General features: G+C 65.4%; 50 protein-coding genes and 2 tRNA genes (2 of these 52 only partly in view). 18 read left to right on the plus strand and 34 right to left on the minus strand.

Translation table 11 applies throughout. The annotated features are described in order from the left end of the window. The 5 genes from RS027_RS00295 to fnr form a co-directional block, all read left to right on the plus strand. Positions 1-992, plus strand: the end of a protein-coding gene (locus RS027_RS00295; protein WP_311952175.1) for a heavy metal translocating P-type ATPase. It extends 1468 nt beyond the left edge of the window; 992 of the gene's 2460 nt are visible here — the last part of the coding sequence; its start codon lies beyond the left edge, outside the window; its stop codon occupies positions 990-992. Continuing rightward, positions 989-1240, plus strand: coding sequence for a cbb3-type cytochrome oxidase assembly protein CcoS (gene ccoS / locus RS027_RS00300; protein ID WP_311952179.1), 252 nt, complete (start codon positions 989-991; stop codon positions 1238-1240). The genes RS027_RS00295 and ccoS overlap by 4 nt, the downstream gene beginning before the upstream one ends. Beyond that, on the plus strand, positions 1221-1934 hold the full coding sequence (locus tag RS027_RS00305; RefSeq protein ID WP_311952182.1) for a sulfite exporter TauE/SafE family protein: 714 nt from the start codon (positions 1221-1223) through the stop codon (positions 1932-1934). The genes ccoS and RS027_RS00305 overlap by 20 nt, the downstream gene beginning before the upstream one ends. An 84-nt stretch (positions 1935-2018) precedes the next feature. Beyond that, positions 2019-3413: an oxygen-independent coproporphyrinogen III oxidase gene (hemN, locus tag RS027_RS00310; RefSeq protein ID WP_311952187.1), complete on the plus strand. Its 1395-nt coding sequence runs from the start codon at positions 2019-2021 to the stop codon at positions 3411-3413. Between the two features lie 81 nt (positions 3414-3494). Beyond that, complete coding sequence (gene fnr / locus RS027_RS00315) at positions 3495-4247, plus strand: fumarate/nitrate reduction transcriptional regulator Fnr (RefSeq protein ID WP_311952191.1); 753 nt, start codon at positions 3495-3497, stop codon at positions 4245-4247. Positions 4248-4256: 9 nt separating this feature from the next. On the opposite strand, the gene ttcA is transcribed toward fnr, so the two are convergent. Both ttcA and RS027_RS00325 read right to left on the minus strand, forming a co-directional pair. Next, positions 4257-5165 carry a tRNA 2-thiocytidine(32) synthetase TtcA gene (gene ttcA / locus RS027_RS00320; RefSeq protein WP_311952194.1) on the minus strand — a complete coding sequence of 303 codons (909 nt, stop codon included), beginning with the start codon at positions 5163-5165 and terminating at the stop codon, positions 4257-4259. 124 nt (positions 5166-5289) lie between these two features. Continuing rightward, positions 5290-7104, minus strand: coding sequence for a DUF294 nucleotidyltransferase-like domain-containing protein (locus RS027_RS00325; protein WP_311952197.1), 1815 nt, complete (start codon positions 7102-7104; stop codon positions 5290-5292). Between RS027_RS00325 and RS027_RS00330 the strand changes: the two genes are divergently transcribed. The 5 genes from RS027_RS00330 to RS027_RS00350 all read left to right on the plus strand — a co-directional run bounded on the left by RS027_RS00330 (position 7103) and on the right by RS027_RS00350 (position 14154). Then, complete coding sequence (locus RS027_RS00330; protein WP_311952200.1) at positions 7103-7285, plus strand: hypothetical protein; 183 nt, start codon at positions 7103-7105, stop codon at positions 7283-7285. The genes RS027_RS00325 and RS027_RS00330 overlap by 2 nt on opposite strands. A gap of 138 nt (positions 7286-7423) precedes the next feature. Continuing rightward, complete coding sequence (locus RS027_RS00335) at positions 7424-7684, plus strand: DUF4212 domain-containing protein (RefSeq protein ID WP_311952201.1); 261 nt, start codon at positions 7424-7426, stop codon at positions 7682-7684. 6 nt (positions 7685-7690) lie between these two features. Beyond that, the gene (locus RS027_RS00340) at positions 7691-9496 is read left to right on the plus strand and encodes a sodium:solute symporter family protein (protein ID WP_311952203.1); all 1806 of its coding nucleotides are present in this window, start codon (positions 7691-7693) and stop codon (positions 9494-9496) included. Between the two features lie 140 nt (positions 9497-9636). Then, the gene (locus RS027_RS00345) at positions 9637-10161 is read left to right on the plus strand and encodes a hypothetical protein (protein ID WP_311952204.1); all 525 of its coding nucleotides are present in this window, start codon (positions 9637-9639) and stop codon (positions 10159-10161) included. Between the two features lie 108 nt (positions 10162-10269). Further along, positions 10270-14154 (plus strand): PAS domain-containing hybrid sensor histidine kinase/response regulator, encoded by a 3885-nt coding sequence (locus RS027_RS00350; RefSeq protein ID WP_311952206.1) that lies wholly within the window; start codon positions 10270-10272, stop codon positions 14152-14154. A gap of 9 nt (positions 14155-14163) precedes the next feature. Here the strand turns inward: RS027_RS00350 and RS027_RS00355 are convergent, their stop codons facing one another. The 3 genes from RS027_RS00355 to RS027_RS00365 form a co-directional block, all read right to left on the minus strand. After that, positions 14164-14826, minus strand: a complete 663-nt coding sequence (locus RS027_RS00355) for a LuxR C-terminal-related transcriptional regulator (RefSeq protein WP_311952207.1) — start codon at positions 14824-14826, stop codon at positions 14164-14166. Between the two features lie 225 nt (positions 14827-15051). Beyond that, positions 15052-17004, minus strand: a complete 1953-nt coding sequence (gene acs, locus RS027_RS00360) for an acetate--CoA ligase (protein WP_311952208.1) — start codon at positions 17002-17004, stop codon at positions 15052-15054. A 160-nt stretch (positions 17005-17164) separates the two neighbouring features. After that, complete coding sequence (locus tag RS027_RS00365) at positions 17165-17743, minus strand: SprT family zinc-dependent metalloprotease (RefSeq protein WP_311952210.1); 579 nt, start codon at positions 17741-17743, stop codon at positions 17165-17167. A gap of 56 nt (positions 17744-17799) precedes the next feature. Between RS027_RS00365 and RS027_RS00370 the strand changes: the two genes are divergently transcribed. Next, positions 17800-18492: a YecA/YgfB family protein gene (locus RS027_RS00370; protein WP_311952211.1), complete on the plus strand. Its 693-nt coding sequence runs from the start codon at positions 17800-17802 to the stop codon at positions 18490-18492. Here the strand turns inward: RS027_RS00370 and RS027_RS00375 are convergent. The 6 genes from RS027_RS00375 to ampD all read right to left on the minus strand — a co-directional run bounded on the left by RS027_RS00375 (position 18489) and on the right by ampD (position 26535). After that, positions 18489-19217: a class I SAM-dependent methyltransferase gene (locus tag RS027_RS00375; protein ID WP_376717560.1), complete on the minus strand. Its 729-nt coding sequence runs from the start codon at positions 19215-19217 to the stop codon at positions 18489-18491. The two genes, RS027_RS00370 and RS027_RS00375, sit on opposite strands and share 4 nt — an antisense overlap. Then, positions 19199-19915: a tRNA (adenosine(37)-N6)-threonylcarbamoyltransferase complex dimerization subunit type 1 TsaB gene (tsaB, locus tag RS027_RS00380; protein WP_311952213.1), complete on the minus strand. Its 717-nt coding sequence runs from the start codon at positions 19913-19915 to the stop codon at positions 19199-19201. The genes RS027_RS00375 and tsaB overlap by 19 nt, the downstream gene beginning before the upstream one ends. Beyond that, positions 19915-20580, minus strand: a complete 666-nt coding sequence (adk, locus tag RS027_RS00385; RefSeq protein WP_311952214.1) for an adenylate kinase — start codon at positions 20578-20580, stop codon at positions 19915-19917. The genes tsaB and adk overlap by 1 nt, the downstream gene beginning before the upstream one ends. A 228-nt stretch (positions 20581-20808) precedes the next feature. Beyond that, positions 20809-22839, minus strand: a complete 2031-nt coding sequence (aceF, locus tag RS027_RS00390; RefSeq protein ID WP_311952216.1) for a pyruvate dehydrogenase complex dihydrolipoyllysine-residue acetyltransferase — start codon at positions 22837-22839, stop codon at positions 20809-20811. A gap of 58 nt (positions 22840-22897) precedes the next feature. Beyond that, positions 22898-25582: a pyruvate dehydrogenase (acetyl-transferring), homodimeric type gene (aceE, locus tag RS027_RS00395; protein WP_311952219.1), complete on the minus strand. Its 2685-nt coding sequence runs from the start codon at positions 25580-25582 to the stop codon at positions 22898-22900. A gap of 350 nt (positions 25583-25932) precedes the next feature. Continuing rightward, a complete protein-coding gene (gene ampD / locus RS027_RS00400) occupies positions 25933-26535 on the minus strand; it encodes a 1,6-anhydro-N-acetylmuramyl-L-alanine amidase AmpD (protein ID WP_311952221.1) in 603 nt (200 codons plus the stop codon). 116 nt (positions 26536-26651) lie between these two features. On the opposite strand from ampD, the gene nadC reads away from it, so the two are divergent. Further along, complete coding sequence (nadC, locus tag RS027_RS00405) at positions 26652-27506, plus strand: carboxylating nicotinate-nucleotide diphosphorylase (RefSeq protein WP_311952225.1); 855 nt, start codon at positions 26652-26654, stop codon at positions 27504-27506. Between the two features lie 26 nt (positions 27507-27532). On the opposite strand, the gene RS027_RS00410 is transcribed toward nadC, so the two are convergent. Continuing rightward, positions 27533-28057, minus strand: coding sequence for a GNAT family N-acetyltransferase (locus RS027_RS00410; protein ID WP_311952537.1), 525 nt, complete (start codon positions 28055-28057; stop codon positions 27533-27535). Between the two features lie 150 nt (positions 28058-28207). Here RS027_RS00410 and tsaA point away from each other — a divergent pair, with 150 nt between their 5' ends. Next, on the plus strand, positions 28208-28981 hold the full coding sequence (gene tsaA, locus RS027_RS00415) for a tRNA (N6-threonylcarbamoyladenosine(37)-N6)-methyltransferase TrmO (RefSeq protein WP_311952228.1): 774 nt from the start codon (positions 28208-28210) through the stop codon (positions 28979-28981). A 4-nt stretch (positions 28982-28985) separates the two neighbouring features. Here tsaA and purC read toward each other — a convergent pair whose 3' ends face one another. From purC to dapA, 3 genes are all read right to left on the minus strand, one after another. Beyond that, on the minus strand, positions 28986-29717 hold the full coding sequence (gene purC, locus RS027_RS00420; RefSeq protein ID WP_311952231.1) for a phosphoribosylaminoimidazolesuccinocarboxamide synthase: 732 nt from the start codon (positions 29715-29717) through the stop codon (positions 28986-28988). A gap of 68 nt (positions 29718-29785) precedes the next feature. Continuing rightward, positions 29786-30754, minus strand: coding sequence for a lipoprotein, NlpB (locus tag RS027_RS00425; RefSeq protein WP_311952234.1), 969 nt, complete (start codon positions 30752-30754; stop codon positions 29786-29788). A gap of 60 nt (positions 30755-30814) precedes the next feature. Continuing rightward, positions 30815-31702: a 4-hydroxy-tetrahydrodipicolinate synthase gene (gene dapA / locus RS027_RS00430; protein ID WP_311952237.1), complete on the minus strand. Its 888-nt coding sequence runs from the start codon at positions 31700-31702 to the stop codon at positions 30815-30817. Between the two features lie 270 nt (positions 31703-31972). On the opposite strand from dapA, the gene RS027_RS00435 reads away from it, so the two are divergent. Next, entirely contained in the window at positions 31973-32449 is a 477-nt protein-coding gene (locus tag RS027_RS00435) for a peroxiredoxin (protein WP_311952240.1), read from the plus strand. Between the two features lie 33 nt (positions 32450-32482). On the opposite strand, the gene RS027_RS00440 is transcribed toward RS027_RS00435, so the two are convergent. After that, positions 32483-33583 (minus strand): AI-2E family transporter, encoded by a 1101-nt coding sequence (locus RS027_RS00440; RefSeq protein WP_311952244.1) that lies wholly within the window; start codon positions 33581-33583, stop codon positions 32483-32485. After that, positions 33580-33882: a sulfurtransferase TusA family protein gene (locus RS027_RS00445; RefSeq protein WP_311952248.1), complete on the minus strand. Its 303-nt coding sequence runs from the start codon at positions 33880-33882 to the stop codon at positions 33580-33582. Before RS027_RS00445 ends, RS027_RS00440 begins: the two co-directional genes overlap by 4 nt. 226 nt (positions 33883-34108) lie before the next feature. Between RS027_RS00445 and RS027_RS00450 the strand changes: the two genes are divergently transcribed. Next, positions 34109-35569, plus strand: a complete 1461-nt coding sequence (locus RS027_RS00450) for a M48 family metalloprotease (protein ID WP_311952252.1) — start codon at positions 34109-34111, stop codon at positions 35567-35569. A gap of 122 nt (positions 35570-35691) precedes the next feature. On the opposite strand, the gene nadA is transcribed toward RS027_RS00450, so the two are convergent. From nadA to RS027_RS00520, 14 genes are all read right to left on the minus strand, one after another. Beyond that, positions 35692-36720 carry a quinolinate synthase NadA gene (gene nadA, locus RS027_RS00455; protein ID WP_311952255.1) on the minus strand — a complete coding sequence of 343 codons (1029 nt, stop codon included), beginning with the start codon at positions 36718-36720 and terminating at the stop codon, positions 35692-35694. 216 nt (positions 36721-36936) lie between these two features. Further along, positions 36937-37012, minus strand: a tRNA-Lys gene (locus RS027_RS00460). A gap of 15 nt (positions 37013-37027) precedes the next feature. Beyond that, positions 37028-37103, minus strand: a tRNA-Lys gene (locus RS027_RS00465). Between the two features lie 71 nt (positions 37104-37174). Next, positions 37175-38065, minus strand: a complete 891-nt coding sequence (gene rluB / locus RS027_RS00470; RefSeq protein ID WP_311952258.1) for a 23S rRNA pseudouridine(2605) synthase RluB — start codon at positions 38063-38065, stop codon at positions 37175-37177. Then, a complete protein-coding gene (gene scpB / locus RS027_RS00475) occupies positions 38052-38849 on the minus strand; it encodes an SMC-Scp complex subunit ScpB (RefSeq protein WP_311952261.1) in 798 nt (265 codons plus the stop codon). Before scpB ends, rluB begins: the two co-directional genes overlap by 14 nt. After that, positions 38846-39799: a segregation and condensation protein A gene (locus RS027_RS00480; RefSeq protein ID WP_311952264.1), complete on the minus strand. Its 954-nt coding sequence runs from the start codon at positions 39797-39799 to the stop codon at positions 38846-38848. The genes scpB and RS027_RS00480 overlap by 4 nt, the downstream gene beginning before the upstream one ends. Before the next feature lie 79 nt (positions 39800-39878). Beyond that, positions 39879-41708: a DNA repair helicase RadD gene (radD, locus tag RS027_RS00485; protein ID WP_311952267.1), complete on the minus strand. Its 1830-nt coding sequence runs from the start codon at positions 41706-41708 to the stop codon at positions 39879-39881. Positions 41709-41750: 42 nt separating this feature from the next. Continuing rightward, positions 41751-42692, minus strand: a complete 942-nt coding sequence (gene lhpI / locus RS027_RS00490) for a bifunctional Delta(1)-pyrroline-2-carboxylate/Delta(1)-piperideine-2-carboxylate reductase (RefSeq protein ID WP_311952269.1) — start codon at positions 42690-42692, stop codon at positions 41751-41753. A gap of 2 nt (positions 42693-42694) precedes the next feature. Continuing rightward, on the minus strand, positions 42695-43051 hold the full coding sequence (locus RS027_RS00495) for a RidA family protein (RefSeq protein ID WP_311952272.1): 357 nt from the start codon (positions 43049-43051) through the stop codon (positions 42695-42697). Positions 43052-43112: 61 nt separating this feature from the next. Continuing rightward, the gene (locus RS027_RS00500) at positions 43113-44147 is read right to left on the minus strand and encodes a histone deacetylase family protein (protein WP_311952274.1); all 1035 of its coding nucleotides are present in this window, start codon (positions 44145-44147) and stop codon (positions 43113-43115) included. A 59-nt stretch (positions 44148-44206) separates the two neighbouring features. Continuing rightward, positions 44207-45484 (minus strand): TRAP transporter large permease, encoded by a 1278-nt coding sequence (locus RS027_RS00505; RefSeq protein ID WP_311952276.1) that lies wholly within the window; start codon positions 45482-45484, stop codon positions 44207-44209. After that, entirely contained in the window at positions 45481-46026 is a 546-nt protein-coding gene (locus RS027_RS00510) for a TRAP transporter small permease (protein WP_311952279.1), read from the minus strand. The genes RS027_RS00505 and RS027_RS00510 overlap by 4 nt, the downstream gene beginning before the upstream one ends. Positions 46027-46097: 71 nt before the next feature. Then, on the minus strand, positions 46098-47165 hold the full coding sequence (gene dctP / locus RS027_RS00515) for a TRAP transporter substrate-binding protein DctP (RefSeq protein WP_376717561.1): 1068 nt from the start codon (positions 47163-47165) through the stop codon (positions 46098-46100). Between the two features lie 259 nt (positions 47166-47424). Further along, positions 47425-48342, minus strand: a complete 918-nt coding sequence (locus tag RS027_RS00520) for an alpha/beta hydrolase (protein ID WP_311952284.1) — start codon at positions 48340-48342, stop codon at positions 47425-47427. A 325-nt stretch (positions 48343-48667) separates the two neighbouring features. On the opposite strand from RS027_RS00520, the gene lplA reads away from it, so the two are divergent. After that, positions 48668-49675, plus strand: coding sequence for a lipoate--protein ligase (lplA, locus tag RS027_RS00525; protein WP_311952286.1), 1008 nt, complete (start codon positions 48668-48670; stop codon positions 49673-49675). A 72-nt stretch (positions 49676-49747) separates the two neighbouring features. On the opposite strand, the gene purL is transcribed toward lplA, so the two are convergent. Beyond that, positions 49748-53704: a phosphoribosylformylglycinamidine synthase gene (gene purL, locus RS027_RS00530; RefSeq protein WP_311952290.1), complete on the minus strand. Its 3957-nt coding sequence runs from the start codon at positions 53702-53704 to the stop codon at positions 49748-49750. A 151-nt stretch (positions 53705-53855) separates the two neighbouring features. Between purL and mltF the strand changes: the two genes are divergently transcribed. Continuing rightward, complete coding sequence (gene mltF / locus RS027_RS00535; RefSeq protein ID WP_376717562.1) at positions 53856-55355, plus strand: membrane-bound lytic murein transglycosylase MltF; 1500 nt, start codon at positions 53856-53858, stop codon at positions 55353-55355. A 14-nt stretch (positions 55356-55369) separates the two neighbouring features. On the opposite strand, the gene tadA is transcribed toward mltF, so the two are convergent. Further along, positions 55370-55825, minus strand: a complete 456-nt coding sequence (gene tadA / locus RS027_RS00540) for a tRNA adenosine(34) deaminase TadA (protein ID WP_311952292.1) — start codon at positions 55823-55825, stop codon at positions 55370-55372. Positions 55826-55884: 59 nt separating this feature from the next. Between tadA and RS027_RS00545 the strand changes: the two genes are divergently transcribed. Next, entirely contained in the window at positions 55885-56739 is an 855-nt protein-coding gene (locus RS027_RS00545) for an acyl-CoA thioesterase domain-containing protein (protein WP_311952295.1), read from the plus strand. Between the two features lie 71 nt (positions 56740-56810). Here RS027_RS00545 and RS027_RS00550 read toward each other — a convergent pair whose 3' ends face one another. After that, positions 56811-57113, minus strand: the 3' portion of a protein-coding gene (locus tag RS027_RS00550) for a malic enzyme-like NAD(P)-binding protein (RefSeq protein ID WP_311952297.1). 969 nt of this gene lie beyond the right edge of the window; the window shows 303 of its 1272 coding nt (coding positions 970-1272); its start codon lies beyond the right edge, outside the window — the gene reads right to left on this strand; its stop codon occupies positions 56811-56813.

Below are 57113 nucleotides of genomic sequence, written 5' to 3' on the forward strand. Positions count from 1 at the left end.
GGCGCGGCGTGCTGGTCACCCGGGCCGATGCCCTGGAAACGCTCTCCGGCGCGCACCGGGTCATTTTCGATAAAACCGGCACGCTCACCCGGGGCGAAATGCAGCTGATGGACACCCGGCCGCTCGCCGAAAACCTCTCCGCCGAGCGCGCCCGGGCGCTCGCCGCCGCGCTTGAAGCCCGCTCGGAGCATCCCATCGCCCGGGCGTTTGCGCCCTACCGCGAGGCCACGCTCAGCGCCCACGATATCGCTAGCGTCACCGGCCAGGGGCTCGAAGGCCGGATTGACGGCCAACGCTGGCGGCTGGGCAAACCCGCCTTTGCCACCGCCGGCCAGACCCCGCCTGGCACGCCGGACAACGGCCAGTGGCTGCTGCTCAGCGAAGACGGCGCCCCCCGGGCCTGGTTCCGGCTCCACGACGCCGTGCGGGAAGACGCCGCCGAGACCGTTGCCGCGCTGAAAGCCCGGGGGCTTGAGGTCGAGCTGCTCTCCGGCGACACCCCCGCCGCGGTGGGCGAGCTTGCCGCGGCGCTTGGCATTGCCACCTGGCACGCCGGGCAAAGCCCGGAAAACAAACTCGAGCGCATCCAGGCGCTGCAGGCCGAGGGCGAAACCGTGGCCATGGTGGGCGACGGCATCAATGACGTACCGGTGCTTGCCGGCGCCGACGTTGCCATTGCCATGAACAGCGCCACCGACCTTGCCCGCACCCGGGCCGATGCAGTACTGCTCAGCCCCCGGCTTGTACGCATTGCCGAGGCGGTTGAAATCTCCCGAGCCACCAGGCGTATCATGCGTCAGAATATGGTCTGGTCGGTGTGCTACAACGCCGCGGCGCTGCCGCTCGCCGCCATCGGCGTGGTACCGCCCTGGCTTGCCGCCATCGGCATGTCGGCAAGCTCGCTTGTTGTGGTGGGCAACGCCCTGCGCCTGACGCGCTGGAAAACCCGGCCGGCGCCCCACGTCTCTTCTCCGTCACCGGTGGCCGCATGAAAATTCTTTATCTGCTGATTCCCATCTCGCTGCTGTTTTTGAGCATCGCCGTCTGGGCATTTTTCTGGGCGGTGAAAAACAACCAGTTTGACGACCTGGAAGGACCGGCGTATCGCATTCTCTTTGACGAGGACGAAAACGACCTGACGCCGGAAGAGCGCGAGCGCCGCCGGCACAACGCCGAGGCCGCACGCGAGCGGCAAAAGCAGCGCAAGGAGGACGACCGCAATGAATCCCACGGGCCTTGATCTGCCGCCGGTGCTGGCGGCCTTTGTCTTCGGCTTGATGGGCGGGGCCCACTGCATCGGCATGTGCGGCGGCATCATGAGCGCGCTGACCTTTGCCGTTCCGCCCAGCATGCGCCACCCGGCCAGGCTTTCCGGGCTTTTGCTGAGCTACAACCTGGGCCGTATTTCCAGCTACATGATCGCCGGCGCGCTGGTGGCAACGCTTGGCACGGTGTTCTCCGTTACCCCGGCGGCGCGCCTGGCGCTGCAGGTATTCGCCGCGGTGATGCTGATTTTGATGGCGCTGTACATCGCCAACTGGTGGAAAGGGCTTTTAAAGGTCGAGGCCGTAGGCCGGCGCTTCTGGCGCTACATCGAACCTTTCGGTCGGCGGCTGATGCCGGTGGTCAAGCTGCCCCAGGCGTTTGCCCTGGGCGCGGTCTGGGGCTGGCTACCCTGCGGGCTGGTCTATTCCATGCTCGCCTGGAGCCTGGCCATGGCCGACCCGGGGCGCGGGGCGTTGCTCATGGGCGCCTTTGGCCTGGGCACGCTGCCGGCGCTGTTGGCGACCGGCTTTGCCGCCCGCCAGTTAAGCGCCTTGATTCGCCACCCGGCCACCCGCACCGTCGCCGCTCTGCTGATTATCGGCTTTGCCCTGTGGCAGCTGTGGTCGACGTACCAGATGGCCACCGTGGCGGAAATGTCCGGCGCTTAATTGATATAGCTCAACTCCTGCCCTCGGGCCCGGCGCTAGGATGGCAGCATCATCCTTGCGTTCTTCCCACCGGAGTTGTCTGCCATGGCCAGCGCTGCCCCTTTGTTTTTCGATGCCGCAGCGCTGACTGCTGCCCGCCAGGACGCCCTGCGCCGCCACCACGGCGCCGGCGGCCCGCGCTATCACCAGTACCCCAACGCCGGGGCGTTTCACGACGCCTTCGGCGGCGACGACCTCTGCCGGGCGCTTGAGCGCAGCAACGCCGGCGGCCGCGGGCTTTCGCTTTACGTGCACGTACCCTTTTGCCGCCAAAGCTGCGGCTACTGCACCTGCCCGCGCATCATCACCCGCGACACCTCCCGGGCCGAGCCCTATCTGTCGCGGCTGGATCGGGAAATGGTGCTTACCGCCCGCCATCTGGACCGCACGCGCCCGGTGGAGCAGCTTTACTGGGGCGGCGGCACGCCGACGTTTCTCTCCCTTTCCCAGATGAGCGACCTCTTTGACCGCCTTGACGCCCGCTTCGGTCTGTCGTCATCCTCGGAGCGCGACTACGCCATTGAAATCGATCCCCGCGAAGCCGACGTCTTCACCCTGCGCCACCTGCAGGTGCTGGGTTTCAACCGGCTGAGCCTGGAGGTGCTGGACTTCAACCCCGAGGTGCAGCAGGCCATCCGCCGCGAGCAGCCGCGGATCATGACCGAAACGCTGATGGAAGAAGCCCACCGGCTGGGCTTTCGCTCGCTGAACCTGGACATCGGCTACGGCCTGCCCCGTCAGACCCGAGACAGCTTCGCCGCCACCCTGGCCGACGTCATCGAGCTGAACCCGGCGCGCATCACCCTCCAGGACTATGTTCACAAGGACTATGCTTATCGCCCCCGGCGGGGGCCGCGCCAGCAGCGCATCGACAGCGCCCAACTGCCCGCCGCGGCGGACCGCCTGGCCATGCTGCAGCTGGCCGCCGAGCAGCTCGGCCGAGCAGGCTATGTGCACATCGGCATGGATCACTTTGCCCGGCCAAACGACAGCCTCGCCGTGGCCGCACGGCAGCAGACCCTGGGGCGCAACCTCCAGGGCTATACCACTCACGGCCACTGCGACCTGCTGGGGCTTGGCGTATCGGCCGCCTCGCGTATCGACGACGCCTACGCGCAGAACCCCGCCCGGCTCGGCGATTACGCCAGCGCCCTGGACGACGGCCGCCTGGCTACCGCGCGCGGCCTGCGCCTTGAGCGCGATGACGACATTCGCCGCGCCGCCATCGAGCGGCTGATGTGCGACGCCCAACTGGACCTTGCCGCCCTGGGCCGGCGTTTCGGGATTGACGCGCCGCGCTATTTTGCCGCGGCGCTGGCTCGGCTGGACGACGCCCACCACGACGGGCTAGTCGAGCGAAACGGCGATATCCTGAGCGCTACGCCCGACGGACGGCTGGTGCTCCACCGGCTGGCCCGAGCGTTCGACGCGCACCGCTAGCGGCAAAGCGTCACCGGCGGCTTGTGGGTTACCCGCGCTTGCTTCCATAATAGCGCCGTGACCTACTTCACGGAGGACTGCATGCCGGAACCACTCAGCCGTCGGCGCCCCCTGCTCCACGAAACCCGCTGCCAGACCTGCAGCTTAAGCTCGCTGTGCCTGCCGCTTGCCCTCGAGCTTGACGACATGAGTCAGTTCGACGCCATCATTCGGCGGCGCGCGCCGCTGAAAAAGGGCGAGCCGCTGTTTCGCCAGGGCGATACCTTCACCAGCGTCTTTGCCGTTCGCTCGGGCAGCCTCAAGCAGGTTGCCATCGAAGGCGGCGGCAACGACCAGCTCACCAACTTCTACCTGCCAAGCGAACTGGTCGGGCTCGACGGCATCGACGAGTCAAGCTACCCGGGCAGCGCCATCGCCCTGGAGACCACTACCGTCTGCGAGATCCCCTTCGACCGCCTCGATCTGCTCTCGGAAGAGCTGCCGGAGCTGCGCCTTCAGCTATATCGCAGCATGAGCAAGGAGCTGCGCGACGATCGCCGCATGATGCGCCTTTTGTCGCGCAAGACCGCCGACCAGCGCATGGCCAGCTTTCTGATCACGCTGTCCGATCGTTTCCGCCGCCGGGGCTACTCGCCCTACAGCTTTCGACTCTCCATGGCCCGGGCGGACATCGGCAACTACCTGGGCCTCGCGGTGGAAACCGTCAGCCGCATTCTGAGCCGCTTCCAAACCCAGGAGCTGGTGGCCGTCTCCGGCCGCGAGGTGAACATTCTGGGAATGCAGCGCCTGCTGGCGCTGGCCGAAGAAGAGGCCCAGGAAGCCGCCAGCTCCTGAGGGCCGCCGTCAGCCGACGTTGACGGCCTGGATGCGCCCGGCCAGCGCTTCGGCCTGGCTGGCTTCCAGCCGTTCGAAGTCAAACAGCTCGCGGTCGGCAAGCTGGGACGGGGCGACGTTGGTCACCGCCTTGAACATGCTTTCCAGCCGGCCCGGATGGTTTTTATCCCAGTCATTGAGCATCGCCTTGACGTTCTGGCGCTGCATGTTGGGCTGGGAGCCGCACAGGTTGCAGGGGATGATGGGGTATGCCATCTGCCGGGAAAACTCGGCGATATCGGCTTCCTTGCAGTAGGCAAGCGGGCGGATGACGATGTTTTTGGCATCGTCGGAGAGCAGCTTGGGCGGCATCGCCTTCAGGCTGCCGCCAAAGAACATATTGAGAAACAGCGTCTCCAGAATGTCTTCGCGGTGGTGGCCAAGCGCTATCTTGGTGGCGCCGATCTCTTCGGCAAAGCCGTAAAGCGAGCCCCGGCGCAGCCGCGAGCACAGCGCGCAGGTCGACTTGCCCGCGGGGGTTTTCTCCTTGACCACCGAGTAGGTGTCGCGCTCGAGGATGTGGTAGTCCACGCCGAGCCCGTCCAGGTAGTCGGGCAGCACGTGCTCGGGAAAGCCCGGCTGCTTCTGGTCGAGATTGACCGCCACCAGCGAAAAGCGCACCGGCGCGCTGCGCTGCAGGCTGCGCAGCATCTCAAGCATGGTATAGCTGTCCTTGCCGCCGGACAGGCACACCATCACCCTGTCGCCTTCCTCGATCATGCGGTAGTCGATAATGGCGTTGCCGGTCTGGCGGCGCAGGCGTTTTTGCAGCTTGTTGAAGTCGCGCTTGCGGCGCACGTCGTCTGCCGACGGTGCGTCGTCTTCTAAGGCGGCGGAAACGACGGAATCATGGGCTTGCACGGGATCGGGATGCGACATGGGGAATCTGCGCGTGTTGGTGGTAAAAGGGGGCGGCGAGTGACGTCGGACGGCGCCACGACGCGAAATACATGGCCGCTATTGTAGCAACACCCGGCGCCGCCCCACCAACATTGACGGCCGCTTAGGCATATTCCAGGTGGTAGCGGTGCGACAGCCGCTGCTTAAGATCCTTGACGATGTGCAACGCCTCGCGCAAGAGGTCGCGCTCAAGGGACGACAGCGCCTGCACCACCACCCGGTCGCGGCCCTGTCCGCTGGTTTCGTCCTCCGCCAGCTGGCCCTTGAGCCTGAGCTCGCTGAACAGCGACAGCGCCTCGCCAACGTCGTCGGCAAAGCGGCGCTTCAGCCGGCCGTCTGCCACCAGCGCGTCCAGCCGGGCAAAGGTCGAGGTCGCCTTGATGCGCCGCTCAAGCGCCATGGTGCGCACGCCGTGAACGATGGGAAAAATGCCGCCCTTCTTGATGTCGATGCCGTGCTGGGGCTTTTTCAGCGAGCCAAACAGGGTCAACGGCGTCGAGAAGCGCAGCGCCGCCCGGGCAAAGTAGGAGAGCAGCAGCTCGTCGTCGGCGCAATGCGCAAACAGCGTCTCGCGCACGCGCTCGAGCAGCGTGGCGTTGCCAGCCACGGCGTGGGCATCGAGCATGATGGCAAGCTTCATCAGGCTGTCGCCGTCCCGGGCGGCGACCCAGCGCGCAATGCGCGCCTGCCACTCGCTGACGCTGCCCCGCCACTCGGGGTTGGAGACCATGATATGCCCCGGGCACGGCGGGTAGCCAAGCGTCGCCAGGGCGTCGCTGAAGCGCTGCATGGTGTCGTCGGCGCCTGGCCAGTCCAGGTCGTCTTCAAGGATCAGCCCGTTGTCCTGGTCGGTCTTCAAGATCTGCTCGCCGCGGCCTTCGCTGCCCATTACCATCAGGCAGCTCGCGCTTTGATAGCGCGCCTCGACGCAGAACGTCCAGGCCTTGTGGATGATCCGGCCGTTGAGCGCTGCCAGCAGCTCCATGGCAAAGCGCAGCTTGACCCCTTGCGCCATCAGCGCGCTGACCAGCTCCGGCGTGCGCCGGCTGGCCGCGGCCAGCGCCTCCAGGTCGGCGGCCTGCTCTACCTGCAGGCTCACTACGTAGCTGCGGCTGGAAAAATAGCTCAGCACGTCGGTCAGCTCGACCACGCCGACCGGCGCCTCTCCTTCCAGCACCACCACCCGGGACACCTGACGGCGGGTCATCAGCACCAGCGCCTCGAACAGGTATTGCTCAGGCGTTACCGTGATCAGCGCGTAGCGGGCAAGTTCGCCCACCGGGCTCTGCCGCGAGGCGCCGTCCAGCACCATGGCGTTGAGCAGGTCGGTCTTGGTCAGCATGCCGTAGCCGTCTTCCCCCTCGACCAGCAGGCTGTCGACGTGATGACGGTTGAGCTGCGCCACCGCTTCGGCGATATCGGTGCCGGCCGCCAGCCGGCGGGGCGTACGCATGCAGTCGCGCACCTTGGCCAGCATGAAGCCGGCCATGGTCACCCCGCCCTGGGCGCGCTTTTCCGTCAGCCGGCGCGCCTTGCGCGCCAGCGACTGACGAAAATAGGCATCAAACTCGGGGCAGGCGCGGCACAGCTGCTGAAAAAGCACCTTGGGCACCAGGTAGCACACGCACTCCTGCTCGGCGATAAAGCGGTAGCGGCTCTGGCCGTTGATGATGCTGATGGCGCCGAACACGTCGCCGGCGGTATAAAGGCCGATGCGCGCGGTGGCGTCGGGCAGCGTCGGGTCCACCTCGGCAACCTCGCCCCGGTGGATCAGGTAAAGAAACTCGCCGGCCTGCCCGGTATCCAGCAGGATGTCGCCGCGCTCGAAACAGGCGATGTCCATGCCGCGCCGGGCATGCTCGCGCCCCGCCGCGTCGAGCAGGGAAAAAGGCGGCTGGGACAGCTCGACATCAACCATGACACCCCCGGCAACAAGAAAGGCAGATACCGGCAGTATCGTCGCTATGGCGCGCGCCGGCACCTATACCATCGTCATATTCATCAGCGCCGCTTATATCAGCATCACCTCCACCACGACCCACACCACGATCCACACCACGGCCTACACCATGGAGAGTGCCGGGCGATTGATACCTTAGTGTAGAGACCAAAGTCTGGATTTCTTTTTGGCGCTTTTTGCCCACTATAAAAGCACGTTGTGCCGGGCCACCGCCCGTGCGCGACGGCACTTACATACCGTCTCCAACCTTAAACAATCACAAGCGGAGAACTACGCCATGGCAGATGACAACACCAACGCTGCGGCCTATTGGAAAGCCAACGTGCGCACCATCCTTGGCTGCCTGGTCGTCTGGGCCTTTGTCTCGTACGGCTGCGCCATTCTGTTTCGCCCGTTGCTGGCGGGTATCCCCATCGGCGGTACCGACCTGGGCTTCTGGTTTGCCCAGCAGGGCTCGATTTTGACCTTTATCGCGCTGATCTTCTTCTACGCCTGGAAGATGAACCGGCTCGACGCCAAATACAGCCTCGGGGAGTAAGCCAGCATGGATCAGTTCATCATCAACATACTCTTTGTGGGCGCCTCTTTCGCGCTCTACATCGGCATCGCCGTCTGGGCGCGCGCCGGCTCGACCAAGGACTTCTACGTTGCCGGCGGCGGCGTGCACCCCATTACCAACGGCATGGCCACGGCGGCGGACTGGATGTCGGCGGCGTCGTTTATTTCCATGGCAGGGCTGCTGGCCGCCGGCGGCTACGCCAACTCGACCTACCTGATGGGCTGGACCGGCGGCTATGTGCTGCTTGCCATGCTGCTTGCTCCCTACCTGCGCAAGTTCGGCAAATTCACCGTTCCGGCCTTTATCGGCGACCGCTTCTACAGCAACACGGCGCGCCTGATCGCCGTGGTCTGTCTGATCATTGCGTCGACCACCTACGTCATCGGCCAGATGACCGGGGCCGGCGTGGCGTTCTCGCGCTTTCTTGAGGTGTCCAACACCCTGGGCATCTGGATTGCCGCGCTGATCGTGTTCCTCTACGCGGTGTTCGGCGGCATGAAGGGCATCACCTATACCCAGGTAGCCCAGTACGTGGTGCTGATCATCGCCTACACCATTCCGGCGATATTCATCGCCATGCACCTCACCGGCAACCCCATCCCCATGTTCGGCATGTTCAGTACCCATACCGAATCCGGCATGCCGCTTCTGGACAAGCTCGACCAGGTGGTGACTGCGCTGGGGTTCAACGCCTACACCGCCGACGTCGACAACAAGCTCAATATGGTGCTGTTTACGCTGTCGCTGATGGTGGGTACCGCCGGGCTACCCCACGTCATCATTCGCTTTTTCACCGTACCCAAGGTGGCGGACGCGCGCTGGTCGGCGGGCTGGGCGCTGGTGTTCATCGCCCTTTTGTACGTCACCGCGCCGGCGGTAGGCTCCATGGCCAGGCTCAACCTCCTGACCACCGTATACCCCGACATGGCGCAGCAGACCGAGGACTACGACGCCGCCGCGCAAAACCCCATCCTCTATGAAGATCGCCCCGGCTGGATCCGCTCCTGGGAAGACACCGGCCTGATCACCTTCGAGGACAAGAACAGCGACGATCGCATCCAGCTCTACAACGACGACAGCGACGCCTTTGCCGACAAGGCCGAGGAGTTCGGCTGGGAAGGCAACGAGCTTGCGGTCAACAACGACATCCTGGTGCTGGCCAACCCCGAAATCGCCAACCTGCCGCCCTGGGTCATCGGCCTGATTGCGGCCGGCGGCGTGGCGGCAGCGCTCTCGACGGCGGCGGGGCTATTGCTGGCGATTTCATCGGCGGTAAGCCACGACCTGATCAAAAACACCCTTAATCCCAACATCACCGAAAAGGGAGAAATGCTCGCCGCGCGGATCTCCATGGCCGGGGCGATCCTGCTCGCCACCTACCTGGGACTCAATCCGCCCGGTTTTGCCGCGCAAACCGTGGCGCTGGCCTTCGGGATCGCCGGTGCCTCGCTGTTCCCGGTGCTGATGATGGGTATCTTCTCCAAGCGCATCAACAACCGCGGTGCCGTAGCCGGTATGCTTACCGGGCTTCTGACCACGCTTTTGTATATCTTCACCTACCTGGGCTGGTTCTTCATTCCCGGCACCAACATGCTGGCCAACACGCCGGAAAACTGGGTGCTGGGCATCTCCCCGCAGTCCTTCGGGGCGCTGGGGGCGATGATGAACTTCGCCGTGGCCTTCGCCGTTTCCAGCGTCACAGCCGCACCGCCCAGGGAAATCCAGCTGCTGGTGGAAAGCGTGCGCTATCCCAAAGGGGCCGGCAACGCGCCGCACCTGAGTCGGCACTGACGCATGATGACACCGCGCTGATACGCGGCCATCTGGCTATTGCCACTCTGACCCGGCGGGCTTCCGTAAGGAAGTCCGCCTTTTTTCCACCGCGTCAACGCCTCGCGCCGGCGTTAGCGCCCCGTCATCGAGGAGACGCCATGCTCTGGCACTTGATCGCCGCCGTGGTTTCCGGCCTGGCCGCCGCGGGCATCGGCCTGTTTTTGCGCACCCTGAGCGGCAAACGCCTGCCCAAATGGATCGTTCCGGTCTGCGCCGGACTGGGCATGCTGGGCTATCAGATCAACGCGGAATACCGCTGGTTCGAGCACAAGCAGCAGCAGCTGCCGGAAAGCGCCGTGGTGATTTCCAAGGAGACCGGCAGCGCCGTTTGGCGGCCCTGGACGTTTATCTTTCCCATGGTGGACGCGTTCAGCGTGGTCGACCGCGACAACATCCACCACGGCGCCCGGGAGGAAACGCCCGTCACCGAGCTGATCGTCTATCACTTCGAGCGCCACTATGCCGACGTGGTCACCCCCACCCCCTACCTGATCAACTGCGACACTCGGGAGCTGGTGCCGCTGGATGATGACTCCGGCAAGCCGGCGATGAATGAGCTTCGCACCCTGCGCGACAGCGCCCCCTTGTACATCACCGCGTGCCGGCCGCCCCGGGAGGTCTGATACGGCCACTCCTTCACTCCGGCCGCCTGACGCCTACGCCCATTTCACCTAGAATGGGCGTTTTCTACCGGCGGCCCGGGCCGCGGTGCGCCACGGCGGGAGCGTTCGATGTTTTATGCAGGGCTACTCATCGCGGTATCGCTTTTGTACATTGCGGTGCTGTTCGGCATTGCCTGGTACGGCGACCGCCGGGCCCACACCCACGGGGCCAGCCGCCGCCGCCCGCTGATCTACAGCCTGGCGCTGGCGATTTACTGCACGTCCTGGACGTTTTACGGCGCCGTGGGCCAGGCGGCCACCTCGGGCTGGTCCTTTGCCAGCATTTTTGTCGGGCCGGTGCTGACGTTTCTGCTGTTCTGGCCGGTGCTTTCCAAGATGATTCGCGTCGCCAAGCACCAGAACATCACCTCGATTGCCGACTTCATCGCCTCGCGCTACGGCAAGGCCCAGTCGCTGGCGGTCTTTGCCAGCCTGATCGCGCTGATCGGCACGCTGCCCTACATCGCCCTGCAGCTCAAAGCCGTGGCCACGTCGTTCAGCATCCTCACCGACAGCGCCAGCGCCCAGCACGCGCCGCTGTTTGGCGACGCTGCCTTTTACATTGCCGCGGTCATGGCGCTGTTCGCCATTTTATTCGGCACCCGCCACACCGACGCCACCGAACACCACGAAGGGCTGATCCACGCCGTGGCCTTCGAGTCGCTGGTCAAGCTGGCGGCGTTCGTGATTCTCGGCGCGGTGGTGACCTGGGGCATGTTCGACGGGCTGGGCGAGCTTGCCCGCTACGCCGACGGCCAGCTCCAGCTGGAGCGCCAGCTGGCCGAACAGGATTTCGCCCACGGTTTCTGGGCCCAGACGCTGCTCGCCATGCTGGCGATTTTCTGCCTGCCGCGCCAGTTCCACGTCGCCGTGGTGGAAAACACCCACCCGGACGACGCCCGGCGGGCGCGCTGGCTGTTTCCGCTTTACCTGGCGGCGGTAGCGTTTTTTGTGGTGCCTCTGGCCGGCGCCGGACTGTGGCTATTTGGCGATACCGATATCCAGCCCGACACCTACGTGCTGGCGCTGTCCATGGCATCAGACCACGGCTGGCTGCCGCTTCTGACCTTCATCGGCGGCTTTTCCGCCGCCACCAGCATGGTTCTGGTCGCTACCGTGGCGGTGTCGATCATGGTCTCCAACGAGATCGTTATTCCCGCGCTTTTTCGCCTGCGCTGGTTCGACACCCAGGCCCGAGACTACGGTCGCCTGGTGCTGCGCGTGCGGCGCTTTACCATCGTCGCCGTGCTGATCCTGGCCTACGGCTTCTACCGCCTGCTGGCCGAACTTACGTCGCTTTCCGCCATCGGCATGCTCTCCTTTGCCGCCGCTGCGCAGTTCGCCCCGGCGCTGATCGGCGGCCTTTACTGGAAGCGCGGCAACTGGCTGGGGGTTATCGTGGGGCTGAACGCAGGCTTTGCCGTCTGGGTCTACAGCCTGCTGGGCCCGGCGCTTGCCAACGCTGGCGTACTGCCCGGCGGCTGGGTCATTGATGGCCCGCTGGGCATCGGCTGGCTCTCGCCCATTGAGCTTTTTGGCCTGGAGCTGGGCGACCCCTTCACCCACGGGGTCATGCTTTCGCTGGGGCTCAACCTGTTCTGCTACATCTTTATCTCCCAGCTGAGCACCCAGCGGGTGGTGGAGCGCATCCAGGCGTCGCTATTTGTGGACAGCGTGGAAACCCGTCAGACCTCGGTCAACCGCCCCTGGCTCGGCGCCACCACGGTGGGCGACCTGAAAGTGCTGTGCGAACGTTTTCTCGGCGCAAACCAGGTGGCCACTGCCTTTAACAACTACGCTCGGCGCAACGGCACCACCCTTGACGACGACGCCCGAGCCTCCATCGACGTCATCCAGTTCACCGAGCGCTTCCTGGCCTCGGTGCTCGGCGCGTCGTCGGCGCGCATTGTGGTCAACTCGGCGCTGCAGGGGCGCGGCATCGGCATCTCCGACGTCATTTCCATCGTCGATGAGGCCTCCCAGGTGCTCGAGTTCAACCGCGCTCTGCTCCAGGCCACCATCGAAAACATCAGCCAGGGCATCAGCGTGGTCGACCAGCACCTGCGGCTGGTGGTGTGGAACCAGCGCTATCTGGAGCTGTTCCGCTTTCCCGACCACCTGATCCGGGTGGGCGCGCCCATCGACCGCATTTTCCGCTATAACGCCCACAGCGGCGAATACGGCCCCGGGGATCCCGAGGAACACGTCGAGCTTCTGCTCGACAATATCCGCGAGGGCCAGCCCCACCGCTACGTGCGCTACCGTCAGGACGGCAGCGTGCTGGAGGTCCAGGGCACCCCCATGCCCGGCGGCGGCTTTGTCTATACCTATCAGGACATTACCCGGCAAAAGCGCACCGAAGAGGCGCTGATCCGCTCGGAAAACAACATCCGCATCTACACCGACAACGTGCCGGCGCTGATCGCCTACTTCGACAAGGACTGCCGCTACCTGTTTACCAACCGCGCCTACGAGCAGGCCTTCGGCGTGGACCGCCACGCGGTGATCGGCCGGCGCTTTGCCGACGTCATGCCCGCCGACCGCGCCCGGGAGCGCGCCGACTGGTTCCAGCGAACGCTTGCCGGCGAGCGGGTCAGCTTTGAAGTGGCCATGCCCATCGGCGGCGAGCGCCACCATATGCTGGTGACCTACACCCCGCACTTTGACGACGGCGGCGCCATCCTCGGCTTTTTTGCCCTCTACCAGGACATCACCGAGCGCCGCCTGGCTGAGATCGCCCTCAAGGAAACCAACGAAACCCTGGAAGAGCGGGTGCACGAGCGCACCCAGGAGCTATCCCGCGCCAAGCAGCTGGCGGAGGATGCCAACGCCTCCAAGACGCGCTTTCTCGCCGCCGCCAGCCACGACCTGCTGCAGCCGCTCAACGCCGCGCGGCTGTTTACCTCGGCGCTGGCGCAGAACCATACCGCCAAGGGCGACCGCCACACTATCGACCATATCGACAACTCGCTGCAGGCCGCCGAAGAGCTATTAGGCACGCTGCTGGATATTTCCAAGCTCGATGCCGGCGCGCTCACGGCCCGGCGCAGCCACTTTGCCCTGGCCGATATTTTCCACCCGCTGCGCGCCGAGTTCGACGTCATGGCCGCCGACCGGGGGCTGGACCTGACCGTGGTGCCCACCGGACAGTGGGTGGACTCCGACGCCCAGATGCTGCGCCGCATCGTGCAGAACTTTCTCTCCAACGCCCTGCGCTATACCCGGGAGGGCCGCGTGCTGCTCGGGTGCCGGCGCGCCGGGGAGCGGCTGCGCATCGAGGTCTGGGACACCGGCCCGGGCATCGCCGAGGCCAAGCAGGCGGAAATTTTCCAGGAATTTCGCCGCCTGGATCAGACCTCGCGCCACCGCGAAAACGAGAAAGGGCTGGGGCTGGGCCTGTCCATTGCCGAGCGCATGAGCCGGGTGCTGGATCACCCCATCGCGGTGCGCTCCTGGGAAGGGGCGGGCACCGTCTTCAGCGTCAGCGTGCCGGTGGTGGACGCCCGGGCCGTCGCAGACGCCGCGCCCGAGCCGAGCCGCCGGGCGGGCCACAAGCTCGCCGGCACGCGCATTGTGTGCATCGATAACGAATCGCTGATTCTTGAAGGCATGGCCGCCATGCTCGGCGGCTGGGGGTGCGAGGTATTCACCGCCACCAGCATCGGCGGCGCCAAGTCGATTCTGCGCAATATGGAGGGCGACCCGGAGGCGATACTCGCCGACTACCACCTGGATAACGAAGTGACCGGCCTGATGGCGCTGGAGGCCCTGGGCGAGCGCCTGCAGGGCGAAGTGCCCGGCATCGTGATCACCGCCGACCGCAGCGAAGCGGTGGCCGACGAGGTTCGCCGCGCCGGCCACCACCTGCTGCAAAAGCCGGTACGCCCGGCGGCCCTGCGGGCGCTTTTGACCCGCACGCTGCAGGCCAGCCGCGGGGCGCAGCCGCAAGCCTAGCGCTTTGCCTCAGGATTCAAGCTTAGGCGGCTCTACCTCAAGCTTCTGGGCGGCGATGACCGCCTGGGTGCGCGAGTGCACGCCGAGCTTGCGCAGGATGGCGGTGACGTGGGCCTTGATGGTGGCTTCCGAAACGTTGAGCTCGTAGGCGATCTGCTTGTTCAGCAGGCCTTCGGTGAGCATGTTGAGCACGCGAAACTGCTGGGGCGTAAGCGAGGCAATGGCCTCGGCAAAGCGCGCCTCTTCCTCGTTGGTGTCGTCGAGCACGCCGGCAAGCGCCTCGGGCAGCCAGACTTCGCCGTCGAGCACTTCGCCCACCGCCTCGGCAATCAGCGCAAGCGAGGACGACTTGGGGATGAAGCCCGAGGCGCCGTAGTCCAGTGCCCGGCGCACCACGTAGGGCTCGTCGCTGCCCGAGATGACCACCACCGGAATGTCGGGCATCTGCCCGCGCAGCTGGATCAGCCCGGAAAAGCCGTTGGCGCCGGGCATGTGCAGGTCGAGCAGCACCAGGTCAGCATCCGGATGCCGGTTGACCGCCTCCTTGGTGGCTTCCATGGTGTCGGCTTCGACAATGTCCGCCTCGGGCGCCAGCTGGCGCAGCGCCTGGGTCAACGCGGCGCGGAACAGCGGATGGTCGTCAGCGACGATGAACTTGTGGGCAATAGCCATGGGGTCTCCTCCGGATCCTTGAGCGGCCGTCAGGTGACTGTCGCACCGATAACGGCGGCGGCACCTGTCGAATGGTACCCCAAGGGCTTCATCCTGCCCAAGGGCAGCGGGCACGCCCGTCGCTTTTTTATCCGCGCAGGGCGCCTTGACACGCCGCTGCCGCCCGAAAACGACAATGCCGGCACGCGGCCGGCATTGGAGGGGTTTAGCGAAAGGCGCCGCGACTCAGCGGTTGGCGCGGTGCTCGATCAGCTCGTCGACGACGCTGGGGTCGGCAAGCGTGCTGGTATCGCCCAGGCCTTCGGTCTCGTTGGCGGCAATCTTGCGCAGGATGCGGCGCATGATCTTGCCCGAACGCGTCTTGGGCAGATCGGCGGCCCACTGGATGATGTCCGGCGAGGCGATGGGGCCGATATCCTTGCGCACCCACTGGACCAGCTCCTTCCTGAGCTCGTCGCTCGGTTCGAAGTCTTCGTTGAGGGTGACATAGATATAGATGCCCTGACCCTTGATGTCGTGGGGGAAACCGACCACGGCGGCTTCGGCCACTTTATCGTGGGCAACCAGCGACGACTCGATCTCGGAGGTGCCCATGCGGTGGCCGGAGACGTTGAGCACGTCGTCGACCCGCCCGGTGATCCAGTAGTAGCCGTCCTCGTCGCGGCGGGCCGCATCGCTGGTGAAGTACATGCCCGGGTAGGTCGAGAAGTAGGTCTGCACGAAACGCTCGTGATCTCCCCAGATGGAGCGTGCGATCCCCGGCCAGGCGTCCAGAATCACCAGGTTGCCCTCGGCCTCGCCTTCCAGCAGGTTGCCGTCGTTATCGATGATACCCGCCTTGACGCCGAACAGCGGCAGGGTGGCGGAGCCCGGCTTGAGGTCGGTGGCCCCGGGCAGCGGCGAAATCAGGATGCCGCCGTTCTCGGTCTGCCACCAGGTATCGACGACCGGACACTTCGAGTTGCCGATGACCCGGTAGTACCACTCCCAGGCCTCGGGGTTGATGGGCTCGCCCACGGTACCCAGCACTCGCAGGCTCTCCCGGCTGCTGGTATCCATGACGTCGTCGCCGTGGGCGCGCAGAGCACGGATAGCAGTGGGCGCCGTATAGAGAATATTGACCTTGTGCTTGTCGACCACCTCGCCGATGCGGCCGGGCGTCGGGTAGCTGGGTACGCCTTCAAACATCAGCGTGGTCGCCCCGTTGGCCAGCGGCCCGTAGACGATATAGCTGTGCCCGGTAATCCAGCCAACGTCGGCGGTGCACCAGTAGATATCGCCATCGTGATAGTCAAAGACGTACTGATGGGTCATGGCGGCGTGCACCAGATAGCCGCCGGTGGTGTGCTTCATGCCCTTGGGCGCGCCGGTGGAGCCCGAGGTATAGAGGATGAACAGCGGATCCTCGGCGCTCATCTCCTCGGCCGGACAGTCGGTGGCCTGCCGGGAGACGAGATCGTCATACTCGATGTCGCGACCCTCATGCCAGTCGATCTCGCCGCCGGTACGCTTGACCACCAGGACGTTTTCGCACACCTCGGTGCCATCACGGGTCAGCGCGGCATCGACGTTGTCCTTGAGCGGCACATGCTTGCCGCCGCGCACCGACTCGTCGGCGGTGATGACCAGCTTGGACTTCGCGCCGGTCACACGCTGGGCAATGGCGTCCGGTGAGAAGCCGCCGAAGATAACCGAGTGAATCGCCCCGATACGCGCGCAGGCGAGCATGGCGATGGCGGCCTCGGGGATCATCGGCATGTAGAGGGTAACCACGTCGCCCTTGTTAACTCCCAGCTCCTTGAAGGCGTTGGCCAGCTGGCAGGTCCGCTCGTAAAGCTCGCGATAGGTGAGCGTCTTGTCGTTCGCCGGGTCGTCGCCTTCCCAGATGATCGCCGGCTGGTCGCCGCGGGTTTCGAGGTGACGATCGAGGCAGTTGACGCTGGCGTTGAGGGTGCCGTCTTCAAACCAGCGAATATCGACGTTGTTTACGTCAAACGACGTATTCTTGATCTTGGTAGGCGCCTTGATCCAGTCGAGCCGCTTGGCCTGCTCCGCCCAGTAGCCCTCAGGATCTTCGATGGACTGGCGATAAAGCGCCTCGTAGTCGGCCTTGTCGATCCAGGCACGCTTCGCCAGCGCTTCGGGAACCGGATAGATGTTCTTTTGCTGCTCAGTCATAACGAACCTCTTGATCAGGGTGAGAACCAGGCAAAACAGCGTCCGCCCGCGTTCTGGTTAAGCGTGCCGACTTTATGTGCTTCGCTCCCAGCATATAGGTCTCGAAGCGGCCTTCCATTTAGACCTTGGTATTAAAAAAATTCCCTTTATTAACAGGTGACTATAAAGAATTTTCGGGCAGCGTGCGGCCAAGATAGACCAACGTCTGAGCGCACTGCCGACAGCGATAGCGCCGCCCTTTATGCCGCTGGGCATGGCGCTGGGGGGTGAAGTAGTGATCGCCACAGCGGCAAGCGTAGCGGTACGGCGCCGATCGTGCCCGGCTGACGTCCAGCCGGTGGGTCACCCGGGGCGTCAGGGCATAAAGATCGCGCATCACCGTTTGCCATTCGCGCCCGTGGGGTTTGAGCCGCGGGCCGTTCTCCAGGTGGAACACCAGCCAGTGGGCCATTTCGTGGGGGATAACGTCGGTAAAGAACGCCGTGCGGTTTTCTTCCAGCAGCACCGGATTGAAGCGCAGCCCGCCGCGCCCCAGGTGCGCCTGGCCGGCGGAGGCGCCCTTGAGATCAAACCACACCCGGGGCGCGGGCAGCGCCGGGTGAACCTCCCGGGCGCGCTCGAGCGCCTCGGCCACCCGGCGGCGGGCGGCCTGTTCCAGCGCCTCGCGGTCAAGCCCGGCCAGCGCCTCGTCGGGCCAGGCGGGAAGCGGCGCGGCCGCCTTTGATGATAAACTCGACACCCTGTTTTTCCCTACTGTTTCCCTGCTATTTTCCACGCCAACCCATGAGGCCTTGCATGTCACAGCGCCCTTCTCCCCCCAGCCAGAGCGACGACGCTTCCGCGCCCCCGGAGCCGCTGCTGGGCGACGACGCCCTTGAGCGGCTCGACGACTTTCTCGACTCCGGCCGGGTGGACGAAGACGCCCTGGACCTGATCTCGACCCACGGCTTCATGGTTGCCCTGGCGGTCGCCCCAAGCCACACGCCCGACGACCAGTGGCAGGCCGAGCTGTTTCAGGGGGAGCCGGACTACGCCGACCGGGCAGAGCGCGAAGAGATCACCGGCCTGCTGGCCGCGCTGCGCGATAACGCCATGGCGCTGCTGGAACAGGGCGGGCTTCCCGAGCTACCGTTCGAGCCGGTGCTCGACGGCCTGCCCCCGGAAGAAACGCCGGTTGGCGACTGGTGCGCGGGCTTCATGGAAGGCGTGTTTGTTAATGAAAGCGCCTGGTTTGCCGATGACGAAGAGGCCGCCGCCGCCCTGCTGCTGCCGTTCATGCTGCTGTCCGGCCTGTTTGACGACGAGCCCGATATTGCCGAGCTCGCCGGCGACAGCCAGCGGCTGGAAGCGCTCACCGCCCAGCTGCCCGAGCTGGTGCTGGACCTATACCTGCACTACCGCGTGCCGTCGGAGTCCGGCGGCAAGCCCAAGCCCCGGCCCAAGCAGCACAAGGCGGGCCAGAAGAAAACGTCGGGCAAGAAAGGCTAGCCGCGCTTGGGCCGCAGCGAGCGGTGGACGTAAATATCGTAGCGGCTGGTTTTGCCTTCCACTACGTGGGCCACCGCCGGCCCGGCAATGGCCGGCGCCTTGCGCGGGCGCTTGACCACCACCCGGTGGGTGGCGACGTCAAGCGCGGCCTGAAGCAGCCGCGGCGCATCGGGATCGTCGCCGGCAAGCCGGCGAAAAAGGCGCATTTCCTTTTTCACCAGCGCGGATTTTTCCCGGTGGGGAAACATCGGGTCCAAATGCACGACCTGGGGGGCAAAGCCCGCCGCGGTCACCAGCGCTTCAAGCTCGACGGCGGCGTCCCCCGGCGCAAGCTGCATCCGTGCGGCGATGGCGGCGGTCTCGGGGTGCGCCGCGGCGCGCTCGAGGCCGTCGGCCAGCAGGGCGGCAATCGCCGCCACCCGCTCGACCAGCAGCACCGGCGCGCCCAGGCTTGCGAGCACAAAGGCGTCCCGGCCAAGCCCCGCGGTCGCGTCCACCACGCTTGGCGTCACCCCGTTCGCCAGCCCGCAGGCCCGGGCAATCAGCTGGCCGCGCCCGCCGCCAAAGCGGCGCCGGTGGCCGGCCTTACCGCCGACGTAGTCCACCCGCAGCGGCTTGCCGTCACGCGCCTCATCGCCGGCGAGCACCAGCCCTTCGGCGCGCCGCTCCAGAACAAGCCCTTCGGGCAGCGCCAGCCCGGCCTCGCTTAAGCGGTTTTTTTCCACGCCACCTCGTTGCGCAAATAGACCGGCTGGGCCAGGTGCGCCGGCTGGCCGCGGCCGGCGTCGAAATCCCGGGCGGCAAGCCACGCCATCTCTTCGGCCCGGGGCTCAAGCGCCCCGGTTGGCAAGTCCGTATCCAGCGGCTCAAGGCGCGCGCCAAGCGATGCGGCAAAGCCGTCGCGCAGGGCAAGCCCCGAACCCACGGCGGCCCACGACAGCGCCTCGTCGTCCGGCAGCTTAAGCTTCCCCGGCGCCAGCACGGCTTCTTCCCCGCGCCGGGTCGTGGCGCCGTCGGCGCAGTGCCAGAAGGCCGCGTAGACCTCGCCCATGCGCGCGTCGATCAGGGTGGCGACCCGGCTGGCGCCAAACCGCTCGTGGGCCTGAAGCGCCAGCGCCTCCAGGGTGGAGACGCCCAGCAGCGGGCGCTCCAGGCCAAAGGCCAGCCCCTGGGCGGCGCCGGCGGCAATGCGCAGGCCGGTAAACGAGCCGGGCCCGCGGCCGAAGGCCACGGCGTCCAGCTGACTCGGTGACAGCTCGGCTTCTGCCAGCACTTCGTCCACCATGGGCAGCAGGCGCCGGGTATGTTCCCGGGGCGTCAGGGCGAAGCGTGCAAGGCAGCGCTCGCCTGCGCCGTCGCGGCGCAGCAAAGCCGCCGAGCAGGCGCCCGACGAAGCGTCCATGGCAAGCAGGTTAAGCGCCATTACGCGACCTTTGTCCCCAGCGCCTCGGTAACCTGGCGGGTAATATCCTCGACGCTGCCCACGCCTTCCACGCAGTGGTACTCGGGCGCGGCCTCGGGGTCTTCCTTGGCCCACTGACGGTAGTAGTCCACCAGCGGCGCGGTCTGGTCGTGGTAAACGGCCAGACGGTTGCGCACGGTGGATTCCTGGTCGTCCTCGCGCTGGATCAGCGCTTCACCGGTGACGTCATCCATCCCCGGCTCTTTGGGCGGATTGTGGTCGATATGGTAGGTGCGCCCGGAGGTCGGATGCACGCGGCGCCCGGCGAGGCGATTGACGATCTCCTCGTCGGCCACGGCGATTTCCAGCACGTGGTCGAGCTTGACGCCGGCTTCCTTCATGGCGTCGGCCTGGGGGATGGTGCGCGGAAAGCCGTCGAACAGAAAGCCGTTTTCGCAGTCCGGCTGGCTGATGCGGTCCTTGACCAGGTCGATGATGATGTCATCGGACACCAGCCCGCCGCTGTTCATGATGTCCTGAACCTTGAGGCCCAGCTCGCTTCCGTCCTTGATCGCCGTGCGCAGCATGTCGCCGGTGGAAATCTGGGGGATCTTGTACTGCTCGCAGATAAACTGCGCCTGGGTTCCCTTGCCGGCGCCGGGGGCGCCCAAAAGAATTAACCGCATAGCCACTGTTCCTTGAATGATAGAGAAGAAAAAAGCAAGGCACCGACAATAACGGCGCTTGTCCGGTGACACAACTCTCTATTAGCCGTAGAGCCGGCCTGCTATTAGCCGTAAAGCCGGGCTGTCAAACGCCGCGCCGGCTCCGGCGCAGGACCGGGTCCGCTGCATGTGCCAAAACACAAACGGCGCCCGCAGGCGCCGTTTGTGCATCGATACGCCGTTTGCCGGTTACAGCAGCAGGCGGCGGATATCGCCGAGGACGTCGGCCAGAAACGCCGTGAAGCGCGCCGCGTCGGCGCCGTTGACCGCACGGTGGTCGTAGGACAGCGACAGCGGCATCATCAGGCGCGGCTGGAACTCGGCGCCGTCCCACACCGGCTTCATCTGCGCCTTGGACACGCCCAGAATGGCCACTTCCGGGGCGTTGACGATGGGCGTAAACGCCGTACCGCCAATGGAGCCAAGGCTTGAAACCGTGAAGCAGCCGCCGGACATTTCCTCGCGCTTGAGCTTCTTGTCCTGGGCTTTCTTGCCCAGCTCGCCCATTTCCCGGGCGATTTCCAAAAGCGACTTCTGGTCGGCGTCGCGCAGTACCGGCACCATCAGGCCCTGCGGCGTGTCTACGGCGATGCCGATATGGATATACTTCTTCCATACCATGGTTTCGCCGTCGCTTTTGAGACTGACGTTGAACTGCGGGAACTGCTTGAGCGCGAAGGCGCTCGCCTTGACCAGAAACGGCAGCGGCGTGAGCTTGGCGCCCTGGGCTTCGGCCTCGGCCTTCATCGACTTGCGGAAGGCTTCAAGCTCGGTGATGTCGGCGTCGTCAAACTGCGTCACGTGGGGCAGATTCACCCAGCTGCGATGCAGGTTGGTCGCGCCCATCTTGAGCAGGCGGCCCATGGGCTTCTCTTCCACCTCGCCGAACTGGCTGAAGTCCTGGTCCGGAATCGGCGGAATGCCGCTGCCGCCGGCCGCCGGCGCCTGGCCTGACGCCTGGGACTTGCCGGAAAGCGCGCTTTTGACAAACGCCTGAACGTCTTCTTTCAGCACGCGATCCTTGGGCCCGCTGGGCGATACCTGGGCCAGATCCACGCCGAACTCCCGGGCGAGCATGCGCACCGCGGGGCCGGCGTGCACGCGCTTGCCGTCTTTGCCGGCCGGCGCGGCGCTTGGCTGCGATGCCTCGGACGTCTCCGCCTTCGGCGCAGAAGCACTCTGCGGCTTGTCTTCCTTGGGCGCTGGCTTTTTCTCGGACTGCTGCTTCTTCGGCGCAGGCTTTTTCTTGGCCCCGGCGACTTCGACAATGCCGATGACGTCGCCTTCAGACACGCTGTCGCCGACCTTCACGGAGACTTCCACCAGCTTGCCCTTGTAGGGGCTTGGCACGTCCATGGAGGCCTTGTCCGACTCCAGCGTGATCAGCGCGTCTTCCTCGTCGATGTCGTCGCCTTCGCTGACCGCGACTTCGATGATTTCCGCGCTGTCGCCGATGTCCGGCACGCGGATTTCCTGGCGCGTCGGCTCGCCGTCGTCGGCGGCTTCGTCCTCATCGTCGTCATCACCGTCTTCGTCGTCAGCGGGCGCCTGCTCGTCTGCCGCCGGGGCGTCGCCCTCGGCCGATGCCTGGTCGGCCTGGCCGTCATCGCCGCCTTCACCTTCGATTTCCATCTGGCCGATGACGTCGCCTTCGGAGACGCTGTCGCCCTCCTTGGCGGAAAGCGATACCAGCTTGCCGGTGTAGGGGCTGGGCACGTCCATGGAGGCCTTGTCGGACTCCAGCGTAATCAGCGCGTCTTCTTCCTCGACGTCGTCGCCTTCGCTGACCGCGACGTCGATGATTTCCGCGCTTTCGCCGATGTCCGGCACTTTAACGTCGACGGTCTGCTTGCCGCCGCCGGCCTTCTTCTTTTGCGGCGCCTCTTCCTGCTTGGGCGTTTCTTCCTGCTTGGGCGACTCGTCCTTTTCCGCCGTCTCTTCTTCCGACGCCTCTTCGCCCTGGTCGTCACCGGCGTCATCGCCGTCTTCGACTTCAAGCTCGACGATGTCGTCGCCTTCGGAGACGGTGTCGCCCTCTTTCACCAGCACTTTTAGCACCTTGCCGGCTTTCGGCGAGGGTACGTCCATGCTGGCCTTGTCGGACTCTAGGGTGATCAGCGCATCTTCTTCTTCGATGACGTCGCCTTCCGACACCGCAATCTCGATGATTTCGACATCGTCGCCGCCGATGTCGGGCACTTTGATGTTTTCGCTACTCAAGGTCGCGCTCCTTCCAAATCGGGTCGAGCCGGCGGGGTTACCCCCGCCGGGCAGCGGATCAGCTGGTCAGCGGGTTGGACTTGTTGGCATCGATGCCGTACTTCTTCAGCGCCTCGCCTACGACCTTGCGGTCGATATCACCGCGGTCGGCCAGCGCTTTCAGCGCCGCTACGGTGACGAAGTAGCGGTCCACTTCGAAGAAATGGCGCAGCTTCTCGCGGGAATCGGAGCGGCCGTAGCCGTCGGTGCCGAGTACATGATAGTCCATGGGCACCCAGGCGCGCACCTGATCGGCGTAGAGCTTCATGTAGTCGGTGGCGGCAATCGCCGGGCCCTGACGGCCTGCCAGGCACGCGGTAACGTGCGGCTTGGCCGGTTCCTTATCGGGCTTGAGGAACGCCTGACGGTCGATCTCCAGCGCTTCGCGACGCAGCTCGTTGAAGCTTGTCGCGCTCCAGGTGTTGCTGCCCACGCCCCAGTCTTCGGCGAGCAGCTCGGCGGCGGCCTCGACTTCGCGCAGGATGGTGCCGGAGCCCAGCAGCTGAACGTGACCCTTGCCCTTCTTGCCCTGGGTATGGCCAAGCAGGTACATGCCCTTGATGATGTCCTCGGCGGGCACTTCGTCAAGCGCCGGGTGCTCGTAGTTCTCGTTCATCACCGTCATGTAGTAGAAGACGTTTTCCTTGTCCTGACACATGCGCTTGAGGCCGTCCTGGACGATGACCGCGACTTCGTGGGCGTAGGTCGGGTCGTAGGTGCGGCAGTTGGGGATGGTCGACGCCTGGATCAGGCTGTGGCCGTCCTGGTGCTGCAGGCCTTCGCCGTTGAGCGTGGTGCGCCCGGCGGTACCGCCAATCATGAAGCCTCGGGCCTGCATATCGCCGGCCGCCCAGGCCAGGTCACCGATGCGCTGGAAGCCGAACATCGAGTAGTAGATGTAAAACGGCAGCATCGGCAGACCGCTGTTGCTGTAGGACGTCGCCGCCGCGATCCACGAAGACATCGCCCCCGCTTCGGTGATGCCTTCCTGCAGCACCTGGCCGGACTGGGACTCGCGGTAGTACATCAGCTGGCCCTTGTCCATGGGCTCGTACTTCTGGCCTTCGGCAGCGTAGATGCCGAACTGGCGGAACATGCCTTCCATGCCGAAGGTGCGCGACTCGTCGGGCACGATGGGCACTACGCGCTTGCCAAACTGCTTGTTCTTGATCAGGCCGTTGAGGATGCGCACGAACGCCATGGTGCTGGAGAACTCGCGGCCTCTGGAGCCTTCCAGCTGCGAGGCAAAGATCTTGTCGTCAAGACCGGGGATCTCGATGGCCTCGAAGTCCGCACGACGCGTCGGCAGGTGGCCGCCCAGGCGCTCGCGCTGAAGCTTCATGTACTTGATTTCCGGGGAATCATCATCCGGCCGGTAGTACGGCATTTCCTTTTCCAGCTGCGCGTCGGTCAGCGGAATCTCGAAGCGGTCACGCACCTTCTTCATGACGTCGATGTCGTCAATCGACTTGATCTGGTGCGCTTCGTTGTCGGCTTCGCCGCCTTCTGCCGTCAGGCCGTAGCCCTTGACGGTGTGCGCAAGGATCACCGTGGGACGCTCGTTGGCGTTATGGAACGCCTCGTAGTAGGCCGAGTACACCTTGACCGGGTCGTGGCCGCCGCGGTCCAGCTGGCCGATTTCCTCGTCGGTCATGTCCTCGACAAGCGCGGCGGTTTCCGGATACTTGCCGAAGAAATTCTCCCGGGTGTAGGCGCCGCCCTTGGACTTGCAGTTCTGGTACTCGCCGTCGACGGTTTCGTCCATCAGCTTTTGCAGCATGCCGCTTTTGTCTTTCTCAAACAGGTGGTCCCACTTGCGGCCCCAGATCAGCTTGATCACGTTCCAGCCGGCACCGCGGAAGATGCCCTCGAGCTCGGTGACGATGCTCTGGTTGCCGCGCACCGGGCCGTCCAGGCGCTGCAGGTTGCAGTTGATGATGAAGTTGAGGTTGTCGAGCTTCTCGCGGCTGGCCAGGTGAATGGCGCCGAGGGTTTCCGGCTCGTCGCACTCGCCGTCGCCGAGAAACGCCCAGACCTGGCGGTCCTTCATGTCCTGCAGGTCGCGGTTGTGCAAGTACTTGATGAAGCGCGCCTGGTAGATGGACATGATCGGCCCAAGCCCCATGGACACCGTGGGCAGCTGCCAGTACTCCGGCATCAGCCAGGGGTGCGGGTAGGACGAGAGGCCGTCACCGTCCACTTCTTCGCGGAACCGGTCCATTTGCGCCTCGGACAAACGGCCTTCCAGGAAAGAGCGCGCGTAAATGCCCGGCGAGCTGTGGCCCTGGATATACACCAAATCCCCGGGGTGGTCGTCGTGGGGCGCGCGGAAGAAATGGCCGAAGCCCACGTCGTAAAGCGTGGCGGCCGACATGAAGCTCGCCAGGTGGCCGCCGATGCCCGGATTCCGGCTGTTGGCCCGGGTGACCATGGCCGCCATGTTCCAGCGGATCAGCGAGCGAATGTGGCGCTCCATGTCCAGGTCGCCCGGCATGCGCGCTTCATGATGCGGCGGGATAGTGTTGCGGTGCGGGGTTGTCACCGAGAACGGCGCCACGCCCGAGTCCTGGCGCATGCGGTCGGCCAGGCGGGTCAGCAGGTAGCGAGCGCGACCCTCTCCTTCACGATCCAGCACCGATTCCAGAGCTTCCAGCCACTCCGTGGACTCGACCGGGTCAAGATCTTCTCGTGTCTCAAGACTCATAAAGGTCTCTCCGAATGACGATAAATGACAGTGGCCCCGCGAACCCGGGGGCCGGGTGGCCGCGGTAGTCGTTGTGCCACCACAGGCCTGCGTTCGCCGGCGCGCCTTTCCAGCGCACAATGGAAATCCATTCTACATTCAAGACGTAGCGTTCGGCAAAATGTAGCAAAACTACATAAAAATGGGAAAATAACGTTATTTTCTGTGGAAAACGATACCGCAAAGTCGCCGCCCTGCCAATCGCCGCCGCGATAAAAACTTTCGCAGCGCCCCGCCGTTCGCGGCAATACCGGATTTTTTCAAGACGTTATGCTCGACGTCGCAAATCAACGCATGCGTAGCTAAACTACTCAATATGGCTCGTCATCGCCGCCGGAATCGCTCAGCCGGCGGCGCTGCTGGTAAAAATACGCCCAGTCGAACGCCGGGCCTGGGTCGGTTTTGCGTAGCGGCGCTACATGCGCATGGCCGGTGATGCGTGCGGCATCCAGGGCAGTAAAGCGCGCCTCGAGCCAGGCAACCAGCTCGGCAAGCCGGGCGTACTGAGCGCGGGTGAAAGGCGTTTCGTCGTCGCCTTCAAGCTCAATACCCACGGCAAAGTCATTTAAGGCCTGACGCAGCGCTTCGCTTTGCGGATCGCGCCAGCGCGAGCGGCCGGCGTGCCAGGCCCGACGCTCGGGCTCGACAAACTGCACGCACTCGCCGTCGCGGCGAATCAAAAAGTGGGCCGAGACGCGCACGCCGGCAATTCGAGCAAAAAACGGGTGGGCAGCCGCGTCCAGCCGGTTGGTAAACAGCGCCTCGATGGCATCGCCGCCGAACTCCCCCGGCGGCAGGCTGATGGCGTGCAGCACGATCAGCGAGACTTCGCCTGCGGGGCGCTCATCGGCGTTGGGCGAGGCCCGCCAGCGCGCGCTGGCCCAGCGGCTTGTGGATACATTGTCCCGGGACACAGGACCTCCTTTTGTCCGAACTCTTTTACTACCGCGTCGGTCCACTATAATACCGGCTTTCACCCATCGCTTTACACGACGCGTGGGAAGGACAACGTTTGGGAAGGCACGCTGCCATGCACTATTACACCGCTCTTGCTGAAGATATACGCTCGGGTGTCGCTCACCTGCTGGCCGAGGATCTCGGCCCCGGCGACATCACCGCCGACCTGATTCCCGAACAGCAGTGGGCCAGCGCCCGAGTGATCACCCGGGAGCACTGCGTGCTCTGCGGCGTCGCCTGGGTGGACGAAATATACCGCCGGCTTGCCAGTAGCGTAGCGCTCAGCTGGCAAGCCGCCGACGGCGATCGGCTCACGCCCGGCCAGTGCTTTCTGACCCTTGAGGGCCCGGCGCGCAGTCTGCTCACCGGCGAGCGCGCCGCGCTCAACGTGCTGCAGACGCTCTCGGCCACGGCCACGGCCACCCGGCGCTACGTCGACCTGCTCGAAGGCACCGGCGTGCGGCTGCTGGATACGCGCAAGACCCTGCCCAACCTGCGCCTGGCGCAGAAATACGCCGTGACCTGCGGCGGCGGCCATAACCACCGCATCGGGCTGTGGGATGCGTTTTTGATCAAGGAAAATCACATCGCCGCCTGCGGCGGCATTGCCGCGGCGGTAAGCCACGCCCGCCGGCTTTCAAGCGAGCTTGACGTTGAAGTGGAGGTGGAAAATCTCGACGAGCTTGACCAGGCGCTGGCCGCCGAGGCCGACATCGTCATGCTCGACAACTTCTCCCTTGACGAGCTGCGCGAGGCCGTGGCCCGCACCGGCGGTCGCGCCGTGCTTGAAGCGTCGGGCAACGTCGACGACACCACGCTCAAGGCCATTGCCGATACCGGCGTCGACGGTATCTCAAGCGGGGCGCTGACCAAGGACATCAAGGCCGTCGACTTGTCCATGCGGCTGGTGGAGCAAGGCGCGTCCTGATTCGGTCGCCTTACGGCGGTGCCGGCTCAGGTTTCCACGGCGTGGAGGCGCTTTTGCAGCCGGTAGCGCTTGAGCTTTTCGCCGCCGCGCTCGACCCACTGCTCGCCGAGGTTTTCCCAGCCCCGGCGCTCAAGGCGCTCGACCAGCATGAGACTCGCCTCGATCTCCACGGCCTCGCTCCCCTGCTCAAGCAGCAGGCGTTCGGCATGGATCAAAAGCGTGGTGCCGATGCCGTGCCCGCCAAGGGACGGCCAGACATAAAGGGTCTCCACCCTGGCCTCGGGCATATCCAGCTCCAGAAAGCCCACGCAGCGCCCGTCGCATACCGCGACCAGGGTGGTGTAAAGCGGGTGGCGGGCGACCCAGGCGCAGGCTTCCCAGGGCAGCGCCTGGGCCCAGGCCCGGCGCTGGGTTAACGAATAGTGGCTGGCCGCGCTCTGCATGACCGCGTGATAAAACACTTCGGCCTGGTCTGCCCCGTCGCGCACCAGCGCTTCACGGTAAATGATGCGCGGCGTAGCTGCCGTCGCCGGCGCGTCGCTATCGCTCATGTCTGCCTCGTCGTCGTTCACACAAAACGTCGTCATGTGAAAAATCCTTCTTTCACCAACGAAGGGTCAACGTACCTTATACTGCGCCGATCTTCATCTTTTCTCCCCATTTCCGGGCGTCAGCGCGCCCCGCAGCGAGACGCCCAAGCCATGCCCCATCCTCGCCAGCCAGCCTTGCCCTCAACGACCCCTTTTGCCGGCGAGCCGCCGTTCCCGGTGGGCATTATTGAAAGCGACTATCCGGACAGGTTCGGCGTCCCCCGCCAGCCCGGCCTGGCCCCGGCGGCAAGAGCCACGCTTGCGCTTGTCCCGCCGTTTGACGACCCGCTGGCGGTACGCGGCCTTTCCGCGTTCAGCCACCTGTGGCTGACGTTTCTCTTCCACAAGACGCCGCGGGGCGGTAACGGCTTTACGCCGCTGGTGCGCCCGCCGCGCCTGGGCGGCAATCAGAAGGTAGGGGTTTTTGCCAGCCGCAGCCCCAACCGGCCCAACCGCCTGGGGCTTTCGCTGGTCACGCTGGAAAAGGTGGAGACCCAGGGCGGGGTCAGGCTGACGCTCGGCGGCTGCGACCTGGTGGACCAGACGCCGGTGGTCGACATTAAGCCCTACCTTCCCTGGGTGGAGGCCCGCCCGGAGGCCCGGGCCGGCTTTGCGCCGGCGCCGCCGCCCGAGGTGGAGGTGGCGTTTTACCCCGACGCGTGCGCCGCGCTTGACCGCCGCGACGACGGCGCCTCGCTCAAGGCGCTGATTGAACAGGTACTCCGACAGGATCCGCGGCCGGCGTACCGGCACGGGCGAGAGCCCGCAGCGCGGGTATACGGCGTGCGCCTGCGCGATGTGGACGTGAAGTTCCGGGCGCTTGGGGAAAAGACGGCCACCCTCCTGGCGGTGGTGGCCATTGAGCCGCTGCCCGGCCGGGCATGAGGCGTCAGGGCGCGCGTTGGCCCTCGGGGAAGACGACGCCGATGCGGCGGCCGACCTCTTCGTAGGCTTCGATTACGCCGCCGAGCCCCTGGCGAAAACGGTCCTTGTCCAGCTTCTCCCGAGTGTTGGCGTCCCACAGCCGGCAGCCGTCCGGGGAAAACTCGTCGCCGAGGATAATGCGGCCGTCGTAGACGCCAAACTCGAGCTTGTAGTCCACCAGCAGCAGTTCGCCCTCGGCAAACAGCTGCCTGAGCACCTGGTTGACCTTGAACGTCAGCGTTTTCATCTCGCCGAGCTGTTCGGGCGTCGCCCAGCCGAAGGTTTCTGCCAGCGACTCGTTGATCAGCGGATCGCCGCGCTCGTCGTCCTTCAGAAAAAGCTCGAACGTCGGCGGCTCGAGCGCCATCCCTTCTTCGACGCCGAGGCGCTTGACCAGCCCCCCGGCGGCGATATTGCGCACCACGCACTCCACCGGAATCATGTCCATCTTCTTGACCAAGCTTTCGGTGTCGGACAGGCGCTTGTCAAAATGGGTGGGAATGCCGGCGTCTTCCAGGCGCTCCATGATGAAGGCGTTGAAGACGTTATTGACCATGCCCTTGCGCTCAAGCGCCTCCTTGCGCTTGCCGTCAAAGGCGCTGGTGTCATCGCGAAACTCGAGCACCAGCCGATCCGGCGCGTCGGTGGTGTAAACGGATTTGGCCTTGCCGGCGTAAAGCTCCTGGCGCTTTTTCATCTTGGCTCCTTCATCTTGACTCCCCTGCGGTCATTTTCCCGGCTCGATGCGATCACACACGACGCTCATCAACGCAAGTAGCCGGACACGCGCTCGAGCAGCTCGCGTTTGGCGTCCACGCTGAGCGTTTGCTCATCGGTGCCCTCAACGCGCAGCCGGCTCTGATCGCCCTGCTCGTCGAGCGCCAGGCGCACTTTGCGAGCGCTGTCATCGGCGAAGGGGTTGAGCTGGGCCAGCACGCCGCGCCGGCGGTTATCCAGGGTCTGATAGTTCACGGTAAAGGCGTGGCCGGCGGCGTCGCTTTCCAGCAGCTCGCGCTCGCCGGGCTGGTTGAAGTCCAGCTCCAGGTAGTGGGCGATTTCTGCCCAGGCGCGGTCTGCGGAATAGGGAATACGCACGCTGACGTCATCCCCCGAACGCCTCAGCTGCACCGCGCGCTGCTCGTCAACCCGCTGGGCGTTGAGCGACGACAGGGTGTCCTCGCCGCCGGACTGGCTGGCCAGGTAGCGCTCCAGGCGCTCCAGGCAGTCGGCGCGTGACTGGCCGGCGCGCTCGCAGTGCACTTCGCTGGCCCCGGGGCGAACGGCGTTACCCAGCCGCAGGGTGCCCTCGCGGGTTTCCAGCACCCCTCGGGACGGCTGGCTGCGCTCGATCCCCCCGGCGCGGGTACGGGCAAAGCGCTCGAGCTGGGGCCAGACGCTGGCCGCGTCGTCCGCCACCACCAGCCAGCGCCTGTCGTTGATTTCCCGGGAGGTGACGTAGTTTTCCTTCAGCCCCCGCGCAGCGGTCAGCGGACGCGGCGCACGCGCTTCCACCGGCTCTTCGGGGCGCGCCGCCGACGAGTCGCTATCTGCCGGCACGGGCAGAGCGCTCTGGTAGCGGCTCTGATCCCGGGTCTCGGGCAGCGTAAGCGGCGGCGCGGGCGCCGACTCGACGTAGTCGAGATTGCGGTCGTCGTAAAAGCCGTCCCGGGCACAGCCGGCAAGCGCCAGTGCGCCTGCCAGTGCCAGCGGTATCCATCTGAGCGCTGCGTTCATCCAGCCACCTTATCCGTTGAGCAAATTCCGTTGGTATTGCGGGCCTGGTCGACCGCTGTTTCAGTCCTCTACCACTTCAGCCATCTGCAGCGCTTCGCTGATGGTAGCGTGGTACTTTTCCGACAGCCACGTCAGCGGCAGGCGTAGCCCGCCGGCCTCGGCGTAGCCCATACGGTTGAGCGCCCACTTGACCGGAATGGGGTTGGCTTCGATCCCCAGGTTGGTGTGCAGCGGCATCAGCCGGGTGTTGATCGAGTGCGCAGTTTCGGCATCGCCGGCAACCGCCGCGGTGCACAGGTCGTGCATGGCCCGGGGGGCGACGTTGGCGGTGACCGAAATATCGCCGTGGCCGCCCATCAGCATGAAGTCGCAGGCGGTGCCGTCGTCGCCGGAGTAGAGCATAAAACCGCTGCCCTTGAGCCGGGCGACCAGGTCTTCGGCGCGCTCGAGATTACCGGTGGCGTCTTTCAGACCGACGATGTTGTCCACCTCGGCCAGGCGCATGACGGTCTCGTTGTACAGATCAGAGCAGGTGCGCCCGGGGACGTTATACAGGATGACCGGCAGCTTGCTGCCCTCGGCCACCGCCTTGAAATGCTGATACAGGCCTTCCTGGGTAGGCTTGTTGTAGTAGGGGCATACCGACAGGCAGTAGTCCGCGCCCACTTCGCTTGCGTAGCGGGCGAGCTCAACGGCCTCGGACGTGGCGTTGGCGCCGGTGCCGGCAATCACCGGAATGCGCCCGTCGACCTGCTCCACCACGGTGCGAATCACGTCAAAGTGCTCGGCAAAGGACATCGTGGTGGGCTCGCCGGTCGTTCCCGCGGCGACGATGCCGTCGGTACCGTTTTCAAGATGGAAGTCCACCAGACGACGAAGCGCCTCCCAGTCGATATCGCCATTGGCCTTCATCGGCGTCGCCAGGGCGACAATGCTGCCAGTGATCATCCGCTTGTACCTCACGCAAAAAAGGTGAAACGCGCCGCCGGACACAGGGCGTGCGCGAACGCATTGGATTCAAGGAGCCGCGCTGGCGCCTTGGTATAACGCCCTACGGTTCCACAGACACCAAATGGTACTCAGGCGATGAAAGCCTGTACAGCGCAAAGCGCCGCGAGTCGCTCCCGCGCAGGATTTTTTTGACACCTGGCGCCCGCTTGCGTGTAATCGGGCTGTCCCCTTAGGTTGATAACCGTCCCTGTTAGTAAGGAGTATTGCATGAGCGTTGAACTCGATAAGCCCGTCCCCGACTTTACGGCTACCGCCACCGGCAACGCCGCCGTGACCCTGTCGGAGCTGCGCGGCAAACAGGTGGTGGTCTATTTCTACCCCAAGGCCAGCACCCCCGGCTGCACCACCGAAGGCGGTGACTTCCGCGACCGCAAGACGGCGTTCGACGCCGCCAACACGGTGATTCTCGGCGTTTCTCGGGACGGCCTTCGCGCCCAGGAAAACTTCAAGGAAAAAGAGGACTTCAACTTTGCGCTGATTGCCGACACCGACGAGGAAGTCTGCCGGATTTTCGACGTCATCAAGCTCAAGAAGATGTACGGCAAGGAGCATCAGGGCATCGAGCGCAGCACCTTTCTCATCGACGCCGGCGGCAAGCTGGCCCAGGAGTGGCGCGGGGTGAAAGTGCCGGGCCACGTCGACGAGGTGCTCGACGCCGCCCAGACTCTGCACGCCAAAGGCTGACTTTCGCCGAGCGCCGGGCCCGGCTGCCCGGCGTTACTCGGCGCCCGTGTCTTCGTGCGCCAGACGCTCGTCGCGCTGGCGCAGCCCTCGCGGCCAGGCATACACCAGCGCCTTGAGCAGGGTGGCCAGCGGAATGGCGAAAAACACGCCCCAGAAGCCCCAGATACCGCCAAAAAACAGCACCGCGACGATGATCGATACCGGGTGCAGGTTAACCGCCTCGGAGAACATCACCGGCACCAGCACGTTGCCGTCCAGCGCCTGGATGACGCCGTAGGCCAGCACCACGTAGGCCAGCTGATCGCTCAGGCCGAAATGAAACCCCGCCACCGCCGCCACCGGCAGCGTCGCCAGCGCCGCGCCGATGTACGGCACCAGCACCGAAAGCCCCACCAGCACCCCCAAAAGCGCCGAATACGGCACGCCGAGAAAGGCGAAAGTGGCAAACGCCACCGAGCCCACGATGATGATCTCGATCACCTTGCCGCGGATATAGTTGGCGATCTGGGCGTCCATCTCCTTCCAGATACGCGAGAGCAGCGTACGCTTGCGCGGCAGCAGCGACAGCGTGAAGCCGACCAGCGCATCGCGGTCCTTGAGCATGAAAAATACCAGAATGGGCACCAGCACCAGATAGATGATCAGCGCCATCACGTTGCCAAGCGAGGCAAGCGACAAGGACAGCGCCCGCTGGCCCAGCTGGCTGATCTGGCGGCTGGCAGCGCCCACCCAGTTTTGCACCTGGTCCGGGGTGATCAGGTTGGGGTAGCGCTCCTGCAGCTCGCCAAGCCAGCTCTGGCCGCTGGCAAACATCCTCGGGGTTTCCTGCACCAGCCCCACCAGCTGGTTCCAGATCAGCGGCAGCAGAATCAGCGCCAGCGCCAGCACGATGCCCAGAAACCCCAGAAACACCAGCATGACCGCCAGCAGATGCGGCACCCGGCGCCGGGTCAGGGCATTGACCGCGCCCTGGAGCAGAAAGGCGATGACCAGCGCGGTGAAAAACGGCGCCAGCATGCCGCCAAGCCAGATGACCGCGGCAAAGCCCGCAATGAGCACCAGCAGCAGAATGACCGCTTCTTCATCGGAGAAGTAGCGATCCATCCAGCCCTTGAGGATGGCGCGCAGCGTCATTGATCGCCACCTTCGGCCTTGCGCAGCCAGTAGTAGTAGACCTCGCCTACCTGGCAGCGATCCTCAAGGACATGGGCGCTATGCTCGGCAAACGACGCCATGTCGCGCCAGGAGCCGGCGTCGGTGGCGTGCACCTCCAAAAGCTGGCCGCCCGCCAGACCGTAAAGCGCCTGCTTGGCCTTGAGCAGCGGCAGCGGGCAGGCAAGTCCGGTGGCATCGAGCACGGCATCCGGGGCGCCGACGTGGTCCGGGCGCACCGACGTCGAATCGTCACGGTTCGATCCGCTATCATTTACCATGGTGTCTCCTTCAGGCGGCCGGCAAGCGGCAGTGTCTCAAGCCCGCTATTATCGCATAAACCCCTGGCGCATAAAGCGGTAGCGTAACAGCCGGAAACGGCCCGCCGCGGCTTGGGCGGCGGCTGCGCGCGGCACTTTACCCCCAAGGCACTGTCATACGAGGTGGCCTTAGGACCCGTCGCTGCGGCATCATCGACTCTGACGACCGACTATCTGCGAGGACGCCATGTCACGCCTGCGCCATGCATCATGCCGGCTCTGCGCGGTTGCGCTGGCAGTCAGCCTGCCCCTGAGCGCGCCGGCCAGCGCCGCCACCACCGACTACCACCTGCCCTCGCTCGGCGGCGTCCCCCATGCTGCCAGCAGCAAGGAGGCGCGTCTGGGTCGCGCCTGGCTGCGCCAGTTCCGCGCCCAGGCGCCCCAGTGGCAGGACCCCATCGCCCACTACTATCTGGACCGGCTGATCGCGCGCCTGGCGCCCCACAGCGGCATCAGCGGGCAGGTGCCGATCAGCGTGATGGTGAATAACGATTCGCTCAACGCCTTTGCCGTACCCGGCGGCGTCATCGGCATCAACGCCGGGCTCTACGCCTTTGCCCCGGACGAGGGCGCCTTTGCCTCGGTGCTCGCCCACGAGCTTGGCCACCTGGCCCAGCGCCACTTCGCCCGGGGCAGCGAGCGCGCCGGGCAAACCCAGCTGCCGACCATGGCCGCGATGCTCGCCGGCATGGTGCTCGCCGCAAGCGGCGCAGGCAGCGCCGGGCTTGCCACCGCCATGGGCTCCCAGGCCGCGATGCTCCAGGATCAGCTGCGCTATTCCCGGCGCTTTGAGCAGGAAGCCGACCGCGTGGGCATGAAAACCCTCGCCGACGCCGGCTATCCGCCCGACGACATGGTGCGCATGTTCAAGGCCATGCAGCGCATGGCCAGGCTTCAGGGCGACACGCCGCCGGAGTTTCTGCTCAGCCACCCGGTGAGCGAGAGCCGCCTGAGCGACGCCCAGTCCCGGGCCGCCCAGCTGCAGGTCGCCGACACCCATAGGGACGACACCCTTTACGACATGGTGCGCGCCCGGGCACTCATGCACCTGCACGCCAACGCCCCGCAGCAGGCGCTGATCACCTTGCGCCAGGACGACGCTACCGACGCCGCCATCACCTACCTCGAAGCGCTCATCGACGCCGATCGAGGCCAGACGCAGAGCGCGCTGGACGGGCTGGACCGTCTGGCCGAGCAGCATCCCGACCTCGGCCTGCTGCCGGCCTCGGCCGCGAGCATCGCCCTGGACGCGCGCCGGGTCGACGACGCCATAGCCCGCAGCCAGCGGCTTTTGCGCTTCATGCCCGGGTACCTCCCCGCCCAGCTCACCCTGGCCGAGGCCCAGCTCGGCCGCGACCCCCGGGCTGCCTACCGGCTGCTGCGGGACGTTACCGCCCAGCACCCGGAAGACCCGGCGGGCTTTACCCTGCTGGCCGAGGCCGCCGGGGGCAGCGGCCATCCGGCCGAAGGCCGCCTGGCCCGGGCCGAATACCTGCAGCTGACCGGGCGCATCGACAAGGGCATCCGCCAGCTCGACCTGGCCCGAGACGCTGCCCGGGGCAGCAACAACCCAGGGCTTGAAGCGCGCATCGAATCGCGCCGGGAGGCGTTTATCGAATACCGCGACGCCCTTGACGAGTTTTCATAGCCACAGCAGGGCTGCCCCAGAGTCGTGTCATAGCGAGCGAAGCGAAGCTATCTCGGGGTTTCCTGCCAGCGGCAGCGTCATGAGATCACTTCGCTTACGCTCGTGATGACTCAGTGGAGAAGTCAGGCGTTGAAGTTGAGCATGCGCTCCAGCGGCGTCAGCGCCTTCAGGCGCAGGCCCTCCTCCACGTGCACCTCGCCGCTGCCTTCGCGCAGCGCCTGGGCCAGGTTATCCAGCGCGTTCATCGCCATCCACGGGCAGTGGGCGCAGCTTTTGCACGTCGCCCCGTTGCCCGCCGTGGGCGCCTCGAACAGGGTTTTCTCCGGGGCTGCCTGCTGCATCTTGAAGAAAATCCCCCGGTCGGTGGCGACCACCAGCTTGTCGTTGGGCAGCTCCTTCGCCGCCTTGATCAGCTGCGAGGTCGAGCCCGCCACGTCGGCAAGCTCGATTACCGGCGCCGGCGATTCCGGGTGCACCAGCACGGCGGCGTCCGGGTAAAGGCGCTTGAGGTCTTCCACGCCTTTGGCCTTGAACTCTTCATGGACGATGCAGGCGCCGTCCCACAGCAGCATGTCGGCGCCGGTCTTTTTCTGGAGGTAGCCGCCGAGGTGCTTGTCCGGCGCCCAGAGGATCTTCTCGCCTTTGGCCTGGAGGTGCTCAATCACGTCCACCGCGATGGAGGAGGTCACCACCCAGTCCGCACGCGCCTTCACTGCCGCCGAGGTGTTGGCGTACACCACCACGGTGCGGTCCGGATGGGCGTCGCAGAAGGCGCTGAACTCGTCCGGCGGGCAGCCGATGTCCAGCGAGCAGGTAGCCTCAAGGGTGGGCATCAACACGCGCTTTTCCGGCGACAGAACCTTGGCGGTCTCGCCCATAAAGCGCACGCCGGCCACCACCAGGGTGGAGGCTTCGTGGCGGGCGCCGAAGCGCGCCATCTCCAGCGAGTCCGCCACGCAGCCGCCGCTTTCCTCGGCCAGCTGCTGGATGGCGTCGTCGGTATAGTAGTGCGCCACCAGCACGGCGTTTTCGTCCTGCAGCAGCCGCTTGATTTCGGCCACGCGGGCCTCGTCCTCGGCGGCAATACGGGTGGGGCAATAGGCCGTCGGGGCAAGCGTGTCGGCGCCTGCCCGGGAAGTCATTATCGTCATTGTGTCTACCACTGCGATAAAACAGGGAATCCCCCTGCTGTTCACTGATCGCGGCGCACGCGCCTTGCATGCGCCGCGCCCTAGCGGGCGGCCTGCGCGTCTTTCGCGGTGGCCGGCCCGTACGTTTCTCGACCATATTGCCGGGCAACGCCCGCGCCTGGCAAGCGCCCCAAAAACAAAACGCCCCCGGCAGAAGACTGCCGGGGGCGCTAAATCTGGTGGGTCGTGCAGGATTCGAACCTGCGACCAATTGGTTAAAAGCCAACTGCTCTACCAACTGAGCTAACGACCCTTCACAGGGCTCGAATGGTGGGTCGTGCAGGATTCGAACCTGCGACCAATTGGTTAAAAGCCAACTGCTCTACCAACTGAGCTAACGACCCCCTCGAACGGATGCATATACTACGGATCTGGCCTGCCGGTCGCAAGCGTTTTTTCGCTTTTCCCGATAAACTTATCGGCGCGGGCGTTTCGTTTTGGGCTTGCGCATGGCCTGTACCGGGCGGCGCTTGTTCTTGTCCCGGCTCCAGCGGTTTTTCTCCTCCGGGGTCAACTCCGGCACCTTGCGCGCGGGCAGGTCGGCAAGGGCGGCGAGATCGTCGACTTCGTCCTGACCGAGCTCCACCCATTCGCCGGCCTTGGCCCGCTTGTCGAGGAAGATATTGCCGTAGCGCACGCGCTTCAAGCGGCTGACGGTGAGCGCCTGGGACTCCCAGAGGCGGCGCACCTCGCGGTTGCGGCCTTCCAGCAGCACCACGTGAAACCAGGTGTTGATGCCTTCGCCGCCGAACTCCTGAACGTCGGTAAAGCGCGCCGGGCCGTCTTCTAGCATCACGCCTTCGACCATGGCAACGACGTTTTCCTGCTTGACCTCGCCCATCACCCGCACGGCGTATTCGCGCTCGACCTGGGTCGAGGGGTGCATCAAACGGTTGGCCAGCTCGCCGTCGGTGGTAAACAGCAAAAGCCCGCTGGTGTTGATGTCCAGCCGGCCGATGGCGATCCAGCGCTCGCCCTTCAGACGGGGCAGGCGCTCGAATACCGTGCGCCGCCCTTCGGGGTCCTTGCGGGTGCAAAGCTCGCCTTCGGGCTTGTTGTACATGATCACCCGGCGCGGGGTTTCCTGCTCGGCTTTCAGCGTCACCGGGCGCTCGTCGAAGGCGACGCTGTCGCGCGGCTCTACGCGGTCGCCAAGGCTTGCAAGCTTGCCGTTGACCTTGACGCGCCCGGCGGTAATGGCGGTTTCCATTTCCCGGCGGGAGCCGAAACCGGCCCGGGCCAGCACTTTCTGCAGCTTTTCGCCGCTGGGAGCCGGCTTGCTGTCGGGGGTTTTATTCTGACTCATGGTCGTCTGACCTCGCGTGGTTCTCGTCCGGGCGCTCGTCGTCATCGTCCGCGCGCCCGGCGCGGGCCGCCAGCCTGGCCTCCAGATCGGCGAAGCTCAGCGGCCGGGTTAACGCCGTCTCGGCGTGGTGGTCGGCATCGCTTTCTTCCGGCGCTGCCGTCTCGGGGGGCGCATCGTGGCGCGTTTTTTCATCGGCGGCAAGGGGTTTTGCCGGCTCGTCGCCGCCGGCTTCTTCCGCGGCCTCTTCATCGTCGGTATCGCCGGTCAGCTCGTGCATGGGCGGCAGCGCATCCAGCGTCTTGAGGCCGAAGTCGTCGAGAAAGCTCCGGGTGGTGGCATAAACGCCCGGCCGGCCGGGGACGTCGCGATGGCCGACAATGCGGATCCAGCCGCGCTCGGCGAGCGTGCGCATGATGGAGCTTGAAACGCTGACCCCGCGCACCTCTTCGATGTCGCCCCGGGTCACCGGCTGGCGGTAGGCAATCAGCGCAAGCGTCTCCAGCAGCGCCCGGGAATAGCGTGCCGGGCGCTCGTCCCACAGCCGCGAGACCCAGGGCGAAAGCCTGGGGCGAATGCGCAGCTGATGGCCGGAAGCGCTTTCCACCAGCTCCAGCGCGCCGCTTTGGTGGCGCTCGTGCAGCCGGGAGAGCGCCAGGCGCAGCTCGCCCCGGGCCGGGCGCTCGGCCTCGGCAAACAGCGTTTCCAGCCGGTCCACCGGGAGCGGCTCGCCGGCGGCCAACAGCGCCGCCTCGATGATGTCGTCAAGGGTGATGCCCTCGCTCATGGCGCGTCCTCGTCGGCAAAGGCGGACTCGCCGCCGCGGTCGTGAGAGGAATCGTGAAGGCCTGGGTCATCAAGCCCCGGCGCATGGTCTTGGGTATCGCCAGACTCGGCGAGCCGGGCGCGAACGTGGATGGGCGACAGCGGCGCGTTCTGCACGATCTCGATCATCGCCTCCTTGGCCAGCTCCAGAATCGCCATGAAGGTGACCACCACCCCGGCGCGGCCTTCTTCCAGGGTGAACAGCGACTCAAAAGGGGTGTAGCGCTCGGCGCTCAGCGCCTCCATGATGCGCAGCATGCGCTCCCGGGTGGAGAGCACTTCGCGGCTGATCTGGTGCTGCTGGTTAAGCTCGGCGCGCTTGAGGATGCCGCTCATGGCGCCGAGCAGCTCGTCAAGCTCCACCTCAGGGTGAATCACCCGGGCGTCAAGCGCCGGCACCTCGACCCGGGCGCTGAACCAGTCGCGCCCGGTGCGCGGCAGGGTATCCAGAGTCTCGGCGGCCTCTTTCAAGCGCTCGTATTCCTGGAGCCGGCGGATCAGCTCGGCCCGGGGGTCTTCCTCTTCGTCCTCGTCTTCCCGGGGCGGGCGCGGCAGCAGCGTGCGCGACTTGATCTCGGCAAGCATCGCCGCCATCAGCAGGTATTCCCCGGCAAGCTCGATCTGCATCGCCTTCATCAGCTCCACGTACTCGATGTACTGGTGGGTGATCGCGGCAACGTTGACGCTCAAAATATCCAGGTTCTGACGGCGAATCAGATACAAAAGCAGGTCCAGCGGGCCTTCAAACGCCTCCAGAAACACCCGCAGCGCTTCCGGCGGAATGTACAAATCCTCCGGCAGCTGGGTTATCGGCTCGTCAAACAGCAGCGCAAGCGCCCCGGAGACCGGCTCACTAGCGGTCCCGGCGGCGTCGGGGCTGGACGAATGATCGGCGGCGGGCGTCTCGCTCACGCGGGCGTCTCTCTTGAAGGGCGCATTCAGGGGCTAAAACAGTGGCTCAGTCTAGCAAACTTGTGCCGTTGGCGAACGGCTAGCCGGCGTCGGCGGCGCAGCGATAGCGCCCGGCGTAGTCGAAAAGCTTCTCGCGGACCTTGAAATATCGCCCGGCCAGACGGCCAACGACGAAGTCCGGATGGCGCAGCCGCTCGCGCCCGGCCACTACTTCTTCGGGCGTGGTCGGCACCCAGCCGATGCCCGGGGCGCGCAGGTGACGGCGCAAGAACACCGCCTGAAAGGCCCGGCGCTGGGCGGCGGTTTCCAGGGCGAACCATTCGTCAAGCGTGGCGCCGTCCTCATCGTGGTAGGTAATTTTCAGCCGCGGCAGGCCCCGGCCATTAGTCGTGGATTCGATCTGCATACCGGACACCCGTAGCACTCGGGCATCTTTCAGCTTGAGCGCGTCGCGCAGCTTGTCGTCGGCGTCAACCAAAAGCCGCTGGCAGCCGTGGCAGCGCCGGGCGGCGATGTCGTTTTCCGCACCGCATTCGTCGCAGGTCTTGAAGCGAAAGCGAAACGAGCACTGGCGCGGTTTACCGGCGCCCGACGCCGCGCCATCCTGACTCTCCTCCTCTTCCACCAGCCCGTGGCAGCGCCGGCCGTAGTGCTCGATGATCAGCTCGCCGTCACGCTTGCCCCAGAAAAGGTTGGCGTGCTCGCACTCGGGGCAGATGACCTGGACGGGCTCGCTGTCGCTTGCCGGGCGCGGCTCGCCCACCTCCGGAGCATAGGTGTCCCAGGGGTTGCCGGCATAGTCGAGAATCAAACAGTCGGTCTTGGCAGGCGACAGCCTGAGCCCCCGGCCGATGATCTGCTGGTAGAGACTCGCCGACTCCGTGGGGCGCAAAATCGCGATCACGTCCACGTGGGGCGCGTCAAAGCCGGTGGTCAGCACCGCGACGTTGACCAGATACTTGATCTCGCGCGCCTTGAACGCAGCAATGGTCGCGGTGCGCTCGCGCGCCTCGGTCGCGCCGGTAATCAAGGCGGCCTCGCCGTCGGGCAGGTAGCCCAGCACCTCCTCGGCGTGCTCCACCGTGGCGGCAAAGATCATCACCCCCCGGCGCGTCTCCGCCCGGGCGATGATATCGGCGACGATGCCCGGGGTGGCGCGGCTGCCCGCTACCACGCGGTTCATCGCCGCTTCGCTGAAGGCGCCGCTCTCGGTGGTTGCAAGGCCGGCGAAGTCGTAGTGCTCGATAGCCATGTCCAGCCGCGTGGGGGCGGCGAGATAGCCCTGCTTGACCATCAGCCGCAGCGGCTGCTCGAACACGCAGTCGCGAAAAAAGCAGTCGTCGTCGCCGCGCACCATGCCGTGGTGGTGGCGATGATAGATAAAGCCCTGCCCCAGCCGGTACGGCGTGGCGGTCAGGCCAAGAATCTTCAAATTCGGGTTTTTCTCGCGCAGGTGATCGATCACCCGGCGGTAGCCGGTATTTTCATCCAGCGAGACCCGGTGGCACTCGTCGATCACCAGCAGAGTGAAATTGCCGTCAGCAAAGCGCTCGGGGCTATTCACCACCGACTGCACCGAGCCGAACACTACCTGGCGCCCGGCCTCCTTGCGCTTGAGCCCGGCGCTGAAGATATCCGCGGTCAGGCCGTAGGCCTCGTACTTGGCGTGGTTCTGCTCGACCAGCTCGCGCACGTGGGCGAGCACCAGCACCCGACCCCGGGCCAGGCGGGCTAGCTCCGCGATCACCAGCGACTTGCCGCTGCCGGTGGGCAGCACCACCACGGCGGGATCGCTCGTGGCGCGAAAGTGCGCCACCACCCGCGAAACGGCCTCGCGCTGGTAAGGACGCAGGGTGGGGACGGGCGGATTCGTGGCGGCGGCGGAAGAAGCGGGATCGGCAGCAATCATGCGGTCAGGATACCGCTGCCGGGCCGGCCCGCGCCAGCCGGCTTAGGGGGTGGCCTTGCGCTTCTCCCACACTTCGACGGCCGCGGCGAGGTCTTCAAGCGAGGCGCCCACCGACTTGAACAGGGTGATGGCCTCGGGGCCGCTGCGCCCTTTTCTGCTGCCCTGCAGCAGCTCGGCAAGCTCTCCGCGGATGTCGCCCAAGGCAAAGCCGCCCTCGTCGACGGCCTGCAGGATATCCCCGGCCTCCCCCTTCGCGCCGGCGTAGGTGTCGACAAACACCTCGCTGCGGGCCAGGCAGTCGGCGTCGGTCTCGCGCATGTCGGGACGAAACGCGCCGATCAGGTCAAGGTGCGCCCCCGGAGAAAGCCACCGGCCGCGAATCAGCGGCCGAGTGGCAAGCGTCACGCAGCTGATCACGTCGGCATCGGCACAGGCATCTTCCAGGTCGGTCACCGCTTCGGTGTCAAAGCGGTCGGCGTACTCGGCGGCGAGGCGCTCGGCCTTGGCGGGGCTGCGCCCCCAGATACGCACTCGGCGTATCGGACGCACGGCGGCGTGGGCTTCAATGACCATGGGCGCCAGCCTCCCGGTGCCGACCACCAGCAGGGTTTCGGCGTCTTCCCGCGAAAGCTTGCGAGCGGCCAGCGCCGAGGCCGCGGCAGTGCGCCGGCGGGTCAACTCGCCGCCGTCGATGCAGGCCAGAGGGCGCCCGTGCGCGCCCTCGCTGAGCAGATAGACGCCGGCAATCGCCGGCAGCCCGTAGTCCGCATTCTGGGGAAAGACGTTGACCATCTTGACGCCGATGTAGCCGTCCGGCTCCCAGGCCGGCATCAGCAGCATGGTGGCTTCGCCATCGGGCCGCTGCATGGCGTGGTGGTGGCGCGCCGGCGACTCGACGCCGCCGCAAAAGGCGTGCGCCAGACGCTCGATCAGCGCCTCCCAGTCAAGCGCCTCGGCCACCTCGGCCGCCGTGATCACGCGCACGATCAGCCTTCCGGAAGCGCCGCGACGGCCATGATCTCGACCTTCCAGTCGGGGTTGGCAAGCCCGGCCTCCACGGCGGCGCGCACCGGCGGCCGACCCGGCGCTACCCAGGCATCCCAGACGCTGTTCATGTCGGCGAACTCTTCCATGCTGGATACCCAGATCTGCGCGGAAATCAGCCGGGTTTTGTCAGTGCCGGCCCGGGCAAGCAGATCGTCAATGCGCGCCAGCACCTGTTCGGTTTGTTCGCGCATGTTGGCCGTAGCGTCGCTTGGCACCTGCCCGGACAGGTAGACGGTGCCGTTGTGGATGACGTATTTGCTCATGCGTTCGCTGCTGTCGTGGTGCGTCAGGGTCATGATATTCCTCGCTGTTGGTGATGGTGGATAAGATATTGATTCAACGCGCTTAGGCCTGCGCTCAAGCTACACTGAAGCCGCGCATAAACGCGGTCAAGTTGTGCTCGAGCGCCGCCGTGGGGTAGCCGCCCTCCTGAACCAGCACCGTCGGCAGCGCCAGCGCGGCCAGCCGCCGGCCAATGCGGGTAAAGTCCTCGGTTTCCAGCCTCAGCCCGGCCAGCGGATCGTCCTTGTGGGCGTCGAGCCCCAGGGGCACCACCAGCGCCCCGGGCTGAAAGTCGTCCAGGCGTTCGATCAGCCGATCAAGCTCGGCCAGAAAGGCCTCCCCGCCGCTGCCCAGGGGGAGCGGCAAATTGACGTTGGCCCCCAGCCCGTCGCCTTCGCCCGTCTCGTCGGCGCCGCCCCAGAAAAAGGGGTAAAAATCGGCGGGATCGGCGTGCAGCGAGCCGGTCCAGATATCGCCGCGCCGGTAGAAGATGTCCTGGGTGCCGTTGCCGTGGTGCAGGTCCACGTCGAGAATCGCCACGCGGTCGAAGCGTTCGCGCAGCACCGTGGCGGCCAGGGCCGAATTGTTGAGAAAGCAGAAGCCTCCGGCCCGCTCCGGGCCTGCATGATGCCCCGGCGGACGGCACAGCGCATAGGCGCTGCGCTCACCGCCGAGCACCGATTCGGCGGCGGCCTGGGCGGTCGCGGCGCTGGCCAGGACGCCCGCATGGCTATCCGCGCCGAGCGGGCAGGCCATATCGTGCAGATGCCAGCCGGCCTGGCCGACCGGGTGGCGCGGATAGTGGGCACCGCCGCCGCAGGGGTGCACGTTGGGCACCACGGTCTCGGCGGCATCCGGCAGCGCCTGCCAGCGGGTATGGATGGTCTCGAGGAAATCGAGATAGCGCGGGCTATGGATACGGCTTAAACGTTCGCGCAGCCGCCGGGTATCGACTTCGTCGGGCGCGGCGGTCGCCAGCCCCAGAGCCGCCAGCCCGCGGGTCAGCAGCTCGGCGCGCAGCGGACGTTCCGGCGACGGCGCGGGTCGCCCCTGCAGCCAGAAGCTTCCGGGGTCGTGGCGCTGCTGGTCGGGATGGTAGAAAACCTTCATGCAACGTTACCTCGATAGACCCTTTCGTGTTCGCTAAGTCTTGGGTGATAAGCCCTGCGTTACTTGAGCAGCGAGGGGATCCAGGTGGACAGCGCCGGGAACGTCACGACCAGCAGGATCACCGCGGCAAAGGCGATATAGAACGGAAGCGAGGCAATAATCGCCCGCTCAAAGGGCACGTTGGCGATACGGGCCGCCGTCATCAGCGTCATCCCCACCGGCGGCGTGACGTTGGAAATGTTGAGCACCACGATCATCAGGATGGCAAAATGCAGCGGATCCACGCCCAGCTGAACCATTGCCGGCACCAGCACCGGCGCCACTACCACCAGCGCCGGCAGGACGTCCATCACGGTGCCGATCAGCAGCAGCAGCGCGCACACCAGCAATAGCTGAAGGAACATGGAGTCGCTCAGGGTGGTAATCAGCCCCGCCGCGTCCCGGGCGATGCCCGAACGGGTCACGAACCAGCCGAGCACCGCCGAGGTCGCCAGCAGAAAAAACACCACCCCCGAGAAGCGCACGGTCACCACCAGCGCCTGCCAGATCTTCTGCCAGGTCAGGTTGCGGTAAAACACCACGCCGATGACGATGGCATAGACCGCGGCGAAGCCCGACGCTTCGGTGATGGTGGTCAGCCCCGAGAGGATGCCGCCAAGGATGATCAGCGGTACGATCATCGCCGGCAGGGCCACCAGGAAAGCGACCCACGCCACCTTGAGCGGCGTCGGCGCCTGCTTGGGATAGCCACGCTTCCAGGCCAGGAAAAAGCTCACCGCCAGCAGCGCCACGGCCATCAGCAGGCCGGGAATAATACCGCCGGCAAAGAGGTCGATCACCGAAATATCGCGCAGCAGGGTCGCGTAGATCACCATCACCACGCTGGGCGGAATAATCGGCCCGATAATCGACGAGCAGGCGGTAATCGCGGCGGCATACTCGGCGTCGTAGCCCTGCTTTTTCATCTCGGGGATCATGATCTTGCCGATGGCCACGGTATCGGTGATCGCGGCCCCGGTCAGCCCGGCGAAAAACACCGACACCGAAATATTGACGTGGGCCAGCGCGCCGCGCACCTGCCCAAAAAGCGCATTGTTGAAGGCGATCAGCTTCTGCGTCAGGCCCCCCTGATTCATCAGTTCGGCCGTGAAGATGAAGTAAGGCACGGCGATCAGCATAAATCCCGAAACCCCGGAAAACATGCGGTCGGCGATGATCCCGAGCATGCGCTCGCCGCCCATGGCAAAACCGCCGGCCAGGCCGGAGAGCGCCATCACCACGGCCACCGGCGTACCGATCAGCAACAGCACCACAAAGGCAATAATGGCGGGCATCATGAGCGCTTCTCCCCGTCGCCGGCATCGATGAGCTCTTCGATGATCGTCTCGTCATCGAGGAAGTGTTCGAGCAAGGCAAAGCCCTGCACCAGGTGCAACAGAATAATGGCGCCGCTCAGGGGCAGCACCACGGCAGTAAACTTGGCGGACACCTGAATCTGGTCGGATACCATGTAGACTTGGCGGGCGCTTTCGAAATAGCCCCAGCCGTACCACAGCAGCAGCGCGCCAAAGAGCGCGATCACCCCAAGGCAGAGGGCCGCGGCCAGCTTCAGAAGGGCCCGGGGCAGGGTTCGAACCAGCAGCGTCATGGCCACGTGCTCGCCGTAGCGCAGCGAAATGGTCATGGACAGAAAGCCGATCCAGGGCAGGAAAAGCCGCGCCAGGGAGTAGGTCCAGCTCAGGCTGCTGCCGGTAAACAGCTTGTAGGTGAAGGCCGTGAAGGAAATGCCCAGCATGACCAGCACGCAGGCCACGCAGAGCACGATCGCCGCCTGGTTGACCCAGTCACTCAGGCGGCGGAGAGGCGTCAGAAAGCGCATCGGCAAACCTCACAGGCTTCAAAAGCCGGCCGGCAGCGCCGGCCGACGTTGACGGAGGGGGTGACAAAGCGTCACTGGCCGTAGTTGGCCATGTCCGACTGTTTGACCTCCTCCCCGACGCGGTCAACCTCGTTGAGGAAGGCGTCGACCTTCTCGGCCTCGAGGCCGAAGTCGTTGACGATCCAGTCCTTCCAGGCAGGCCGTGCGATCTCGGCCATGCGGTCGCGCTCCTCGGCGGGCATGAGGTAGCACTCCTTGAAGATCTCGCAGGACTCCTGCCAGCCGGCCGTGGCAAGCGCCGCGGACATGCCGTGGCCAATCTCGATGGCTTCGCGTGCCGAGGTAATGATGGCTTCCTGCTGATCCTCGGTCAGGCTCTGGTACCAGTCTTCGCTGACCAGCCAGGCGGCGCTGTTATAGACGTGGCCGGTCAGGGTGGTGTAGTCGGTCACCTCGTCGAAGTTAAAGGTGGTGTTGAGCACCGTGGCGTTAAACTGGCCGTCGGCCAGGCCGGTTTCCAGCGCCGTGATGACTTCGCCCCAGGGCAGCGGCGTGGCGGAGGCGCCCAGCGCCTTCATGATGGCGACGTGCCCGGGGTTCTCCTCGGTGCGAATATTGAGCCCCTCGAGATCCTCCACCGTCTTGATTGGACGCACGTTGTTGGTGAAGGCCACGAAGCCACCGCCGTCGTCGAAGGTTCCCAGGTAACGCATATTGGTTTCTTCAACGGTACCGGCCATCAGATCGGCAAACCAGTCGCCGTCGAGAAAAGCCCAGGCCTGGCGCCAGTTGTCGAACACGAAAGGCGCGGTCATCAGCTGGTAGTCGTCGTAGTAGGACGACATGGCGCCGGTGGTGATAATGGTCGACTGCAGGGTGCGTCCGCCCTGGACTTCCTTGGCGGTATCGACTTCCGATCCCAGCTGGCTGTTGCCGAAGATGTTCACCTTGATGGCGCCGTCGGTACGCGTATCGACCAGGTCCTTGAAGCGTATCAGGGCCGGATAAACCGAGTTGTTGCTCATGTTTTCGGGCAGGATGGTGGCAATCGCCATTTCGTTGGCTTGCGCCTGGGCGGCGGCCATGGCCAGCGGCAAGGCTGCCAGTGCAGCCATACGCGAATACGTCTTGATGGGCATATGCGCAGACTCTCTTGTCATTATTGTGTGCTGTGTCCAATCGCCAGTAGAACGACCGGCAAAGGCTGAACCGGCAAAGCGGCAAATGCCAAAAGACGGTGAGCCGATAGCTTATCTGTCGCGTCGTCGTTTCCAGCGTTGCCATTCCAACATAGGCCGGACTAACCCAATGAGCAAACCCAGCCCGGCCAACTTAGACGAAATGCTCAGCGGTAACAGACCATTGGGCCGATGCAGCGTCGGCGCTGGGGCACAGGCGTTACTTACCCGCAGAAACGGGGGCTTCCGGCGGCTGAACAAACTGAGCAACCCGGATGGCCGTAAGCTCTGCCCGGACAATATCTAGATGGGCGATATTACCCAGCACATCGACCTCACCGTCGATCAGCGGCGCCACGCTTTCGCGGTATTGTCCGACGCGCATGCTTTCGTCGTTGGCCCCTGCCAGTAGCAGCACTCGCCCACTAATCGCCGCAAGATCGCGCTGCCAGTCGCGCGGCGCCATGGCCTGCTGCATACGGTACGAATACGCCGGCGTGGCGTACTCGTCGCGCATGCTTTGCGGCAGGTTGAAGCGCACCACCTTCGCCCCCGAGGCGGCGTGAACGCCGAGCTTTTCCAAAAGGCCGATCAGCACAATGCGCCCGACGTTGGCCTGCGCCCAGCCGCCGGCTTTTTGGCGCGTCGTCGGTGCATCGTGGCCCAAATACGGCGCCAGCAGCACGTAGTCGTCGATCGCCTCAGCAAAGCGCCCGCCACCCGTGCGCACGGCCAGGCCGCCGCCGGACGAGTGGCCGATGAGCACCACGCGCTCGACCCGCTGGCGCTGCCTGACATGCTCGATGAGATCGACGATATCGCGCTGCGGCTGGGCCACCGCATCCACGTCGCCCCGGCGTTTGGGGTCGCGGCCGTGGCCGCGGATATCCGGCGTGACCACATGCGCCGCGCCCTGCTCGACAAGTTTCCGGGCCAGCGGGCCGAGGTAGCGGCTGTCGCTGCCCGAGCCATGGAGGATAATCGCCAGCGTCTTTGCCGTTGTCCCTGTCGCCGCTGCTTGCGGTGCGGTCGGGTCGTCGACGTCATAGTCGCGATAGTCAAGCCGCGTGCCGTCTCGGGCCGTATAGTGGGATAGCGGCGCGGGGGAAAGCCCCTCGGTCACTCCGTCGAAGTTCATCCTGCTGCTTGGCTGGCTCACGGCGTCAGGAACCGGCCAACGCCATAGCCATGTAACAGCCGCCACTGCCAGAAAAAGCGCGCCTGCCGTTATGATCAGCCCTTTGCTCATGACGCCTCCGCGTTAGCCACCTCTAACAGCGTAGTAGTCAGGCAGGCCAAAAGACGCAAGAGGCTCAGCTACCCAGCGGCAGAAGGCCGTTAAGCAGCAGGTAGCCCGGCACCCAGCCGGTGACCACGCCAAGGCCGAGCCGGCCATTCACTGACATCAATGCTAAAATGGCCTCCCTTTTCTGACATGACGCTTTTCACGCTGAAGGCTGCCCATGATCTACATCGACAACGAAGGCATCACCGACCCCCACGTCAACCTCGCCATTGAGGAGCACTGCATTCGCCACCTCCCCGCCGGCGAGGACTACCTGCTGTTCTACATCAACGCGCCTTCCATCATTATCGGCCGCAACCAGAACACCCTGGAAGAGATCCACCAGGCCTATATCGACGAGCACGGCATCCACGTGGTGCGGCGGATTTCCGGCGGCGGCGCGGTCTACCACGATCAGGGCAACCTCAACTTCAGCTTTCTCACCGACTTTTCCAAAGACAAGCTGAATAACTTCAAACAGTTTGCCACGCCCATCATCGAAGTGCTCAACGGCATGGGCGTGGCGGCCGAGATGAAGGGCCGCAACGACATCGTGGTGGGCGACAAAAAGATCTCCGGCAACGCCCAGTTCTCCTCGACCAGGCGCATGTTCAACCACGGCACTCTGCTGCTGGACTGCGACTTGAGCCAGGTCAGCCGGGCGCTGGACGTGAAGATGACCAAGATAACGTCCAAGGGCCACAAGTCTTCCCGGTCGCGTGTGGCCAACATCGCCGAGTTTCTCGACGCGCCGCTTTCCACCGAGGCATTCAAGGAAAAAATCCTCGACGGCATCTTCCCCGACGGCGCCGAGCGCCAAACCTACCGTCTGACCGAGCAGGACTGGGAAAGCATCAACGCCCTGGTCGAGGAAAAGTACGGCCGCTGGGAGTGGAACTACGGCCGCTCGCCGGAATTCGATATCCAGCGCACTCGCCACTTTGCCGCCGGCATCATTGATTTCCGCCTCAAGGTCAAGCGCGGCGGCACGATCGAGAACGTCAAGATCTACGGCGACTTCTTCGGCCAGCACCCGGTCAGCGATATCGAAGAGGCGCTTGTCGGCGTGCGCTATGACCGGCAGGACATCGAGGCGGCGCTTGCCGGCTTTGACCTCTACGCCTACTTCGGCGACGTCGACCGTACCGAGTTTATCAACCTGATCTACGGGCCGGATGAAGCGTAGCGGATAAAAGCCGGTCACAAAAAAGCGCCCGCATTGGCGGGCGCTTTTGTCGGCGTTAAACAGCGTGGCGAATTATCCCAGCCATACCCGGGCGTTGCGGAACATGCGCAGCCAGGCGCCGTCGTCCTGCCAGTCTTTCGGCCGCCAGGAGTTGGTTACCGCGCGGGTGACCCGCTCGGGGTGCGGCATCATCGCGGTGACGCGGCCGTCCGGCGTGGTCAGCCCGGTAATGCCTGAGGCGGAGCCGTTGGGGTTGGCCGGGTAGCGGGTGGTGACCTGGCCGTAATGATCCACGTAGCGCAGCGCGATCTGCCCGCCGGACTGCATCTGGCGCAGGTGGGCACTGTCGTTGAAATGCGCCCGACCTTCGCCGTGGGCCACGGCAATGGGCAGCATGGAACCTTCCATGCCCTTGAGCATGATCGACGGCGTTTCCTCGACCCGCACCATGGCCACGCGGGCCTCGAACTGCTCGGACTCGTTGCGTACGAAGCCCGGCCAGCTTTCTGCCCCGGGGATCAGCGGCTTGAGCTGGGAGAGCATCTGGCAGCCGTTGCACACGCCGAGCGTAAAGCTGTCGTCGCGCTGGAAAAAGCCGGCAAACTGCTCCCGGGCCCGGGGGTTGAACAGAATCGACTTGGCCCAGCCGCCGCCGGCGCCCAGCACGTCGCCGTAGGAGAAGCCGCCGCAGGCCGCCAGGCCCTTGAACTGATCAAGAGAAACCCGCCCTTCGAGGATGTCGCTCATGTGCACGTCGATGGCGTCAAAGCCGGCCTTGTCGAAGGCCCAGGCCATTTCCGTCTGGCCATTGACGCCCTGCTCGCGGAGGATCGCCACGGCGGGCCTGGCAAGGTTGATGAAGGGCGCGGCGATGTCTTCGTCGACATCGAACGACGGCTCGGCGAAGAGTCCCGGATCCCGGGCGTCGAGCAGGCTGTCGAACTCGTTTTTGGCGCACTCGGGATTGTCGCGCAGCGCCTGCATGCGGTAGCTGGTCTCACTCCAGGTGCGCTGGGTCAGCTGGCGGGTGGTTTCCAACAGCGGCTCTTCAAACAGCGTCACCCGCACCTGGTCGTCGTAGCGCGGACGAGCAATCACGCCGCAGGTTTCAATGCCCGCCATGGCAAACTGCGTCAGCACTTCGGCGGTGTGTTCGCGGCTGACCTGAATCACCGCCCCCAGCTCTTCGGTAAACAGCGCGCTGACCGCATCCACCGGCTGGTCGATAAGCCAGTCGAGCTTGATCTCAAGCCCCGAGTGGGCGGCAAAGGCCATTTCCAACAGGGTGACGATCAGTCCGCCGTCGCTGCGGTCGTGATAGGCCAGAAGTTTGCCGTCGCGGTTGAGCCCCTGGATGACGCTGAAAAACGCCTTGATGTCTTCGGCGTCGTCCACGTCCGGGCAGGCTTTCCCCAGCTGGCCGTAGACCTGGCCCAGCGCCGAGCCGCCGAGGCGGTTCTGGCCGTCGCCCAGATCGATCAGGATCAGATCGGACTCGTCCTGGTCAAGATTGATCTGCGGGGTGAGCGTGGCCATGGCATCCACCACCGGAGCAAAGCCGGTGACCGCCAGCGACAGCGGCGACGTCACGCTCTTGTCCCGGGTGACGTCGTTGTCGTCGGTGTCCTGCCAGGCGGTGCGCATGGACATGGAGTCCTTGCCCACGGGAATGGCGATGCCCAGGTCCGGGCACAGCTCCATGCCCACGGCGTAGACGGCATCGTAAAGCGCCTGATTTTCGCCCGGGTGGTCGGCCGCACTCATCCAGTTGGCCGACAGCTTGATATCGGCAAGGCGCGCAATCGGCGCGCAGGCCAGGTTGGTGACCGCCTCGGCCACGGCCAGCCGTGCGCTTGCCGCCGGGTCGAGCAGCGCCACCGGCGCCCGCTCGCCCAGGGCCATGGCTTCGCCGGCGTGGGTATCAAAGCTTGCCGTGGTCACCGCGGCGTCGGCCACCGGCACCTGCCAGGGGCCGACCATCTGGTCGCGTGCCACGAGACCTGTGATGGAGCGGTCGCCAATGGTGATCAAAAAACTCTTGGACGCCACTGCCGGCAGGCGCAGCACGCGGCTGAGCGCTTCGCGGAGATCAAGGTTGTCGAGCATCATGTCCGAGCGCTCGGGCGACTGACGCTCGAATTCGCGCTGCATCCGCGGCGTCTTGCCGAACAGCACGCTCATGGGCAAATCCACCGGCCGGGTGTTGAAGTGGCCGTCGTGGATTTCCAGATGATGATCTTCAAGCGCCTCGCCGACCACGGCGTAGGGGCAGCGCTCCCGGCGGCACAGCGCCTCGAAGGTCTCAAGATCCTCCGGCGCCACCGCGAGCACGTAGCGCTCCTGGGCTTCGTTACACCAGATTTCCAGCGGGCTCATGCCCGGCTCGGCGCTGGGGACGTCGCGCAGCGCAAAACGCCCGCCGCGGCCGGCGTCCTTCACCAGCTCCGGCAGGGCGTTTGACAGCCCGCCGGCGCCGACGTCGTGGATGAAGCGCAGCGGGTTATGATCCCCCAGCGCCCAGCAGCGGTCGATAACTTCCTGGGCGCGGCGCTCAAGCTCGGGGTTTTCCCGCTGCACCGAAGCAAAATCCAGATCGGCGCTGGACACCCCTGAAGCCATGCTCGACGCCGCGCCGCCGCCAAGGCCAATGAGCATCGCCGGCCCGCCCATGACGATCAGCTTGCCGCCTACGGGGATCTCGCCCTTCTGCACGTGCTGGGCGCGGATGTTGCCGTAGCCGCCGGCGAGCATGATGGGCTTGTGGTAGCCGCGCCGCTCGACGCCGTCGTTGCTGAGCACGTCCTGCTCGTAGGTACGAAAGTAGCCGGCCAGGTTGGGCCGGCCGAACTCGTTGTTGAACGCCGCGCCGCCCACCGGGCCCTCGAGCATGATCGCAAGCGCCGACTGGATGCGCTCGGGCTTGCCGTAGTCGAAGGTTTCCCAGGGCTGGACGAACTCGGGGATACGCAGGTTGGAAACGCTGAAGCCTGAAAGCCCCGCCTTGGGCTTGCCGCCGATGCCGGTGGCGCCCTCGTCGCGGATCTCGCCGCCGGCGCCGGTGGCGGCGCCGGGGTACGGCGCGATGGCCGTGGGATGGTTGTGGGTTTCCACCTTCATCAGAATGTGGATGGGTTCGGGGTGGGCGCTATAGCGGGCGGTTTCGTCGGCCTGGCCGGTCAGCGGCGCGGGGAAGAAGCGCCCGCCCTGGGAGCCCTTGATCACCGCGGCGTTGTCGCTGTAGGCGGAAAAGACGTTGTCCGGCGAGCTGGCAAAGGTGTTCTTGATCATCTTGAACAGCGACTGGGGCTGCTCGACGCCGTCAACGGTCCAGTCGGCGTTGAAGATCTTGTGCCGACAGTGCTCAGAGTTGGCCTGGGCGAACATCATCAGCTCGACGTCGGTGGGGTTGCGCTCGAGCTCGGCAAAGGCCACCGCCAGGTAGTCGATTTCATCCTCGGCGAGCGCCAGCCCCAGCTCGCGGTTGGCCGTCACCAGCGCCTCGCGGCCGCCGCCCAGCACGTCGATGCTGGCAAGCGGTGCGGGCTCGCGGCGGGCAAACAGCTTGGCCGCATCCGAGGCGTCGAACAGCACGGTTTCCACCATGCGGTCGTGCAGCAGCGCAATCAGCGCCTCGAAGGCGTCTTCGTCCGGCGGCGTGGCGAAGGTGATCCGGTAGTCGATGCCGCGCTCGATGCGCGCCACCTTTTCCAGCCCGCAGTTATGGGCGATATCGGTCGCCTTGGACGACCACGGCGACAGAGTGCCGAGCCGCGGCACCACGAGAAAGCGCTGGGCGCCTTCCACCGCCGTCTCGCCCCGGGACCGGTCGGCGTGGTGGCCCTCCCAGCCGTAGTCCAGCAGCTCCACCAGGCGTTCGCGCTCCGCCTCCGGAAGCTCGCCGTGGTGGTCGACAAAGTGGACATAGTCAGCGGTCAGCGTTTCAACGTCGCCTACGCGCTCGCGCAGGGTTTCAAGCAGTCGCGCATGACGGAACGCGGAAAGGGCGGGGGCGCCTCGCAGTTCGAGCATATCCGGAAAGCCTCTAGAGCAGGAAAATTCGAGCAGGGAAATCACCAGGCCGCACAGCGGCAATTCGCGCCATGATACTGGAAAGCGCCTGACAGACGAAATCGCCCGGGTGACAGCCCGTCCGGGGCTTAGTATCGTTGCGCCATGTCAAATGCCGACACCCTGCCATGTTAACGCCGCCATGCTGACGCCAAGCCGCCATTTTTCCGCCCGCACCGGCGGCTACCTCGCCTGTGTCGCCGTTTTCCTGCTGGTGATGCTGCCGGCTTTTCCGCCGCTTCCGGAAGGCAAGCAACTGCGCGCCATCAAGCAGCGAGGCTTTCTCACCGTGCACACCCGCACCTCGCCCACGATCTATTATGAGGGGCGCCGCGGCCCTGGCGGATTCGAGTACGAGCTGGCGCGCCGCTTCGCCGACCACCTGGGCGTCAGCCTCAACCTCGAGGCCGACCACCACCTGAACGACGTCCTGCCCGCCGTACGCGACCGCGGGGATCTGGGCGCCGCGGGGCTGGTATTGACGTCGACCACGCCGGGCATCAGCTTCACCCGGCCAATTATCGACATGCAGCCGCTGCTGGTCTACCGGCGGGGGCTTCACGGCATTAGCGGCCCCGAAGACCTGGCCGGGCTTGAGATCGGCACGCTGCGCGGCGCCGAGGGCGCCGGCACCGCCGCTACCCTGCGCGAGCTGCAAAAGGACTATCCGGCGCTCAGCTGGAAAGAGTCCGGCGAGCTTGAAGTCGCCGACCTGCTGGCGCAGGTAGAAAACAACGACCTTGACGCCGCGGTGGTTTTCGCCCATCAGTTTCGCGTCAACCGGCTGTTTTTTAAAAACGTCGAGCGCGGCTTTCTGCTGGGCAAGCCAAGCTCCATGGTCTGGGCCCTCCCCGGCCGGCAAAACCTGGCCTTTTTGCAGCAGGCCAATCGCTTTCTCGACGACCTTCGGCAAAGCGGCGAGCTCTCCCGGCTGGTGAAGCGCTACTTCGGCCACGACGACTACCTGGAATACGTCGGCACGCGGACGTTTCTCGGCCACCTGGACTCGCGCCTGCCGCGCTACCGGACGCTTTTTCAGCAGGCCGCCCGCGATACCGGCTTTGACTGGCAGCTGCTCGCCGCCGTGGGCTATCAGGAGTCCCACTGGGACCCGGATGCCGTCTCGCCGACCGGGGTGCGCGGCCTGATGATGCTGACCTCGCCCACGGCACAGGACCTCGGCGTTACCAACCGGCGCAACCCGGCGCAAAGTATCGAGGGCGGCGCGCGCTACCTGCGCCAGCTGGAAAAGCGCCTGCCCGCGAGCGTCACCGGCGATGATCGCCTGTTCATGGCGCTGGCCGCCTATAACGTCGGCCTCGGCCACCTGTTCGATGCTCGGGACCTGGCCCGGATGCGCGGCGGCGACCCCGACCGCTGGCGCGACGTGCGCGAGGCCCTGCCGCTTTTACAGCAGCGCCAGTGGTACGAAAAGACCCGCTACGGCTACGCTCGGGGCGGCGAGCCGGTCATCTATGTGCGCAATATCCGCCGCTACTACGAAATGCTGAAATACGTCGAGCGCAGCCGCCAGCAGTTCTTCCAGCTCAATGAAAACGCCCCCTCTGGCGAAACGCTGATGCCGTTCGACCTGGTGCTGCCGCTGAATTAGCGGCCCCTTCAGACTCACCCGCGCCTGGCGGCAAAAAACTGCTTGAGCAGCCGCTTCGATGCCGGCGCCAGCACCCCCGGCGTCACCGCGACCCGATGATTGAACCACGGCTGCGCCAGCAGGTTGGCTCTGGACTCCACCATGCCCGTACGCGGCTCAGCGGCGGCGTACACCAGGCGCTCCAGGCGCGCGTTGACCGCCGCCCCCGCGCACATCATGCAGGGCTCCAGGGTCACAAACAGCGTGCAGCCGTCGAGCCGGTAGTTGCCAAGTGTCTGCCCCGCCGCGCGCAGCGCCTGCACCTCGGCATGGGCGCAGGGGTCGAGCGCGGTCACCGGGGCATTGTGAGCGGCGGCGATGATCTCGCCCGCCGCGCCTACCACCACCGCGCCTACCGGGACTTCGCCGGCGGCCGCCGCCCGATGCGCCTGGTCCAGAGCGCGGTGCATGTAATACTCATCGCTGCGCATGGCGCACAAACTCCGTTAAAGTAAGCAGACTGTCGCATAATACCCCAAGGAGTTGCCCCATGAATCACACGCCTGCACCCGGCACCGATGCCCTCGGCCAGCTGGTGGCGCTGCTGGATCTTGAGCCGCTCGAAGAGACGCTGTTTCGCGGCCAGAGCCAGGATCTGGGCCTGCCCCAGCTTTACGGCGGCCAGGTGCTCGGCCAGGCGCTGGCCGCAGCGTCGCACACCGTGCCCGACGAGCGTCGCCCCCACTCCCAGCACGGCTATTTTTTGCGCCCGGGCGACTCCCACCGCCCGGTGGTCTACCAGGTCGACAAGGTGCGCGACGGCGGTAGTTTCACCACCCGACGGGTCACCGCGATCCAGAAAGGCCGGCCGATCTTTTTTTGCAGCGCCTCGTTCCAGATCTCGGAAAAAAGTCCGCTGACCCACCAGCGGCCGATGCCCGAGGTGCCGAGTCCCGAGGCGCTGCTGCAAAAAAGCAGCGCGGCCCGGCACGCGCAGACCCTGGGCCACCCGAGCCGATTTCTTCCGGTTCCCCGGCCGCCGGGCGAGACCCACCCCGCCAGGCGCTGCCTGTGGTTCCGCTTTGACGGCACGCTGCCGGACGCCCCGGCACTGCATCGTCATCTACTATCCTACGCGTCCGACTTCAACCTGCTGAGCACCGCCCTTGAGCCCCACGGCGTCAGCTTCAGCGACCCGGGGCTACAGATCGCCAGCCTCGACCACGCCCTCTGGCTGCACGCCGACGCTCGCGTGGACGAGTGGCTTTTGTACGTCCTCGAATCCCCCTGGAGCGGCAGCGCCCGGGGCCTCGCTCAGGGCCATATCTACCGCCGCGACGGCACGCTTGTGGCCTCAACCGCCCAGGAAGGCCTGACCCGGCTGCACACCACCGCCGAAAGCTAGGCACAAAAACGCCGGCGCCCGCACAAAAGGCGGGCGCCGGCGCTGGCGTCAAGCAGGCCTAGAAAGCCGGATTAGCCACCGTAAACGGCACTGATGGACGACAGCGGATAGTGCGCGGGGAACGGCTTGCGCGCCACCCCCGAGTCCACGGCGGCCTGGGCCACGGCGGAAGACACGCGATCGAGCAGACGAATGTCCACCGGCGTAGGGATAATGTATTCGCGACCGAAGGTCATCTCGTCGCGCTCGTAGGCGTCGAGCACTTCCTGGGGTACCGGCTCCCGGGCCAGGTCGGCAATGGCGTGAACCGCCGCCACCTTCATTTCTTCGTTGATCGCCGTGGCGCGCACGTCCAGCGCCCCGCGGAAGATGAA

It is taken from the genome of Halomonas garicola (genome assembly GCF_031935715.1).
Taxonomy (GTDB): domain Bacteria; phylum Pseudomonadota; class Gammaproteobacteria; order Pseudomonadales; family Halomonadaceae; genus Vreelandella; species Vreelandella garicola.

Coding starts and splice junctions, on each gene's coding strand:
- RS027_RS00425 (WP_311952234.1), bottom strand. CDS start 30,754: ATGAACGCAGCGCTCAGATGGATACCGCTGGCACTGGCAGGCGCACTG.
- RS027_RS00335 (WP_311952201.1), top strand. CDS start 7,424: ATGGCAGATGACAACACCAACGCTGCGGCCTATTGGAAAGCCAACGTG.
- RS027_RS00450 (WP_311952252.1), top strand. CDS start 34,109: ATGTCACGCCTGCGCCATGCATCATGCCGGCTCTGCGCGGTTGCGCTG.
- RS027_RS00325 (WP_311952197.1), bottom strand. CDS start 7,104: ATGGTTGATGTCGAGCTGTCCCAGCCGCCTTTTTCCCTGCTCGACGCG.
- aceE (WP_311952219.1), bottom strand. CDS start 25,582: ATGAGTCTTGAGACACGAGAAGATCTTGACCCGGTCGAGTCCACGGAG.
- RS027_RS00495 (WP_311952272.1), bottom strand. CDS start 43,051: ATGACCCTGACGCACCACGACAGCAGCGAACGCATGAGCAAATACGTC.
- RS027_RS00520 (WP_311952284.1), bottom strand. CDS start 48,342: ATGAACTTCGACGGAGTGACCGAGGGGCTTTCCCCCGCGCCGCTATCC.
- fnr (WP_311952191.1), top strand. CDS start 3,495: ATGCCGGAACCACTCAGCCGTCGGCGCCCCCTGCTCCACGAAACCCGC.
- adk (WP_311952214.1), bottom strand. CDS start 20,580: ATGCGGTTAATTCTTTTGGGCGCCCCCGGCGCCGGCAAGGGAACCCAG.
- RS027_RS00435 (WP_311952240.1), top strand. CDS start 31,973: ATGAGCGTTGAACTCGATAAGCCCGTCCCCGACTTTACGGCTACCGCC.
- RS027_RS00445 (WP_311952248.1), bottom strand. CDS start 33,882: ATGGTAAATGATAGCGGATCGAACCGTGACGATTCGACGTCGGTGCGC.
- purC (WP_311952231.1), bottom strand. CDS start 29,717: ATGAAAAAGCGCCAGGAGCTTTACGCCGGCAAGGCCAAATCCGTTTAC.
- RS027_RS00350 (WP_311952206.1), top strand. CDS start 10,270: ATGTTTTATGCAGGGCTACTCATCGCGGTATCGCTTTTGTACATTGCG.
- radD (WP_311952267.1), bottom strand. CDS start 41,708: ATGATTGCTGCCGATCCCGCTTCTTCCGCCGCCGCCACGAATCCGCCC.
- ccoS (WP_311952179.1), top strand. CDS start 989: ATGAAAATTCTTTATCTGCTGATTCCCATCTCGCTGCTGTTTTTGAGC.
- hemN (WP_311952187.1), top strand. CDS start 2,019: ATGGCCAGCGCTGCCCCTTTGTTTTTCGATGCCGCAGCGCTGACTGCT.
- lplA (WP_311952286.1), top strand. CDS start 48,668: ATGATCTACATCGACAACGAAGGCATCACCGACCCCCACGTCAACCTC.
- purL (WP_311952290.1), bottom strand. CDS start 53,704: ATGCTCGAACTGCGAGGCGCCCCCGCCCTTTCCGCGTTCCGTCATGCG.
- mltF (WP_376717562.1), top strand. CDS start 53,856: ATGCCGACACCCTGCCATGTTAACGCCGCCATGCTGACGCCAAGCCGC.
- nadA (WP_311952255.1), bottom strand. CDS start 36,720: ATGACGATAATGACTTCCCGGGCAGGCGCCGACACGCTTGCCCCGACG.
- dapA (WP_311952237.1), bottom strand. CDS start 31,702: ATGATCACTGGCAGCATTGTCGCCCTGGCGACGCCGATGAAGGCCAAT.
- dctP (WP_376717561.1), bottom strand. CDS start 47,165: ATGCCCATCAAGACGTATTCGCGTATGGCTGCACTGGCAGCCTTGCCG.
- RS027_RS00505 (WP_311952276.1), bottom strand. CDS start 45,484: ATGATGCCCGCCATTATTGCCTTTGTGGTGCTGTTGCTGATCGGTACG.
- RS027_RS00330 (WP_311952200.1), top strand. CDS start 7,103: ATGACACCCCCGGCAACAAGAAAGGCAGATACCGGCAGTATCGTCGCT.
- RS027_RS00510 (WP_311952279.1), bottom strand. CDS start 46,026: ATGCGCTTTCTGACGCCTCTCCGCCGCCTGAGTGACTGGGTCAACCAG.
- tadA (WP_311952292.1), bottom strand. CDS start 55,825: ATGCGCAGCGATGAGTATTACATGCACCGCGCTCTGGACCAGGCGCAT.
- RS027_RS00355 (WP_311952207.1), bottom strand. CDS start 14,826: ATGGCTATTGCCCACAAGTTCATCGTCGCTGACGACCATCCGCTGTTC.
- RS027_RS00545 (WP_311952295.1), top strand. CDS start 55,885: ATGAATCACACGCCTGCACCCGGCACCGATGCCCTCGGCCAGCTGGTG.
- RS027_RS00340 (WP_311952203.1), top strand. CDS start 7,691: ATGGATCAGTTCATCATCAACATACTCTTTGTGGGCGCCTCTTTCGCG.
- RS027_RS00345 (WP_311952204.1), top strand. CDS start 9,637: ATGCTCTGGCACTTGATCGCCGCCGTGGTTTCCGGCCTGGCCGCCGCG.
- RS027_RS00500 (WP_311952274.1), bottom strand. CDS start 44,147: ATGAAGGTTTTCTACCATCCCGACCAGCAGCGCCACGACCCCGGAAGC.
- tsaB (WP_311952213.1), bottom strand. CDS start 19,915: ATGGCGCTTAACCTGCTTGCCATGGACGCTTCGTCGGGCGCCTGCTCG.
- scpB (WP_311952261.1), bottom strand. CDS start 38,849: ATGAGCGAGGGCATCACCCTTGACGACATCATCGAGGCGGCGCTGTTG.
- acs (WP_311952208.1), bottom strand. CDS start 17,004: ATGACTGAGCAGCAAAAGAACATCTATCCGGTTCCCGAAGCGCTGGCG.
- rluB (WP_311952258.1), bottom strand. CDS start 38,065: ATGAGTCAGAATAAAACCCCCGACAGCAAGCCGGCTCCCAGCGGCGAA.
- RS027_RS00305 (WP_311952182.1), top strand. CDS start 1,221: ATGAATCCCACGGGCCTTGATCTGCCGCCGGTGCTGGCGGCCTTTGTC.
- RS027_RS00370 (WP_311952211.1), top strand. CDS start 17,800: ATGTCACAGCGCCCTTCTCCCCCCAGCCAGAGCGACGACGCTTCCGCG.
- nadC (WP_311952225.1), top strand. CDS start 26,652: ATGCACTATTACACCGCTCTTGCTGAAGATATACGCTCGGGTGTCGCT.
- RS027_RS00440 (WP_311952244.1), bottom strand. CDS start 33,583: ATGACGCTGCGCGCCATCCTCAAGGGCTGGATGGATCGCTACTTCTCC.
- RS027_RS00410 (WP_311952537.1), bottom strand. CDS start 28,057: ATGAGCGATAGCGACGCGCCGGCGACGGCAGCTACGCCGCGCATCATT.
- ttcA (WP_311952194.1), bottom strand. CDS start 5,165: ATGTCGCATCCCGATCCCGTGCAAGCCCATGATTCCGTCGTTTCCGCC.
- tsaA (WP_311952228.1), top strand. CDS start 28,208: ATGCCCCATCCTCGCCAGCCAGCCTTGCCCTCAACGACCCCTTTTGCC.